Source organism: Aliiglaciecola lipolytica E3 (genome assembly GCF_000314975.1).
GTDB classification, from domain to species: domain Bacteria; phylum Pseudomonadota; class Gammaproteobacteria; order Enterobacterales; family Alteromonadaceae; genus Aliiglaciecola; species Aliiglaciecola lipolytica.
The window spans coordinates 115344-173014 of sequence record NZ_BAEN01000068.1 but is presented as its reverse complement, the minus strand read 5'-3'; the positions used below and the strand labels follow the sequence as shown (position 1 = coordinate 173014).

General features: G+C 40.7%; 59 protein-coding genes (1 of these 59 only partly in view). 41 read left to right on the top strand and 18 right to left on the bottom strand.

The genetic code is table 11. From position 1 onward, the window contains the following. The 3 genes from GLIP_RS18275 to GLIP_RS18265 form a co-directional block, all read right to left on the bottom strand. Positions 1-2202: the beginning of an EAL domain-containing protein gene (locus GLIP_RS18275; RefSeq protein WP_008846176.1), read on the bottom strand. Its footprint begins 2355 nt before the window's first position; 2202 of the gene's 4557 nt are visible here — the first part of the coding sequence; it begins with the start codon at positions 2200-2202; the stop codon falls past the left edge of the window. A gap of 201 nt (positions 2203-2403) precedes the next feature. Beyond that, positions 2404-3033 carry a uracil phosphoribosyltransferase gene (gene upp, locus GLIP_RS18270; protein ID WP_008846175.1) on the bottom strand — a complete coding sequence of 210 codons (630 nt, stop codon included), beginning with the start codon at positions 3031-3033 and terminating at the stop codon, positions 2404-2406. 10 nt (positions 3034-3043) lie between these two features. Next, entirely contained in the window at positions 3044-3628 is a 585-nt protein-coding gene (locus GLIP_RS18265) for an acyl carrier protein phosphodiesterase (RefSeq protein ID WP_008846174.1), read from the bottom strand. A gap of 210 nt (positions 3629-3838) precedes the next feature. Here GLIP_RS18265 and aroQ point away from each other — a divergent pair, with 210 nt between their 5' ends. The 7 genes from aroQ to GLIP_RS18230 all read left to right on the top strand — a co-directional run bounded on the left by aroQ (position 3839) and on the right by GLIP_RS18230 (position 9951). After that, positions 3839-4273: a type II 3-dehydroquinate dehydratase gene (gene aroQ / locus GLIP_RS18260; RefSeq protein ID WP_040523500.1), complete on the top strand. Its 435-nt coding sequence runs from the start codon at positions 3839-3841 to the stop codon at positions 4271-4273. A gap of 27 nt (positions 4274-4300) precedes the next feature. Continuing rightward, positions 4301-4759 carry an acetyl-CoA carboxylase biotin carboxyl carrier protein gene (gene accB, locus GLIP_RS18255; RefSeq protein ID WP_008846172.1) on the top strand — a complete coding sequence of 153 codons (459 nt, stop codon included), beginning with the start codon at positions 4301-4303 and terminating at the stop codon, positions 4757-4759. Between the two features lie 14 nt (positions 4760-4773). Next, on the top strand, positions 4774-6117 hold the full coding sequence (accC, locus tag GLIP_RS18250; RefSeq protein ID WP_008846171.1) for an acetyl-CoA carboxylase biotin carboxylase subunit: 1344 nt from the start codon (positions 4774-4776) through the stop codon (positions 6115-6117). 169 nt (positions 6118-6286) lie between these two features. Beyond that, complete coding sequence (locus GLIP_RS18245) at positions 6287-7150, top strand: MipA/OmpV family protein (RefSeq protein ID WP_153886372.1); 864 nt, start codon at positions 6287-6289, stop codon at positions 7148-7150. A gap of 159 nt (positions 7151-7309) precedes the next feature. Continuing rightward, positions 7310-7960, top strand: a complete 651-nt coding sequence (locus tag GLIP_RS18240) for an OmpW/AlkL family protein (RefSeq protein ID WP_008846169.1) — start codon at positions 7310-7312, stop codon at positions 7958-7960. Between the two features lie 249 nt (positions 7961-8209). After that, positions 8210-9037, top strand: a complete 828-nt coding sequence (locus tag GLIP_RS18235) for an aminoglycoside 6-adenylyltransferase (protein WP_008846168.1) — start codon at positions 8210-8212, stop codon at positions 9035-9037. Continuing rightward, positions 9034-9951 carry a DUF6492 family protein gene (locus GLIP_RS18230; protein ID WP_008846167.1) on the top strand — a complete coding sequence of 306 codons (918 nt, stop codon included), beginning with the start codon at positions 9034-9036 and terminating at the stop codon, positions 9949-9951. Before GLIP_RS18235 ends, GLIP_RS18230 begins: the two co-directional genes overlap by 4 nt. A gap of 85 nt (positions 9952-10036) precedes the next feature. Here the strand turns inward: GLIP_RS18230 and GLIP_RS18225 are convergent, their stop codons facing one another. Next, positions 10037-10246 carry a cold-shock protein gene (locus GLIP_RS18225; RefSeq protein ID WP_008846166.1) on the bottom strand — a complete coding sequence of 70 codons (210 nt, stop codon included), beginning with the start codon at positions 10244-10246 and terminating at the stop codon, positions 10037-10039. A 455-nt stretch (positions 10247-10701) separates the two neighbouring features. Here GLIP_RS18225 and GLIP_RS18220 point away from each other — a divergent pair, with 455 nt between their 5' ends. Continuing rightward, positions 10702-12207: a S10 family peptidase gene (locus GLIP_RS18220; RefSeq protein ID WP_008846165.1), complete on the top strand. Its 1506-nt coding sequence runs from the start codon at positions 10702-10704 to the stop codon at positions 12205-12207. Positions 12208-12221: 14 nt separating this feature from the next. On the opposite strand, the gene GLIP_RS18215 is transcribed toward GLIP_RS18220, so the two are convergent. Beyond that, positions 12222-12983, bottom strand: a complete 762-nt coding sequence (locus GLIP_RS18215; RefSeq protein WP_008846164.1) for a substrate-binding periplasmic protein — start codon at positions 12981-12983, stop codon at positions 12222-12224. Positions 12984-13077: 94 nt separating this feature from the next. Here GLIP_RS18215 and prmA point away from each other — a divergent pair, with 94 nt between their 5' ends. From prmA to GLIP_RS18150, 13 genes are all read left to right on the top strand, one after another. Continuing rightward, positions 13078-13956 carry a 50S ribosomal protein L11 methyltransferase gene (gene prmA, locus GLIP_RS18210; RefSeq protein ID WP_008846163.1) on the top strand — a complete coding sequence of 293 codons (879 nt, stop codon included), beginning with the start codon at positions 13078-13080 and terminating at the stop codon, positions 13954-13956. Positions 13957-14338: 382 nt separating this feature from the next. Continuing rightward, positions 14339-15331, top strand: coding sequence for a tRNA dihydrouridine synthase DusB (gene dusB, locus GLIP_RS18205; RefSeq protein WP_008846162.1), 993 nt, complete (start codon positions 14339-14341; stop codon positions 15329-15331). Between the two features lie 29 nt (positions 15332-15360). Then, a complete protein-coding gene (gene fis / locus GLIP_RS18200) occupies positions 15361-15654 on the top strand; it encodes a DNA-binding transcriptional regulator Fis (protein ID WP_040523552.1) in 294 nt (97 codons plus the stop codon). A 129-nt stretch (positions 15655-15783) separates the two neighbouring features. Beyond that, a complete protein-coding gene (gene purH / locus GLIP_RS18195; protein ID WP_008846160.1) occupies positions 15784-17382 on the top strand; it encodes a bifunctional phosphoribosylaminoimidazolecarboxamide formyltransferase/IMP cyclohydrolase in 1599 nt (532 codons plus the stop codon). A 336-nt stretch (positions 17383-17718) separates the two neighbouring features. Then, the gene (locus GLIP_RS18190; protein ID WP_008846159.1) at positions 17719-17967 is read left to right on the top strand and encodes a hypothetical protein; all 249 of its coding nucleotides are present in this window, start codon (positions 17719-17721) and stop codon (positions 17965-17967) included. Between the two features lie 123 nt (positions 17968-18090). Then, positions 18091-19377 carry a phosphoribosylamine--glycine ligase gene (purD, locus tag GLIP_RS18185; RefSeq protein WP_008846158.1) on the top strand — a complete coding sequence of 429 codons (1287 nt, stop codon included), beginning with the start codon at positions 18091-18093 and terminating at the stop codon, positions 19375-19377. Between the two features lies 1 nt (position 19378). Then, entirely contained in the window at positions 19379-19618 is a 240-nt protein-coding gene (locus GLIP_RS18180) for a VF530 family protein (protein ID WP_008846157.1), read from the top strand. Positions 19619-19832: 214 nt separating this feature from the next. Further along, positions 19833-20267, top strand: coding sequence for an ion channel (locus GLIP_RS18175; protein ID WP_008846156.1), 435 nt, complete (start codon positions 19833-19835; stop codon positions 20265-20267). Positions 20268-20410: 143 nt separating this feature from the next. Next, on the top strand, positions 20411-21313 hold the full coding sequence (locus GLIP_RS18170) for a phosphoribulokinase (protein ID WP_008846155.1): 903 nt from the start codon (positions 20411-20413) through the stop codon (positions 21311-21313). Further along, entirely contained in the window at positions 21313-22296 is a 984-nt protein-coding gene (locus tag GLIP_RS18165; RefSeq protein ID WP_008846154.1) for a Gfo/Idh/MocA family protein, read from the top strand. The genes GLIP_RS18170 and GLIP_RS18165 overlap by 1 nt, the downstream gene beginning before the upstream one ends. Before the next feature lie 162 nt (positions 22297-22458). Continuing rightward, positions 22459-23181: an osmolarity response regulator transcription factor OmpR gene (gene ompR / locus GLIP_RS18160; RefSeq protein WP_008846153.1), complete on the top strand. Its 723-nt coding sequence runs from the start codon at positions 22459-22461 to the stop codon at positions 23179-23181. 21 nt (positions 23182-23202) lie between these two features. Further along, entirely contained in the window at positions 23203-24495 is a 1293-nt protein-coding gene (gene envZ / locus GLIP_RS18155) for a two-component system sensor histidine kinase EnvZ (protein WP_008846152.1), read from the top strand. 139 nt (positions 24496-24634) lie between these two features. Next, the gene (locus GLIP_RS18150; RefSeq protein WP_008846151.1) at positions 24635-26770 is read left to right on the top strand and encodes a diguanylate cyclase; all 2136 of its coding nucleotides are present in this window, start codon (positions 24635-24637) and stop codon (positions 26768-26770) included. 104 nt (positions 26771-26874) lie between these two features. Here GLIP_RS18150 and GLIP_RS18145 read toward each other — a convergent pair whose 3' ends face one another. The 6 genes from GLIP_RS18145 to hslR all read right to left on the bottom strand — a co-directional run bounded on the left by GLIP_RS18145 (position 26875) and on the right by hslR (position 32743). Next, positions 26875-28059, bottom strand: coding sequence for an AI-2E family transporter (locus tag GLIP_RS18145; RefSeq protein WP_008846150.1), 1185 nt, complete (start codon positions 28057-28059; stop codon positions 26875-26877). 77 nt (positions 28060-28136) lie between these two features. After that, positions 28137-28937: a DUF1206 domain-containing protein gene (locus GLIP_RS18140; protein WP_040523492.1), complete on the bottom strand. Its 801-nt coding sequence runs from the start codon at positions 28935-28937 to the stop codon at positions 28137-28139. Between the two features lie 324 nt (positions 28938-29261). Then, positions 29262-30176 carry a sugar kinase gene (locus tag GLIP_RS18135; RefSeq protein WP_008846148.1) on the bottom strand — a complete coding sequence of 305 codons (915 nt, stop codon included), beginning with the start codon at positions 30174-30176 and terminating at the stop codon, positions 29262-29264. A 70-nt stretch (positions 30177-30246) separates the two neighbouring features. Continuing rightward, positions 30247-31020: an IclR family transcriptional regulator gene (locus tag GLIP_RS18130; RefSeq protein WP_052155011.1), complete on the bottom strand. Its 774-nt coding sequence runs from the start codon at positions 31018-31020 to the stop codon at positions 30247-30249. A gap of 412 nt (positions 31021-31432) precedes the next feature. Further along, positions 31433-32329, bottom strand: coding sequence for an Hsp33 family molecular chaperone HslO (gene hslO / locus GLIP_RS18125; RefSeq protein WP_008846146.1), 897 nt, complete (start codon positions 32327-32329; stop codon positions 31433-31435). Between the two features lie 9 nt (positions 32330-32338). Then, a complete protein-coding gene (gene hslR / locus GLIP_RS18120; protein WP_040523489.1) occupies positions 32339-32743 on the bottom strand; it encodes a ribosome-associated heat shock protein Hsp15 in 405 nt (134 codons plus the stop codon). Between the two features lie 142 nt (positions 32744-32885). Here hslR and gspC point away from each other — a divergent pair, with 142 nt between their 5' ends. From gspC to GLIP_RS18060, 12 genes are read left to right on the top strand one after another with little or no spacing between them, the layout of a single operon-like run. After that, positions 32886-33833 (top strand): type II secretion system protein GspC, encoded by a 948-nt coding sequence (gspC, locus tag GLIP_RS18115; protein ID WP_040523486.1) that lies wholly within the window; start codon positions 32886-32888, stop codon positions 33831-33833. Positions 33834-33844: 11 nt separating this feature from the next. After that, a complete protein-coding gene (gspD, locus tag GLIP_RS18110) occupies positions 33845-35893 on the top strand; it encodes a type II secretion system secretin GspD (protein ID WP_008846142.1) in 2049 nt (682 codons plus the stop codon). Then, positions 35893-37455 (top strand): type II secretion system ATPase GspE, encoded by a 1563-nt coding sequence (gspE, locus tag GLIP_RS18105; protein ID WP_008846141.1) that lies wholly within the window; start codon positions 35893-35895, stop codon positions 37453-37455. The genes gspD and gspE overlap by 1 nt, the downstream gene beginning before the upstream one ends. 2 nt (positions 37456-37457) lie before the next feature. After that, positions 37458-38681 (top strand): type II secretion system inner membrane protein GspF, encoded by a 1224-nt coding sequence (gene gspF, locus GLIP_RS18100; RefSeq protein WP_008846140.1) that lies wholly within the window; start codon positions 37458-37460, stop codon positions 38679-38681. Then, positions 38681-39121: a type II secretion system major pseudopilin GspG gene (gspG, locus tag GLIP_RS18095; protein WP_008846139.1), complete on the top strand. Its 441-nt coding sequence runs from the start codon at positions 38681-38683 to the stop codon at positions 39119-39121. The genes gspF and gspG overlap by 1 nt, the downstream gene beginning before the upstream one ends. Before the next feature lie 18 nt (positions 39122-39139). Beyond that, complete coding sequence (gspH, locus tag GLIP_RS18090) at positions 39140-39766, top strand: type II secretion system minor pseudopilin GspH (protein WP_052155010.1); 627 nt, start codon at positions 39140-39142, stop codon at positions 39764-39766. Continuing rightward, positions 39763-40149 (top strand): type II secretion system minor pseudopilin GspI, encoded by a 387-nt coding sequence (gene gspI, locus GLIP_RS18085; RefSeq protein WP_008846137.1) that lies wholly within the window; start codon positions 39763-39765, stop codon positions 40147-40149. The genes gspH and gspI overlap by 4 nt, the downstream gene beginning before the upstream one ends. Beyond that, the gene (gspJ, locus tag GLIP_RS18080) at positions 40149-40781 is read left to right on the top strand and encodes a type II secretion system minor pseudopilin GspJ (protein WP_008846136.1); all 633 of its coding nucleotides are present in this window, start codon (positions 40149-40151) and stop codon (positions 40779-40781) included. Before gspI ends, gspJ begins: the two co-directional genes overlap by 1 nt. After that, positions 40778-41881 carry a type II secretion system minor pseudopilin GspK gene (gene gspK / locus GLIP_RS18075; RefSeq protein WP_008846135.1) on the top strand — a complete coding sequence of 368 codons (1104 nt, stop codon included), beginning with the start codon at positions 40778-40780 and terminating at the stop codon, positions 41879-41881. The genes gspJ and gspK overlap by 4 nt, the downstream gene beginning before the upstream one ends. Next, complete coding sequence (gene gspL, locus GLIP_RS18070) at positions 41881-43074, top strand: type II secretion system protein GspL (protein WP_008846134.1); 1194 nt, start codon at positions 41881-41883, stop codon at positions 43072-43074. The genes gspK and gspL overlap by 1 nt, the downstream gene beginning before the upstream one ends. 1 nt (position 43075) lies before the next feature. Further along, positions 43076-43555: a type II secretion system protein GspM gene (gspM, locus tag GLIP_RS18065; RefSeq protein WP_008846133.1), complete on the top strand. Its 480-nt coding sequence runs from the start codon at positions 43076-43078 to the stop codon at positions 43553-43555. After that, positions 43552-44313, top strand: coding sequence for a type II secretion system protein N (locus tag GLIP_RS18060; protein ID WP_008846132.1), 762 nt, complete (start codon positions 43552-43554; stop codon positions 44311-44313). The genes gspM and GLIP_RS18060 overlap by 4 nt, the downstream gene beginning before the upstream one ends. Before the next feature lie 31 nt (positions 44314-44344). Here the strand turns inward: GLIP_RS18060 and yrfG are convergent, their stop codons facing one another. Beyond that, the gene (yrfG, locus tag GLIP_RS18055) at positions 44345-45037 is read right to left on the bottom strand and encodes a GMP/IMP nucleotidase (RefSeq protein WP_008846131.1); all 693 of its coding nucleotides are present in this window, start codon (positions 45035-45037) and stop codon (positions 44345-44347) included. 94 nt (positions 45038-45131) lie between these two features. On the opposite strand from yrfG, the gene nudE reads away from it, so the two are divergent. From nudE to GLIP_RS18040, 3 genes are read left to right on the top strand one after another with little or no spacing between them, the layout of a single operon-like run. Next, positions 45132-45710, top strand: coding sequence for an ADP compounds hydrolase NudE (gene nudE, locus GLIP_RS18050; protein ID WP_008846130.1), 579 nt, complete (start codon positions 45132-45134; stop codon positions 45708-45710). Then, on the top strand, positions 45710-46534 hold the full coding sequence (cysQ, locus tag GLIP_RS18045) for a 3'(2'),5'-bisphosphate nucleotidase CysQ (RefSeq protein WP_008846129.1): 825 nt from the start codon (positions 45710-45712) through the stop codon (positions 46532-46534). The genes nudE and cysQ overlap by 1 nt, the downstream gene beginning before the upstream one ends. 10 nt (positions 46535-46544) lie before the next feature. After that, entirely contained in the window at positions 46545-47126 is a 582-nt protein-coding gene (locus tag GLIP_RS18040; RefSeq protein ID WP_008846128.1) for a YceI family protein, read from the top strand. A gap of 156 nt (positions 47127-47282) precedes the next feature. On the opposite strand, the gene GLIP_RS18035 is transcribed toward GLIP_RS18040, so the two are convergent. From GLIP_RS18035 to GLIP_RS18020, 4 genes are read right to left on the bottom strand one after another with little or no spacing between them, the layout of a single operon-like run. Then, the gene (locus tag GLIP_RS18035; RefSeq protein ID WP_040523481.1) at positions 47283-47516 is read right to left on the bottom strand and encodes a YheU family protein; all 234 of its coding nucleotides are present in this window, start codon (positions 47514-47516) and stop codon (positions 47283-47285) included. Then, positions 47513-48556: a hydrolase gene (locus tag GLIP_RS18030; RefSeq protein WP_040523544.1), complete on the bottom strand. Its 1044-nt coding sequence runs from the start codon at positions 48554-48556 to the stop codon at positions 47513-47515. Before GLIP_RS18030 ends, GLIP_RS18035 begins: the two co-directional genes overlap by 4 nt. Before the next feature lie 4 nt (positions 48557-48560). After that, positions 48561-49052: a TIGR02444 family protein gene (locus GLIP_RS18025; RefSeq protein ID WP_008846125.1), complete on the bottom strand. Its 492-nt coding sequence runs from the start codon at positions 49050-49052 to the stop codon at positions 48561-48563. Then, the gene (locus GLIP_RS18020) at positions 49030-50964 is read right to left on the bottom strand and encodes an ATP-binding cassette domain-containing protein (RefSeq protein WP_008846124.1); all 1935 of its coding nucleotides are present in this window, start codon (positions 50962-50964) and stop codon (positions 49030-49032) included. The genes GLIP_RS18025 and GLIP_RS18020 overlap by 23 nt, the downstream gene beginning before the upstream one ends. A gap of 118 nt (positions 50965-51082) precedes the next feature. On the opposite strand from GLIP_RS18020, the gene GLIP_RS18015 reads away from it, so the two are divergent. Both GLIP_RS18015 and GLIP_RS18010 read left to right on the top strand, forming a co-directional pair. Next, a complete protein-coding gene (locus GLIP_RS18015) occupies positions 51083-51286 on the top strand; it encodes a YheV family putative zinc ribbon protein (RefSeq protein WP_008846123.1) in 204 nt (67 codons plus the stop codon). 78 nt (positions 51287-51364) lie between these two features. Further along, positions 51365-51880: a hypothetical protein gene (locus tag GLIP_RS18010; RefSeq protein WP_008846122.1), complete on the top strand. Its 516-nt coding sequence runs from the start codon at positions 51365-51367 to the stop codon at positions 51878-51880. A 17-nt stretch (positions 51881-51897) separates the two neighbouring features. On the opposite strand, the gene GLIP_RS18005 is transcribed toward GLIP_RS18010, so the two are convergent. Both GLIP_RS18005 and GLIP_RS18000 read right to left on the bottom strand, forming a co-directional pair. Then, positions 51898-52113: a SlyX family protein gene (locus tag GLIP_RS18005; protein ID WP_008846121.1), complete on the bottom strand. Its 216-nt coding sequence runs from the start codon at positions 52111-52113 to the stop codon at positions 51898-51900. A gap of 10 nt (positions 52114-52123) precedes the next feature. Continuing rightward, positions 52124-53140 (bottom strand): WD40 repeat domain-containing protein, encoded by a 1017-nt coding sequence (locus GLIP_RS18000; RefSeq protein WP_008846120.1) that lies wholly within the window; start codon positions 53138-53140, stop codon positions 52124-52126. A 285-nt stretch (positions 53141-53425) separates the two neighbouring features. On the opposite strand from GLIP_RS18000, the gene GLIP_RS17995 reads away from it, so the two are divergent. From GLIP_RS17995 to GLIP_RS17985, 3 genes are all read left to right on the top strand, one after another. Continuing rightward, positions 53426-54157 (top strand): FKBP-type peptidyl-prolyl cis-trans isomerase, encoded by a 732-nt coding sequence (locus tag GLIP_RS17995; protein WP_008846118.1) that lies wholly within the window; start codon positions 53426-53428, stop codon positions 54155-54157. A 554-nt stretch (positions 54158-54711) separates the two neighbouring features. Then, the gene (gene greB, locus GLIP_RS17990; protein WP_008846117.1) at positions 54712-55185 is read left to right on the top strand and encodes a transcription elongation factor GreB; all 474 of its coding nucleotides are present in this window, start codon (positions 54712-54714) and stop codon (positions 55183-55185) included. Positions 55186-55305: 120 nt separating this feature from the next. Then, a complete protein-coding gene (locus GLIP_RS17985) occupies positions 55306-57651 on the top strand; it encodes a Tex family protein (RefSeq protein WP_008846116.1) in 2346 nt (781 codons plus the stop codon). Positions 57652-57671 lie beyond the last annotated feature (20 nt).

The window sequence follows — 57671 nt, the reverse complement described above, 5'->3', positions numbered from 1 at the left end:
GCTTTGATGCTCGAACGCTAAAGTTGAAAACTCAATTGCTAGGCCAGCATCTCTGTGCGCTAGTGAAACAACACGTTTATCTAAATTGACCAGCGGCATCTCTAACGAATTGGATTTTAGTTTAATGTTTGTAATCGAAACTTGTGGCGGGTTCCCGTCGTGCACTTCAAACGACAAAGGATCAAACACAGTAAGACCTTTTTGTGAACCATAAACCAGTCGGTTATCAAGCAACACCAAATGTGACAAGCCGTTAAATTCTTTGCCGTCTAAACCTTGGGAAATACCGTACTGCTGTAAATAAGGACCTGTCGAATCAAATTTCAGTAATCCTGCGTGGGAGCTCATCCAAATCGCCCCAGTTTGATCCAAATGAATGCCGTAAATCATATTGCTGGGCAAAAGGTTTTGTTTATCATATCCGTATTTAGGTGTATAAATTGTCGCGTCTAAGCCAACAAGTCCAGCGCCCGGATAGGCTATCCACAAAGTACCATTATCATCTTCAATAACACTTTCAGGGTAAACAGGCTGCCCCATATTCGCACGTTCAAGTTTATGCACGCTTTGTAAGGAATCGGTCTGCGTATTATATGCCCAAAGCTGTTCACGCTCGCTTATCCACAATAGATTTTGATGATGACTGCTTGCTCCCAAAAATCCGTAAGAAGCGCTGGCGTCAATCGTATTGTTTAACGTATCAATACTTGATACTTCACCTGATTGAGCATCATATCTGTAAAACTTTTCTGGTGTACTAAACCAATACACACCACTTTTATCTTTTGCGAAACTGTTTAACCTACTTCCTAACAGTTTCTCTGCTTCTTTATTGTTGCTGTTTGCAGCTGAGAAAGCCTTAGTTGATATATCAAAAGCCCAAAGTCCACTATCTGTATTTAACAGTAACGTATTGTTGCCCAGAGTTTCCAAATCTCTGATTCTTGCGCTTTGCGCGCCAACTACGTCATCGGTAAACCAATGACCAATCAATTCGTGTTCGTCTAAATCGTAATAATTAAGACCATTGCTAGTACCAATCCAAAGTCCTTTCTCATCAAACTGAGCAAATGACTTCACACTATTACTACTTAACTGAATTTCGTCCTCTCGGTTTTGACGTACATTTTCGAATTTCACGCTTTGCGTAGACCAGTATAAAGCGCCGTCAAATGGAGAACCAATCCACAGATTGCCTTTTCTATCCATTTCTACCGCAGTAACATTATTGGAAGATAAATATTGGCGACTATCGATTGGACTAAAATAGTGTTGTAACTGCGCAGAAGTAGGGTCGTAGCTAAATAAACCTATATTTGTGCCAACGTAAAGCGTGTTATTGCTGGTTTCGAAAATTTCAAGCACGGGTGAATCTAAAGCATGGTCAGATACTTGAATTTGATTATTTTCACCAACTGTTAAACTAAACAAACCTGTATTGCTGCCAACCCAAATCGTCTGATCTGCGCTGAGGACTAATTGATTAATTGACTCACTATTTAATCCACCTTTGAGCTTTATTTGCTGTACTTGTTTAGAGGCTAAATCAACCAAAAACAACCCATCATTGCGCCCTAATAACACCGCACCATCTAAAAATTGGGCAGTATTAATTTTGTATTTCGCTTCTTGCTTGTTGGCCGGGAGTTGATACAACAATGACGCTGTAGCTAACGTAGAGTTGACGATATAAACACTGCGTTCAGTAGCAACAATAATCTGCCCGTTGGCCAATTGATTAATATCAGTAACTCGATCTGACCAGGTACTATTTTGGGTAACAAAGCTTTCAATAAGAGATGTTTTACCGGTGCTGGTTTCAATTTTGAACAAACCTGAACGACCTGTTCCAACCCAGATATTCTTATTTTCATCTTCAAAAATGGTATCAATTGAAATGTCGGCTAACTGTTTTTGACTTCCCTCAAAGTGCACAACCCTATAGCCATCAAATCGATTTAATCCGGATTGAGTTGCAACCCATAAAAAACCACTGGAGTCGATTAGCAGATCATTAACCGTATCTTGCGAAAGTCCTTGGGAAGTAGAAAGTTGAATAAATTTGGGTTCGTTAATTAACGGGGCAGCGGAAGCTGATGAAATTGCCCCAAACAATAGAAGTACGAACAAACCTGAGTTAAGTAACTGACGAATGCAAGTTAACCCGATGAAAGCATACCTTTTTTTAAGCTTTTCAAACAAACTAAAAAGCACTCCAGTGACGAATCGATTAGTTAGCGATGTTGAATTTATGTACCAAAGCAAAGCTTACACCGAATTAACCAAAATCAATAGTAGTAACTGTATGATAATCATATCGAATTAGTCTAAAGCTTGTGTCGTTATTGATAGCATTCGATTTTTTAAAAATCGTCTACTTATGTTGTCCTAATGGATTATCTGCTAGCGCGTACCGAATATTTTGTCTCCCGCATCTCCCAAGCCAGGTAAAATATAGCCTTGGTGATCTAATTTTTCATCAATTGACGCTACATATATTTCAACATCAGGATGTTTTTTGATGACTTCCTTAATCCCTTCCGGCGCAGCCACTAAGAATAAACCTAGAATTTTTTTACACTTTTTGCTCTTCAGTAAATCAATGGTGGCAATCAAGGTTCCACCAGTTGCCAGCATAGGATCAACTATCAAAGCAGTTCGCAAGTCGACATCTTTTACGACTTTGTCAAAATAGGCAACGGGTTCTAACGTTTCTTCGTTACGATATAAACCTACGACACTTATTTTTGCGTTCGGGATCAATTGTAATACACCATCTAACATACCTAATCCAGCGCGAAGAATCGGCACGACGGTTATTTTTTTACCTTTTATTTTAGCAACTTCAATCGCTTTACCCGTCCAACCAGAAATTGTCGTTTTTTCGGTTTTTAAATCGCGTGTCGCCTCGTAAGTAAGTAGGTTGCCTACTTCACTTGCCAATTCGCGAAAATCTTTACTGCTGATACCTTTTGCACGCATGAGTCCAATTTTGTGCATTATTAATGGATGTTTTATTTCATGTACCGGCATACGCTGCGCCCTATTTCAAATAATCAGATTGAACAAATTTAATTAACTCAGGATAAAACGCCAAAAAGCCTTGTTCAATCACTTGGTGGTTGTGGTTCACAAAATGATAGCCTTTTTCAGCAAATATAATTCGCATATTTAGTCGTTTTTCGATTTGCAGAAACGCGTTCAAGCAGTTTTTTCTTGTTTCATAAGTAGTTAGCCAACGATGTTTAAGTAATCCACCGCGTACTTGCTCAAACCGTCCATCAATTTGAACCGTCTCCATTCGCAACTGTCGATAAAAGTTGTCTAACACGGCCTGCTTCGATTGCTGGGTATAAAGCTGCCAATGCACACTCAATAAATGATCGAAATATATATCGATGAGTACGCCAGACATTCGCCTCAACTCAGAGGGAAATGTAGCGCGAATCGACTTTACAATAGCATGGCTATCGGTAAATGCATCGATTTTGCGGTGCAAACGCACGCCATGGCGAATGTCAGCTGGAAGATGCTGTAAATGACTTCCTTTTACAAAATCTCCTAGAAAATTTCCCAATAAGCTCGTTTCCGAAATATGAGCTAAGTGAATGTGAGATAAATAATTCAAACTAAGGCCTTATGGTCTAAAATAAGAAAATAAAAGCAGCCAACTTCGCTGATAAGACCAGTATTTTGCTGCTAATTAACCACTATTCTCTATAATTACTACAAACAACTTTTAATTGATTGTTTTTCAGGCGTTTCTTATTTGACTTTGTACAGGTTTACGTTAAGAGTATCGCAACAATGAAATTTAAAAGAAGATAGCGACAAATTCGTGAAATTTTTATTATTGAACGGGCCAAACCTAAATATGCTGGGAAAGCGTGAACCCGCTATATATGGTTCCAAGACTCTACAAGACATTGTAGATGAATTGAAAATTCTAGCAAATCAAGAAGGCATTGAACTGCTTCATCTGCAGTCTAATGCTGAGCATGAGCTGATCAACAAAATTCATTCTGCTATGGGTGACACCGATTTTATCATTATTAATCCCGGTGCATTTACTCATACTAGTGTGGCTATACGAGATGCATTGCTAAGTGTCAGTATTCCCTTTATAGAAGTCCACCTTTCAAATGTGCATGCCCGAGAAGAATTTAGAAAACATTCCTACTTATCTGACGTTGCCAAAGGGGTAATTTGCGGATTGGGAGATTACGGTTATAAAGCAGCACTAATCGCTGCTAAACAACATTGCCAAAATTAATTTAATGAGTAACTAAAGAGAGCTTAAATGGATATTCGTAAAATAAAGAAATTGATAGAACTAGTAGAAGAATCTGGTATTTCTGAACTAGAAATTACCGAAGGTGAAGAATCGGTTCGTATACACAGAGCCAGTGCTTCACCACAAGCTTCTGTACATTATGCACCAGCACCGGCTCCTGCCCCTGTTGCAGCACCAGCTCCTGCTCCAGCCGCTTCAGCACCTGCACCAGCAGCTAGCCCAGAAGTGTCTGGTCACGTAGTAAAATCGCCAATGGTAGGAACATTTTATCGTTCCGCATCGCCTAGTTCTCCCGCTTTTGTCGAAGTAGGTCAGAAAGTCAATGTTGGCGATACGTTATGTATTGTAGAAGCAATGAAAATGATGAACCAAATTGAAGCTGACAAAGCAGGTGTAATTAAACAAATTTTGGTCGACAACCAAGAGCCTGTGGAATTTGATCAACCAATGTTCGTTATTGAATAAGCGAGCTTATTATCATGCTTGATAAAGTATTAATTGCAAATCGAGGCGAAATAGCTCTTCGAATTCTGCGTGCGTGTAAAGAGATGGGTATCAAAACTGTCGCTGTACACTCCACTGCAGATAAAGACCTGAAACACGTTTTGTTGGCAGATGAGTCGATCTGTATTGGCAAAGCTTCAGCGACTGAAAGTTATTTAAATATCCCTCGCATCATTGCTGCTGCTGAAGTATCTAATTCAGTTGCCATACATCCCGGATATGGTTTTTTAGCCGAAAATGCAGAATTTGCAGAAGCGGTTGAAAAAAGCGGCTTTATTTTCATAGGTCCGAAACCTGAAACCATTACATTGATGGGTGACAAAGTGTCAGCCATTAAATCAATGAAAAGCGCAGGCGTCCCCTGTGTGCCTGGTTCAGACGGTCCGCTTAACGATGATCCAGAACGCAACAAAAGCATCGCCAAACGTATTGGTTATCCCATTATTGTTAAAGCAGCTGGTGGTGGCGGTGGACGCGGAATGCGTGTTGTACGTGGCGAATCTGAGTTAATCAATGCGATTGCCATGACTAAAGCAGAAGCGGGCGCTTCGTTTGGCAACGAAATGGTTTACATGGAAAAGTTTCTTGAAAATCCTCGTCACGTTGAGATTCAAGTACTTTCTGATGGTCAAGGTAATGCCATACATTTAGGTGAACGTGATTGCTCGATGCAACGTCGTCATCAAAAAGTAGTTGAAGAAGCACCGGCACCAGGTATTAATTCAGAAACGCGCGAGCGAATCGGTGAACGATGCCGTAGAGCGTGTATTGAAATTGGGTATCGCGGCGCGGGTACTTTTGAATTCTTGTATGAAAACGGAGAATTTTATTTCATTGAAATGAATACCCGTATACAAGTTGAGCATCCAGTGACAGAAATGATCACCGGCGTAGATTTGATTAAAGAGCAGCTTAGAATTGCCGGTGGCCAACCGCTTTCGATTGAACAGAAAGATATTCAGATCCGAGGCCATGCTATTGAATGTCGAATCAATGCTGAAGACCCCGCTACATTTATGCCAAGCCCCGGAAAAATCAATATGTTCCATTCTCCGGGTGGTTTTGGGATCCGTTGGGAATCACACATTTACGCTGGCTATAGCGTTCCACCGCACTATGATTCAATGATTGGAAAATTGATTGCATATGGTGAAAATCGTGATGTAGCCATCGCCAGAATGCGTCATGCACTTGACGAACTGGTAGTAGACGGCATTAAAACCAATATCTCTTTACAACAAAGTATTATGGCGGATGAAAACTTTTTCAATGGTGGAACTAACATCCACTATTTAGAAAAGAAATTAAAATTAGATTAGTCTGAGACAATCTTATTAAAACGGTCTGTGTGATTAACCTTACACAGACCGTTTTTTTTATCCATTTCAGTACGTATATTTAATTTCGCCAATTAATTTTATACTTGAGCTGAACTACTTGGTTGTAGTAAGTTTTTGTCTCTTCAAGCATTTTTCGGAAAAAACACCTGTGCAACTAAGACCATTGTTAGTTAGCGTTATTCTATTTTTTAGTACATTGCCGTGTTTGGCCCAGATCGATACCACTATGGGTGAGCATAATAAAAAGCCGCTATGGGAAGCTGGTGTAATCAGCGCTGCTTTTAATACGCCCGAATATCCAGGAGCTAGAGATAATCACAATAACGCATTTGCCGCGCCATTTTTTATTTACCGGGGTGAAATAGTGAGGGTTGGTGAAAATAGCGTCGTTCGAGCAGTTGCAGTTGAAAAGGATTGGCTAGAGATCGATTTATCCCTAGATGCAGCTTTTAGCGCTGATTCGGAAGACGATTCAATTCGTGCAGGCATGCCAGATTTGGATTTTGTATTTGAGGTTGGTCCGCAAATTAAATTCAAACTTTATGAAAGTGCAAAACAACATACGGGTATGCAACAAGTGCAATTTAGAGTGCAAACACGCGCTGTATTTTCCACAGACTTTTCTTCCATCACCCACAGAGGATACGTTTTTAATCCCGAGTTGTCTTATCAGTATGTTGGTGCGTTTCAGGAGAAAGACCGTTTTCGATTTAATATTTCGCCTGTTTGGGCAACAGAAAAACTGCATGATTATTTTTACCAAGTTGATAGCCAATACGCCACTGAGCAAAGACCTGAATACGATGCATCTGGAGGATATTTGGGTTTAGAATTTTCTGCAGGTTACATGTTCAACGCCAGCCCTTCTGTTCGAGTTTTTGTGAGTGCCGCATATAGCTTGCTTAATCACGCTGCAAATGAAAATAGTCCGCTTCTGGTAGAGAACAATACCTACGCGTTTGGTGCAGGTGTGATTTGGCGAATTCGAAAAAGTGAGCAATACCAGAACTAGTTTGGTAAACACATCTGCAATCACCTGCCGAGTCGATAAAACATTGATTTATATCAATCATATAAGCCGATTAAATTGAGCCAGATCAACTAGTCAAAAATCCTCGTAACGTACACTTCCTCCAATCACTAATTAATCATTTAGAAGTTGGAGAATCACATGAAAAAACACACTATTTTAATAGCCGCGGCAATCGCTCTTGCCACCACCAATGTCAGCGCTTTTACAAGTGGCGATATGATTTTACGTGCAGGTATTACCCATGTCGCACCGGATGAATCAAGCAGTAATGTTTTTATTGGTAGCACTGATGTGGGGGTTGGCGTAAATGTAGATAATAACAGTCAGTTGGGGCTAAACTTCGCTTACTTCTTGAGTCCTAATTGGGCAATTGAAATATTAGCTGCCACACCATTTGAACACGACATTGGATTAAATACGGTTGGTCCATTAGGTTCAACAAAACATTTACCGCCTACTGTGTCAGCAAATTACCATTTCCTCGACGCCAACAGTGCGTTTCAGCCTTATGTGGGTGTTGGCATTAATTACACTATTTTCTTCAGTGAGGATTTTACCGCAGCTAACCAAGAAGCTGGTTTTAGTGACTTGCAGCTAGATGATTCAGTTGGGCTAGCAGCCCAAGTAGGCTTTGATTATATGCTAGATAAGCACTGGTTTGTGAATGCGTCAGCACGTTACATAGACATTAACACGGAAGCAAACTTTGAAAACAACGGCACCGCTGGGGTCGTTGATGTAGATATCGACCCTTATGTTTATTCTTTAACCATTGGTTACAAGTTTTAATCCGCGAATTTAAGCAAGGGTGCAATAGCGCCCTTCGTTCTTCTGATGTTTTGCATTATTTCCAAAAAGCAAAAATAGGAGTATTAACTAATTACACCTTCTTCCCTCCTGACCTCTTTACTCAATAATGATTTAATGCGATTCTAAAATGCTGCTTTGCATAGTAGAAAGGAGAAGTCTAAAGGATTGCAATGTAAGGCTTGGTTTCAACATATGAGGTTTACCAAGTCAGCAAAGGAGCATGGTCACATGTTAAATATTCCAAGTTCGATGCTTGAACATCAACAGAACTTCATTCGCTCATTAGTCACATTAATATCTGCTGATGGCAGATTTGTTGGTATTTCTTTATCCGGATCTGGTTCAGAAAATAAACTGGATAGATTTAGTGATTTAGATATCGTTTTAGCGATTTCAACGACTCACGTCACGCAAGTGATGAAAGAACGCAAAATGTTAGCGAAACAGATGGGCAAACTACTGACCTGCGCTACTGGCGAACATGTAAATGAACCACGATTGTTAATTTGCCTCTTCGATGATGTCGAGCCTCTGCATGTGGATCTAAAGTTTGTCAGCATCGAAGACGCCCACCAAAGAGTGGATAACCCGTTGGTGCTTTGGGAAGTTGATAATGTTTTAACTAACACATATCAGCATGATGAAGGCCACTACCCAATAAACCCACCCCAGTGGTATGAAGATCGCTTTTGGATTTGGATACACTACGGCGCAAGTAAAATAGCCAGAGGCGAGTTATACGAAGCAATAGATTTAGTGTCGTTTATTCGACAAGTTGTTATCGGCCCTATTGCGATGGCAAATAACGGATTTGAACCTAACGGAGTGCGCAAAATTGAGAACAAACTGCCATTACTTGCTAAACAATTAAATAGTACAATCACGCCAAGAGAGAAAATGCCATTGTTTAACGCATTAAGAACCTTGGTTGAGATATACATTTCACTTCGTCAAGCAAATCTTTCTCAATTAGAATTGAGAGACGCAGCGCAACAAGTGGCCTTATCTTATTTGCAAAAAGAAGAACAAACGACAGATAAAAAGGATTACAAATGACAATAGGTGCAGTTTTACCTCTCAGCGTGAGAGGAAGTTACGATGTAGATGACTTAGGTAGAACTGAAATTCTGTTTAAAACCTTGGACGCTTTTTGTGAACCTGGCATGTTCTCAAAATTTCTCATTGTTACCCCACCTGATGAAGTGCAAATTGTTAGCGAAAAAGTACAGAAATGGTCGCAATTTAATCCTGTGGTCATGTCAGAAGAAGATCTTGTACCTGAGCTTGCCAAACATAGTCAAATGCGTGGATGGCGTAAACAGCAAATAGTCAAAATCGCCGCTCATGAGCAGTTCACAGATGATTTCTACATTACTTTTGATGCTGATGTGATCTGCTTAAAGCCGCTCAGCATTGATAAATTAATCGATCAAGGCAAAGCATTGCTGCAGTATGAACCGCGTGCATTTCACCCCAAATGGTGGAAATCTTCTGCACGACTATTACGCATGTCAGCAGACGTTGGTGATACGTCAAAGGGGATGCACGTAACACCTGCTATTTTATCTACGACCTTAGCTAAACAACTTTGCGAAGAGTTGACCCGAGTGTGGAAGAAAGACTGGGTTAAAGCAGTGTGTTCATTACACAACCCGAAAGACCCAAGAAATTGGCGGATTTCGCGGTTTCTCATGCTCAAATGGACGGAATATTCTTTATATTATTTGTGTGCTATGAAAAAACAGAATCTTGATCAATTTCATATTACCGCAGGAACGCAAACGCATCCGCAACTGTTATTGATACATGATTCACATCCTTACGAACAATGGGATACCGCTAAAAGCTTTTCACAAGAATGCCCTGGGATGTTTTGTGTTGTGGGGAGTAAGTCGCGATTAGAGCCTGAAGAAGTATGGCAGCGTATTAGTCCGTTTGTACCTGCTCAACCAATAGCAAGAAATAAGTAAAATGAACAAACAAAAAAGGCAATCAAATGATTGCCTTTCTTAGTTTTCTTATCAATTCACCAGACAAGTCTGATGATAAATTGAATTAGATAACTTGAATGTTTTCAGCTTGAGGACCTTTTTGGCCTTGACCGATAGTGAATTCAACTTTTTGACCTTCTTTAAGAGTCTTGAAGCCGTCACCAACGATTGAACGGAAATGTGCGAACACATCAGGACCGCCTTGCTGCTCGATGAAACCAAAACCTTTATCTTCGTTGAACCACTTAACAGTTCCTACTACTTTATCAGACATATTATATCTTCCTGTAAAAATTAAATTGGGTGCCAAATTTGGCAGGTTTAGCATAAAAAGAGACCGAACTTAAAAACGACAGGACGAAGAACAACGATATAACAACGAACATGTAGATCTTTAACGAGGTTTTCTTAGCTAGGCGCAGAATACCTTACTTTAGGATTGTGTCAAATTAAATATTTAAAATAGTTCAATTAAATCTGGTATTTAATTTGCGTTTGTTGGTTTTTAGTTCCGCAAAAGAAGCCATTCGATGACTAAAATTAAACGCTAAACTGTTGAATATATGTTCGAATATATTGATTAACGATTAAGCAAAAAACGTTAATTATGCCTTTACCCTAGGGTTATTTCAGGTAAGCGAGTATTAACCATACCCAAAATAGTTTGGGTTGGTTAATATATTGAGCGACGTACAAATTTTACAACCTCTTGATTGAAAGCAAAATAAAATGAAAAAAAATCTATTCATCATAATTGTCACTACCTTATTCGCAATTAATATCACAGCGAAAGAGCAAACCAAGCAAGAAAGTAAAGCAATACCCGAAGCACGTATGAGTGTGACTCAACATAAAGGAAAATTTAACGGTCACAATGTCAGTTATCAAATAAACGCAGGGGACAGCCATCTAGTCGACAAAGAAGGGAAGCCTAAAGCAAGTATTTTTCATATTGCGTACACGCGAACGAATGTGAAAAACGCCGAAAAAAGACCGCTACTTTTTGTCTTTAATGGCGGCCCTGGATCATCATCGGTGTGGATGCATATGGGCTTATTCGGGCCTAAACGCGTAGTTTTGCCCAGCGACGCCGAGCGTGTCGGCGCTGCGCCGTTTAACCTTAAGGACAACCCACTAAGTTTATTGGATATTGCTGATTTAGTGTTTATTGACCCTGTAGGTACAGGATTTTCAAAACCACTAGGCGAATACAAAGGTAAAGCATTCTGGGGAGTAAAAGAAGATGCGGAAATTCTCGCTGAGTTTGTGCGTGTTTATATCACAGAAAATAATCGTTGGAATTCCCCTAAATATTTGGTCGGTGAAAGTTACGGTACAACAAGAGCGGGCGCAATGGTAAAAGAGCTACAAGAAGGTTGGGGCTCTATTGATCTGAATGGGATCTTGTTGATTTCATCAATCATTGATTTTCAAACAGGAGATTTCACCGAAGGGAACGATTTGCCATTTGTCACGTTTTTACCTACTTATGCCGCAACGGCTTGGTATCATGACAAAGTACCAAACAAAGCTGATTGGGAAGATTTATCACAATTTCTCAACGCTACTCGAGATTTTGCCTTAAATGAATACGCAACAGTATTGCTCAAAGGTGCTTTGGCTACCCCGCAAGAAATACAAAATGTAGTGGAAAAACTGCACGCGTTTACCGGACTGAAAAAACAATATATTCAACAATCCGATATGCGTATAAGTGAATTTCCATTTATGAAAGAGTTGCTGCGCGATCAAGGTAAAGTTGTAGGTAGGCTCGATAGTCGATATTTAGGCGAAGACGCCAACGTGGTCACAGATCAATTCGAAGCCGACCCCGCATCTTATGCTATCGATGGTGCCTACACAGCAGCCATTCAGCATTACTTCGCTAACGATATTGATGTAAAGCGCACTGAGCCGTATCACATATTAAGTGGCGAAGTGTTTGGTAATTGGAATTGGTTATATGGCAGTTCAGCACGTAGCCAAGGCTTTATTAATGTTACGCCTTTTATATCTAAAGGGATGCGCCAAAACAAAGATTTCAGAGTCTTCGTTGCGAATGGCTATTACGATTTAGCAACGCCATTTTTTGCTACTGAACACTCAATGAATCATCATGGAATTGATTTGAATCGTGTCACCATGAAATATTATGAGGCAGGCCATATGATGTACGTCCATGAACCATCACTCAAAGCCTTGGTTGAGGATATTCGTACTTTTATTCTTCCTTAAACCACATGCGGAAATTAGTTGGCCACAACTGCATTGTAGAATTGATATTTTTGAACCAACTGTTGGTAATCTTTAGACGTTAAGTATGCGGGTAACACATTATCAAACTCCATTTGCAGTTTATGATTGATAAAACCTGCTCGATATAAATTAGGTGTAAAAAGCTGGTGAATAACAACCTGTTGCTCATCAGCATTTTTTTCAAGCGCCTTTTTTATGTGAGCGAAAATATTCACATCCATAATAATAACCTGAGTCTTTTGGCTAAAAAGGAGTTTCAATTGGCGTGTTTGGTCAGGCACTTCTCTATACGCACGGTTGGCAGAGGCCATTTTAGAGAAATCCTCCCCTAGTACTCGATGCGCTGATTGAAATGCGACTATCGATAATTGAGACAAGTCACTCACTTCATCCAAAACTAAATCGGATGACGCCAATGTTACGGCTACATTTTGATATTGGATATATACATTAGAAAGGCTAATTTTTTTTGATTCAAGCTTACTACTCAAGGTAGTAACCGCATCAATATCGGGCATATTATGGATTTCATAAGAGCGACCGTATGGAATTTGAACGAAATTAGCTTTATATCCCATACGCTCAACAACGTCTTCGATCAATTCGACTTCGAATCCCGATTTTGCCCTATCCATAACGTAAGGAGGTTTATCCCAACCCACCGCGAAATCGATCACATCTTTTGCAAGTGTTTCATTTACAACGAACAAATTAGCGATGTAGTACAACAAAATAAAATACAGCTTATTTGACATCTAAATTATGTTCTTCCGAATATAGATTAAAATTAACGAGCCGACTTTTCTCTTCCTTGATACTATGGCATAACCTCTTTTAAGGAAACCTTGCATGCCTTGGATACAACTCAAAATAAATACTCAAGCTGAAAACGCCGAACAAATTGGCGACATGTTGTCTGCAAACGGTGCACAAGCAGTCACCTTTACAGACGCCAAAGATACACCAATGTACGAACCGAAACCTGGCGAAGTCATGCTTTGGCCAGATACTCAAGTAGTTGGTTTATACGATGCTGAATTTAACATGAAGCGCGTTATAGCCCAACTTGAGAAATCCAAAATATTAGGTAAGGGATTTTACCATAAATTAGACCAACTAGAAGATAAAGATTGGGAACGCGAGTGGATGGACAACTTTCACCCGATCCAATTCGGAAAAAGGTTGTGGATTTGCCCAAGTTGGCGTGACATTCCTGATCCTAATGCCGTTAATGTCATGCTAGATCCAGGACTTGCTTTCGGTACAGGTACCCATCCGACTACTTCACTGTGCTTACAATGGCTAGACTCGTTGTCGTTAGATGACCGCAGCGTAGTTGATTTTGGTTGTGGATCAGGAATTTTAGGCATTGCAGCCTTAAAATTAGGTGCAGCATCTGTCGTGGGGATCGACATAGACCCACAGGCCCTGTTGGCCAGCAAAGACAACGCAAATCGCAATAATGTGGCGGACAAAATCAGTGTTTACTTGCCCAAGGATCAACCCGATATGCAAGCCGATGTAGTGCTTGCGAACATTTTAGCTGGCCCTTTAAGAGAGCTGCGCGAAGTGATAAGTGATTATTGTAAACCCGGTGGCTTGCTTGTTTTGTCAGGGATTTTGGCAACCCAAGCGGAAGAGATCAATCAGTTATATTCAGCAGACTTCGAAATGGAGCCAATAGCAATTGAAGGTGAATGGGCAAGAGTCTCAGGTAAGAAAAAATAAAACGATTAAACGAGGTAATTTTTAGGTATAAAAATTCGCGCTAACCACAAAAAATCGATTAATTTTATTTATTCTGAAAAAATTTACAAAAATAAAAATGGACCAATTAGTCTAGCCAACGAAATTACAACAGGGCGTTACAAATTAATACAAAATAACATAACACCCTGTTAATCAAATAATATTTGTTATGAAGCCTAGATTGAAATCATTTCAAACCACTGGTCGGGCCATGGAAAGCACTATCTGTCAAGGTCTTCAAAGCAAATAAATTATACTTTTGTCTAATATTTAGCCTTTTCAAACCTGTCAAAAAACCGTAATATAGCGCCCGTTTTGACTAGCCGAACATTTATTGTTCAATAACGGGGCCTATTATTTCATGCAGATTGGTCAGTACGAATTAGACAATAATCTCATGTTAGCACCCATGGCGGGTGTAACTGATAGACCTTTTAGACAAATGTGTAAACGTTTGGGTGCAGGGCTTGTGGTGTCAGAAATGCTGTCTTCTAATCCAAAAGTTTGGAATACAGACAAATCTAAGCAAAGGATGGATCATACTGGTGAATCAGGTATTCGCTCAGTTCAGATCGCCGGCGCAGATCCGCAACTCATGGCTCAAGCAGCACAATTAAATGTTAGTAACGGCGCCCAAATTATTGATATTAATATGGGGTGTCCAGCTAAGAAAGTGAATAAAAAGATGGCTGGGTCTGCATTGTTGCAATACCCAAAACTGGTTGAAGAAATTATTCAATCGGTTGTCAATGCTGTCAACGTACCTGTTACGCTAAAAATTAGAACCGGTTGGAACCAAGATAATCGAAACGGTGTCGAAATCGCGAAGATTGCTGAAAATAATGGTATTCAATCCTTGGCGGTGCATGGACGTACAAAAGCCTGTATGTACAAGGGCAATGCGGAATTTGAAACGATTGCGAAAATTAAACAATCGGTCTCAATTCCTGTCGTTGCCAATGGTGATATCAATTGTGCTTTAAAAGCGAAAGAAGTACTTGATAAAACCAATGCAGATGCATTGATGATAGGTCGAGGAGCACAAGGTAACCCTTGGATTTTCCGAGAAATATTACATTATCTGAACACCGGCGTTGAGCTTCCCGCGCCAACTATTGATGAGGTTCGTAGCGTCATGCTAGAACATGTCAGTAACGTCCACCATTTTCATGGTGACTTTATGGGAGCCAGAATAGCCCGCAAACATGTGGGGTGGTATTTAGCAGATCACGACAAGGAACGCGTATTTCGAGCTAAATTCAATTTAATCGAAGATGCTCAAGAGCAACTCGACCAATTGAATACGTATTTTGAAAAACTGGCAGAGTGTCATTCAATGACACCTGCTGCTTAATTTTTTATTAACTAAAGAGCACGATGTTTATGTTCGATCAAAATGTGACTTCACCTTTCACTACTACAGTGACTACACCTTCTCAAACTCAGGCACAAAAGCCTTTGAGAGATTCTGTTAAACAAGCAGTTAACAAGTATTTAAGACAGTTAGATAACACTGACGTTGAAAATGTATACGAGTTAGTTTTAGCTGAAGTGGAAGCGCCTTTATTGGAAGAAATCATGACTTTTACCCGTGGAAACCAAACTCGCGCGGCTATCATGATGGGTATCAACCGTGGTACGCTTCGTAAAAAGTTAAAGCAATACGGAATGAACTAATGATTGGGTTTTCCCCAACCATATTGCAAGTAACAATTTAATTAGAAGAGCACCTCCTGGTGCTCTTTTTGTTTTTGCCCGACCTGACTATTTGGTCAATTTAATCTATCTATAAACAAGAGTAAAAGAATGACTTCTGCTAAACCCATCCGCCGCGCACTATTAAGTGTTTCTGATAAATCTGGTATTGTTGAATTTGCCACTAGCCTTGCTGAACAAGGCGTGGAACTACTGTCTACTGGCGGAACTGCCAAATTGTTAGCTGACGCAGGTCTAAACGTAACAGAAGTTTCTGATTACACTGGCCACCCAGAGATTATGGCAGGAAGGGTAAAAACACTTCATCCAAAAGTACATGGCGGTATATTAGCTCGCCGTGGTATTGATGAGGAAGTGATGCAGGAAAACAACATTCAAGCTATCGATTTAGTAGTTGTTAATTTATATCCGTTTGCTGCCACCGTGGCCAATGAGGATTGCTCGTTAGAAGACGCCATCGAAAATATTGACATTGGTGGTCCTACAATGGTTCGTGCCGCAGCAAAAAACCATAAAGATGTAACAATAGTCGTTAACGCAAAAGATTATCCGCGCGTATTGTCTGAAATGTCTGAAAACCAAGGCTCATTGACTTATCAAACACGTTTTGATTTGGCAATTGCAGCATTTGAACACACTGCCGAATACGATGGCATGATTGCAAATTATTTTGGTGCGCGCATTGACTCCACTGAGTGTGAAGACGATTGTGGTCATGAGCATAGCGAGTTTCCTCGTACCTACAATATGCAATTTAGCAAAAAGCAAAACTTGCGCTATGGTGAGAATAGCCATCAATCTGCGGCTTTTTATGTGGAAAATCAAATTCAAGAAGCATCTGTTGCTACTGCAAAACAACTGCAGGGTAAAGAGCTATCATTCAATAACATTGCCGATACAGACGCAGCATTAGAATGTGTTAAAGAATTTTCAGAACCTGCTTGCGTAATCGTTAAACATGCTAACCCTTGTGGTGTGGCTCTAGGAGACGATCTTTTCAGCGCGTATGATCGTGCATATAAAACGGATCCAACGTCGGCGTTTGGCGGAATTATCGCGTTTAACCGTGAACTAGATGCCAAAACAGCACAAGCCATTATTGACCGTCAATTTGTAGAAGTCATTATTGCACCAACAATCAGTCAAGCCGCAGCCGACATCGTTGCTGCGAAACAAAACGTACGCTTACTTGAATGCGGTGATTGGTTAGGACAACTTACTGACGGCTACGATTTTAAACGGGTAAACGGTGGTTTGTTGGTTCAAGAACGTGATTTCGGTATGGTTGAAGAGCAGGATCTTAGCGTTGTAAGTAAGCGCCAACCCACTGCTGAAGAGTTGAAAGATCTAATATTCACTTGGAAAGTGGCTAAGTATGTTAAATCGAACGCTATTGTTTATTGCAAAAACAGCATGACCATAGGAGTTGGCGCAGGACAGATGAGCCGAGTATATTCGGCCAAAATCGCTGGCATTAAAGCTGCTGATGAAAACCTTGAAGTAAAAGGTTCAGTCATGGCTTCTGATGCATTCTTCCCGTTTAGAGACGGCATTGACGCTGCGGCAGCGGCCGGTATCACAGCGGTGATTCAACCCGGTGGTTCCATGCGTGATAACGAAGTAATCGCCGCGGCAGATGAGCACAATATTGCCATGGTATTTACTGGCATGCGTCACTTTAAACATTAATATCATCCATAGGTTAAAGCCCGCACTTACTGTAGTGCGAGCTTTAGCCCGGAAAACAAAATCAACACACCAACGGGATGAATCCCGTCCTACACTTCATCCCCGCATTTTACGCCCAACAAAAACCCACGGGATAAATCCCGCACTAGTTTGATTGTTTCGAAATTTTGCAAAACGCACGTCTAAGTAGTATTTTTGACTAATAATTCGCTTTTAGTACCAATTCAAAATCAAGGTGAAATTTAACACACTGATTTTACTATTGTTTTTATTGGTATTCATTTTGCTCCAAATAGAATGTATTCTAACAACAACCTGTATAAGTGGAGATTTTCAATGGATGGTGCACTACCAATTTTGATTGTATTTGTATTGCCAATCGTGATTCTAGGAATGGTATTTGGGCATAGGCAAAAAATGATAGAAGCAAAAGTTAAGATGAATGCAGGCTCTGATGAAGTAACAGCGTTAGCTGCTGAACTAAAGTCGGTAAAAGAACGCCTCAATACTCTCGAAGCGATAGTGACTGATGACAAGTATCAGTTGAACCAAGAGTTCTCTAAACTAAAAACAACCTCTTCATAGACTCCAATTAAATTCGATGTAAAAAGCGTGCTGTAAAACACGCTTTTTTCGCTTTAATTCGGTACAATCCACCGCAACATTTATCTCAACTCTTCTTTAATCAGGTATTAAGATAATTTATTCATGAAAATACTTATCATTGGCGGCGGTGGTCGCGAACACGCTTTAGCGTTTAAATCAGCTCAAAATGACTATGTTGAAACGGTATATGTAGCCCCAGGAAATGCAGGAACAGCTACAGAAAACAAACTGGTTAATATTGATATTCAAGCAGATGATGTCACGGGTCTCGTGGCCTTCGCAACCGAGCATGCCATTGATTTAACTATAGTTGGTCCCGAAGCACCGTTGGTTTTAGGTGTCGTCGATGCGTTTCAAGCCAAAGGATTGAGTATATTTGGTCCATCCAAAGCAGCAGCTCAATTGGAAGGTTCGAAAGCTTTCACGAAAGATTTTCTAGCGCGACATAAAATTCCCACAGGTGAATATCAGAATTTCACTGAAATTGAGCCAGCACTTGCTTACTTAAAAGAAAAAGGTGCACCTATTGTCATTAAAGCAGATGGATTAGCAGCTGGAAAAGGCGTTATTGTCGCAATGACCGAGCAAGAAGCTGAAGACGCTATTCGCGATATGCTTGCAGGAAACGCCTTTGGTGAAGCAGGTAGCAGAGTTGTTATCGAAGAGTTTCTTGATGGTGAAGAAGCCAGCTTTATTGTAATGGTTGACGGTAAGAATGTACTCTCATTTGCCACTAGCCAAGATCATAAGCGCGTTGGAAACGGTGATTCTGGCCCGAATACCGGCGGTATGGGTGCATATTCACCAGCGCCTGTTGTCACACCTGAAATCCACCAGCGAATTATGGATGAAGTAATTTATCCAACCGTAAATGGAATGGCGAGTGAAGGTAATCCGTACTCTGGCTTTTTGTATGCTGGATTGATGATCATGAGTGATGGAACACCTAAAGTAATTGAATATAACTGCCGCTTTGGTGATCCCGAAACCCAACCAATAATGTTGCGTCTTCAGTCCGATTTGGTTGCTTTATGTAAGCAAGCCACTGAAGGGAAATTAGATCAAGCAACGATAGAGTTCGATTCGAGAGCTGCAGTCGGCGTTGTGTTAGCCGCTGGTGGATACCCTGGCAGTTACAACAAAGGTGATGAAATAAAAGGATTAGACGAAGCTGCGCAAATATATGGAAAAGTTTTCCATGCAGGTACTAAACTCCTAGATGGTAAAATCACTACCAACGGGGGCAGAGTATTATGCGCAACGGCATTGGGTAACTCTGTTACAGACGCACAAAACAATGCCTATAATTTAGTTCAGAAAATCAATTGGAACGGTATGTTTTATCGTGACGATATTGCCTATCGCGCTATAGCAAGAGAAAAAAGTTAAATTGGACGATAAAACAAATAAACCCGGCAAACAAGGTGATCCATTACATGGGATCACCTTGAAAGTCATGCTCGAAAAGCTGCAACAAGAATATGGCTTTGAAGGCCTTGGTTGGCGCATTAAAGTAAAGTGCTTTATCGAAAATCCGAGTATGAGTTCCAGCCTCAAGTTTTTGCGCAGAACACCATGGGCCCGTAAAAAAGTGGAGGAGCTTTACTTATCCACATTCTGTAAAAAGTAACTCAACAGCACACGAACCATCTCTCATACCGAGAATCGCTCACAAGGCATTGTCTGCAACCAAACAAAACACGTCTAGGCTATAAGCTGTGTTGAATCTTGCCTAGAGAAAAATTCAATATTTAACCTAAGACTTGCATCCATTTTCACAAAGCATATAGTTGAATTTATTAATTAACATCGAATCTCTTAGCAATCGCTAAGAACACATAATTATGCTTATCCAGTTATTATTAGGCTCTGTGATTATCATTCTTACTATCATCGTTCAGGTGATCATTCTGGGTGTTTTATCTTCGTTTTTCGTACAAGTTAGCCTCTGGCAATCAAAGGGCTATAAAATAGTTAAAAACGCTGTAGTGATAGTGATATCTGTACTTTGGTTAGTATTAGGAATAACCATAAACACCTGGATATGGGCATTCGCATTTCAGTTTATCGGTGAATTTGCCAACCTTGAAGAAGCACTTTATTTCGCAATATCATCTTTTACCACTTTAGGGTACGGTGACCTTATACTAAGCAAAGAATGGCGAATTATGGGGGCATTAAGTGCTGTCAACGGCCTAATTGTATTTGGCCTCAACACCGCATTTTTAGTAGAACTGATGATTAAAACATGGGGAACTTCGCGCACTAAGAAGGATTGATTATAAGCACCTAAACAACGCAATATATTCTCATCTTTTTTAAGTCTTAATGAGTTCTGCAACAAATTTGTCTTAGTAAATCACTTGACCATTTCGTTTGCCTTGCTTATAACTAACGGTCCTTAATCCTCAAAATGTAAACTATGTCTCTAAAACATCCAATAATTGCGATAACAGGTTCCTCCGGAGCAGGTACAACTACGACGACTAATGCCATACGGCATATTTTTCGTAATTTAACTGTAAACGCGGCTTCTGTTGCGGGAGATAGTTTCCACCGTTTTACGCGTCCGGAAATGGAAGTGGAAATACGCAAAGCGCAGGAGCAAGGCCGTCATATAAGTTATTTTGGGCCAAAGGCTAACGATTTTATTATGCTGGAAAAGCTGTTTGCTCAATATGGCGAAACAGGTACCGGACAGCATCGTCAATATCTTCATACTTTTGATGAAGCTGTGCCGTTTAATCAAATGCCCGGCACTTTTACCCCTTGGCAAGATTTGCCAGAAAACACAGACCTGTTGTTTTATGAAGGTTTACATGGTGGTGTTACCACACCAGAAGCAGATGTAGCTAAACATGTCGATTTGTTAGTTGGCATGGTACCCATAGTAAATCTAGAATGGATTCAAAAGATTATCAGAGATACTACAGATCGTGGTCACACTCGTGAAGCGGTCATGAGCAGTATCGTTAGAAGTCTCGAAGACTATTTTCACTACATTACTCCACAGTTTTCTAATACCCACGTCAATTTCCAGCGAGTGCCCACAGTTGACACTAGCAACCCGTTCAGTGCGCGTGAAATCCCCACACAAGACGAAAGTTTTGTGGTAGTTAGATTTCGCCGTGAAATGAAAAACGTCGACTTTCCTTATTTATTAAAAATGATTGATGGTGCGTTTATGTCAAGAATAAACACCTTAGTTGTACCTGGTGGGAAAATGGGCTTAGCGATGGAATTGATACTATCCCCTTTGATTGAAGAACTGCTAGAGCGTAAACGCAAAGCAGGATTTCAGATGGATTGGGTTACCGACGAATAGTGGCTAGCCCAACTCCCTCCATACGTTGGGGAATAATCGGTTGTGGTGATGTTTGTGAGAAAAAAAGCGGCCCTGCGTATCAACAAACACCCGCTTTTGAGCTTTATGCAGTAAGTGCTCGCTCACCCGGAAAGGCACAGGATTTTGCACGTCGTCATAGTGTTCCTCATTATTACGAAACGGCCCAGCAGTTAATAGACGATCCTAGTATCGATGCAATATACATTGCCACCCCACCTGACAGCCACCTGGAATTAGCCTTACTTGTCGCCAAGGCCAAAAAGATTTGTTGTATTGAAAAACCAATGGCATTGAATTTTATCCAGTGTCAGCAAATAGTAGATGCCTTTGAGTCTCAAAAACTAGAACTATTTGTCGCCTACTACCGCCGCTCGCTTCCCGGCTTTATCGCCCTAAAAAACGCGTTAGATAACGGCAAAATTGGACGAATCAGGCAAATAAGTTGGCACTATAGCCGCCCACCATCAGACAAAGATTTAAGCCAAACGCAAAACTGGCGAACCGACAAAAGCATCGCATTGGGTGGTTATTTTGAGGATATCGCCAGTCATGGCTTAAATTTAATGTCTTATTTTATTGGCCCTGCAATTCATGCCCAAGGAATTTGTTCCAATCAACAACAACTCTACTCAGCGCATGACGCCATTGTTGCAAATCTAGCGTTCGAAAATAATGTAACTGGATCCGCAAGTTGGAATTTCGGAAGTTACCTTTATCAAGATAAAATGCAAATAATAGGCGAAAGCGGTGTAATGGATTTCGCTGTTTTTGGCGATAGCCCTGCAACCATCGCAACCCGAGATGACAGCCAAGTTATCAATATGCATACACCAAACCCTATCCAAGGGCCATTCGTGCAGGCTATTGCTGACCATCTTAATGGTACCTCTATACATCCCAGTCAGGGCGAAAGTGCCGGCCATACCAACTGGATAATGGATAAAATACTGGGTGTGCTTTAAGCGCTAATTAATAGAATTACATCTGAATTAAATAATACCTGACCCCATTTTTTGATTTACAAACAATTTGTAACACTCAACTTAACATTGTTAGCTTGCTAATCTTTTGAATTATTTAGTATTCATTTATAGTGGACTGAATAATTCCAGTTGGGGATCGACATGGGACAAGAAACACAAAAAGTATTGGTTGTTGATGATGATATGCGTCTGCGTAGCTTGTTGGAGCGTTATTTAGTTGAACAAGGCTACCAAGTTCGTACCGCAGCCAACTCAGAGCAAATGGATAGATTATTAGAACGTGAAAATTTTCACTTAATGGTGCTCGACTTAATGCTTCCGGGCGAAGATGGCTTATCAATTTGCCGACGTCTTCGCCAAAAAGAGAACGAAATACCCATTATCATGTTGACCGCTAAAGGTGATGAAGTAGACCGAATTATTGGCTTAGAAATGGGAGCCGACGATTACTTGCCTAAGCCTTTTAACCCAAGAGAATTATTGGCTCGCGCTAAAGCTGTACTAAGACGCAAAACGAACGAAGCGCCAGGTGCTCCGTCAATGGAAATGCAGGTAGTAGAGTTTGGTAAATATCGATTAAATTTAGCCACACGCGAGATGTTTTCTGACGGCGAGGCAATTACGCTTACCAGTGGCGAATTTGCGGTGCTAAAGTCTTTAGTCACTCACCCTAGAGAACCACTTTCCAGAGATAAGTTAATGAACTTAGCAAGGGGGCGGGATTATAGTGCTTTGGAACGAAGTATCGACGTGCAGGTATCACGCTTACGCCGAATGCTTGAAGTCGATCCAGCGAACCCTCGTTACATTCAAACGGTTTGGGGCTTAGGCTATGTTTTTGTACCAGACGGCGAAGCACAATAAATGCAAGTTGAATAAATACTGGTGAGAATATTTCCGAAAAGTGCATTTGGACAAACGGTCTTATTAATTGGCGTATTGCTGCTGATCAATCAGGTCGTCTCTTATTTATCTGTTACCTATTATTTTATTCGACCTAATTATCAACAAATTAATTCTCTCATCGCCAAACAAATTAACATGGTGTTTTTGGATGAAGTGGATTACCACGATAAAGACACACAAGAAAATATTTACGCTGCGACTAACATACGCATTTATACCGAGGATGAAGCCGTTGAAAATGGGCTACATCATGCCATTTATTATCAATTTTTTTCGCGCCAAATATCAGAGCTACTCGGTGGCGAAGCCGATGTCAGAATATCGCCTTCAGAACCCTTTCTAATATGGGTTAATCCGCCGCAAGATTCCAGCGTCTGGATATCCATTCCCATGGCCAGTTTCAGTGAAGGTGATATTTCGCCATTAACTATATATTTGTTGGTAATTGGTGTACTCAGTGTCGCTGGGGGTTGGATCTTTGTACGTCGCTTGAATAAGCCCATCCATGCCTTGCAGGTAGCCGCATTAGAAGTAGCTAAAGGCAACGTCCCTGCACCACTAAAAGAAGAAGGGGCAAGTGAATTAATCGCGGTAACCAGTGCGTTTAACCAAATGTCGAAAGGCATAAAACAACTCGAAGACGACCGCGCTTTATTAACCGCGGGCATTTCTCACGATTTACGTACACCTTTAACACGAATTCGTTTAGCCAGCGAAATGTTGCCAGAAGATCAATCGTGGATTAAAGACGGTATTGTCCACGATATCGAAGATATGAATGACATTATCGATCAGTTTATAGATTACGTACGACAAGACACTCGCGAACGCCGAGAAAAACTATCCTTAAACGATTTAATCGAAGATGTAGTTCAGGCACGCAATATTGAAGAAAATCATGTCATTGATACGCACTTAGCAAAACTGCCTTTAGTTATGATTAGACGTATCGCGATTAAACGAGTACTCGATAATTTAATTGAAAATGCATTCCGTTATGGAAGTGAGAAGATTGATATCGCAAGTAGTTATGATAAACGCAACAAGCAAGTAGTGTTCACAGTGCGAGATTACGGTCCTGGCATTCCCGAAGAACAAATCGAAAACTTATTTCAACCCTTTACTCAAGGTGATAAAGCTCGTGGCAGTGACGGCTCGGGGTTGGGTTTAGCCATAATTAAACGCATTGTTGGTCTGCATAAAGGCAAAGTGGAACTAAGCAACCATCCTCAAGGTGGTCTAGTCGCTACTGTGATACTTCCAATCAACTAATCACATTCAAACCCGCACATTGGTGCCCAAAATTAGCTAATCTCTTGTAAAGATAATTGGACTGCTAGAATCAGAAGCGCTACATTAATAGAAAACAAATGGAGATTGAAAATTACTACTTTAAATAGTATTGCAGCTCTTGACTGAGTTAGTAGCACGTTCAATTAATCTGTTGCTGAAAACTGCAATTGGTGCAGGTTTCGGTCTTCTTGCAGCCCTAATAAATTACTACCTGTTTTTTTCTCTTTACGGCAATATTACTATTCATCTTGGCGAAATAGTCGCTATTGTTTGTATGGTAAAATTCGGTCTTAGGGCCGGAATTGTAGCCTCATTGATTAGTACTCTCGGACTGTATTTTGCGATTGGTAACTTAAATTATTTCGTCCTGTTTGCATTTGAAATAGTTTTTCTTTACCTGCTAGTCAAGCGTGGTACTCAACTACTCATCGCTGATTTTCTTTTTTGGTTATTTATTGGTTTACCGCTCACGTTTCTTATCGTTTATTTTATTGCCGGAATAAAAGGTGATTTCTTATTCATTGTATTATTCAAGCATGTGGTTAATGGCATTCTAGTCGCTGCAATTGCATCCATCATATTATCATTCTGGAGAAGTAATCCTGACTCCATCGATTCAGCTATCAAACCAAAATTAGCGACACAAATTTTTTCACTCTCCATTGTCAGTATTACCACGCCTTCACTCATTGTAGCCATGATATTAACCACAAATGCGGCTGAAAAATTAGAACGTCAAATAGAGCTGCAACTAGTGGATAAAGCTAGGTATATGGCAAACTTAATAAGCAACTATGTGATGTTGCACCAACAGGCGGTAAGCAATGTAGCGCAACTTTATAGTCTCCTACCCGATGACGAATTAGCTAACCAGAACTTGCTAGAACAACACAAAACAAGTTTACCGGGCTTTATTTCAATGATTGTCACAGATAAAGAGGGGAATGTGATTCAAGGGTCGCCCCAAGACATCTTTGATGCAAATATTAAATCACTTAATAAACAACAAAATGTATCTGATCGAGACTATTTTTTACGTGTACAAGAAAGCAAAAGTAACTACGTTTCTCAAGTATTCAAAGGCAGAGGATTTGGTCAAGATCCTATCATTGCATTAAGTTCTCCAATCTTAAAAAATCAACAGTTCACAGGAATAGTGGAAGGCTCTCTAAACTTGCCTAATTTTTATGATTTAGAAGAACAAGCTTATGCTCAAGATGAACTTATGTTAGTTAGCGATCGCAACAATAATATTATTTTTGCTTCAGCGGCTTTAGAACAGGAAACACTAACGCAACTAATAATTAAAAAGCCTGCCATGTTACTCAGTAACCAAATTTCAATTATAGAACTTAGTGAAAAAGCTTACCTCTATGCTGACTGGGAGACCAAAGAAGGGTGGACCATTTTTGTATTGAAAAAGCCGGACATCATTTTTCGCTCCTTGAGTCAAAACGTCATTCTGGTTTCAGTAAGTTTAATTTTTCTAATATTGTTGTTTTTAGCGGTGGCCCGTCAGTTCGCAAGTCAAATAACTAAACCACTGGAGCTCTTGGTCGAACAATTTAGCGGTAATAAGATCATGAAGTCAGCGTCTATTTCAAATATATCAAGCAAAGAAATTTCGCTGTTGTTCAAGTCATTATCTGAAGCAAAGCGTATCTCAGTGGAATTCCAAAAACGACTATCTGAAGAAGTAAAAATTAAAACCTCACAGCTAACGTTAATGAACAATCAACTTAAGCAATTGGCGACACTAGATGGGCTCACACAATTACTTAATCGCCGGTCGTTCGATGAAAAGGCAGTAAAGTTACTTAAAGCATCAACACGTAACCAACTACCGTTGACCTTTGCAATAGTGGATATTGATGATTTTAAACGGATTAATGATAGTTTCGGTCATCCAGCCGGGGATTACTGTATTAAATTTGTAGCAACACAATTAGCAGACATATTTAAACGTGATACAGATTTGGTGAGCCGCTATGGTGGCGAGGAGTTTGCACTTATTCTAGGTGATGGTAGCCCAGTTTCGCATAAAACCTTATTGCTGGATTTTGTTAAACGTATAGCTGAATCTCAAATTGTTTTTGAGCAAATGACAATTTCGCTAACTGTTAGCCTTGGCGCATTTACAGTGCAAAACGGCAATAAAATAGAATATACCCAACTCGTTAAGAATGCCGACCGGTTACTTTATCAAGCAAAAGACAGCGGTAGAAATAAAGCGGTATTTGGGGATGACAGCTAATTTTAGAGCCCTTATTTTTTGTCCATGATTTCAATTTGAAGCCCGTGCCCCCCTGCGTTCACAAACGATCAATTGAAGCTGAACTTTGATTAATGCAGTCACTATCATTTTGGGTTTAAAGGTCGACAATCAGCTTCGCTTGCTTCTATTAACTTTAACCAATGGGGTAACACTTCAATTTGTTCAATAATTAGTTTAATACATACCAGCAAAGGTACAGCCAGCAGGATGCCAATGATTCCCCACAACCAGCCCGTTAGAGCAAGCCATACAATGATAATTAACGGGTTTACCCGCATGCTAGTTCCGAGTACCGCTGGGGTAACGAACTGTGACTCAATTATATTTAAGACCAGAAATACCCCTCCAGGTAATAGTGCCAAGCTCGTTGCGCCAAACTGCACAACACCAACCATACTTAAAATGGTTAAACCAATTATAGGTCCGACGTAAGGAACAAAATTTAAGAAACTAATGATCGCTCCCCACAATAAATAATCCTGTACCCCAAAATACGCAAGGCAGGCAGCGGTTGCCACGCCCAATCCTAAATTTACAAGACTGATAGTTAAGATATATTTCGACAACTCGTGTTGAATTCGTTGCACCAAACAATTGGCTTTTTCTTTGTTTTCAACAATCGGAAAATCACTGATAAAAACCGAAAATAAAGGTGAGCCATAAATCAGTAAAAACAAAATTAATATAATGCAGCCAAATAACTGTGCTAAGAATATAGGCATGGCTGCAAGGCTAGTTAACAGCATATCTAAGCTACCTTGTTTAATTTTTTCTTTAACTGACGTACCTTCTTGCTCAACATCTTCGGGTTCTTCCTCTGCATCATCGGAAAACCAGTTTCCAAAAAAAGACTTGGACTGTTTTTCTTTAGCAGCCATACGTTGTTGCTTTTCTACGTCAAACGCATCACTAATCTCATCTATTTGCTCTGTCACTTGCTGGGTATATTTAGGAACCACCTTGATCCACCGCTCTACCGGTTCAACCAACTCAATGCATAATATCGAAAATGGCGCAATTAACGCTGCTAACAATACAACTGCGGATATACTGCGAGGAATGTAGAAAGCTTTTAGTTTTCTGACTAATGGACTAAGTAGAAGAGCAACAAATGCAGAGAATACTAAAGGAATAATAATCGATTGTGCGAAATATAGAGTATAGAGAATAGCGATTCCAACCACTATTTTTAGCAGCCTTACCGCTTTTACATCTCGAGTTTTAAACTTATAGGTATCTGAACTGTGTATTAATGGGCTGTTTTGCATCTCTATCTCATTATTATTATATTTTAGCTAATCAAACGGTTTCTACTTCTTGCCAGTGCACTTGGGCATCACATGTACTAACTCGTTTTTCGATATCGTCCTTCAAAACCACAAAAGACACCAAATGAAAACATGCCTACTCCAACTAACGCTACCAAGTAGGGCCCAAATGGCTGCTCTAACAGCGTTTGTAACGCTTCGCTCATGCCACCAGCTTTGTTTGAATCATAAGTCATCGCAGCATGCATAAAAAAACCGCCAACCATAAAATAAATAACGCCACGACCAGCGAAGCCCGCTCTGCCGAATCCATTGGCTAAATGTTTTTTTGTTCCCGGCATTGAGTTCACAAACTTATCCATGAAATCACCTTTTATCGTGTGCTTAAATTGAATCAGTGCAAATAGCATTATAATTAAACTAATAATTCCAATCAGAACGACACCCCACTCCTCTTGCAAAATGCTGCTGCTCATTTGTTTTGAATCTTGGGATGATGAATTATCAGAGCGCCCTAACAACACCTTAACTGCAGCATAGGTAACTGATGTATACACAATTGCAGAGCCAAAATAAAAAACCCTCAAAATAACTTCGTTAGGCTTCGTAATATCTAAGTTATCTGGGTTAGTAATACCTTGCACTAACCTCCAAATAATGTAGCAAGATAAACCGATTATCATAATTGTTAGTGAAATAGAGCCAAACGGAGATGTAAGAATTTCACGAAAAACGGTTTCCTTGGAAACTTCGTCAGTTGTTGCTGTCCTGAATGCGGCAAATAAAATTAGTCCTCCGAGAATGCAGTAAACCACGCATTTCGCCGAATAACCTACTCTTGCAATCGTATTTATAATTTTAAGATGGCTCGATTTCATTAGTTAACTGTCCAAAGTAGAGCTGTTTATTGCATTCATTTACGCAACGGAGCAAGATTTGAACCACTATGTTAACTAATCGTAAATGATTGCTAGCGGCTTAACTAAGTATAGCCATTAAATGCCATCCCCGAGCAAAAGATAGGAAGGGAGTGAAGAGACATGTAACTGAGTCAGCGGATAGATCTCGCAAACTCAGCTCATTTAAAGAATTAAAACGACTGATTCAGTCGCATAGTGAACTTGGATTGATGTCGAAGCGTTAAATGTAAGTTAAGAACTCAAGCATATACAGTTGATACGATAAAGCTGATTAAGGCAGTATTAAACAACCTCAATAAGCTCAGAAAACGCCTTTTCTTCTACAATTGCACCTTTGAAACCTATTACCACTCCAGCCACCTTTGCAGCGTATCGTGTCGCATTTTCTGGATCTTTACCCGCCAAGCGCGCAGCTAAATATCCGCCTATAAACGAGTCACCAGCAGAGGTTGTATCGACAATATTCTTAACCGCAGTGATAGGCACACTAACCCGTCCATCAGAGGTTTGAATCAGTACATTTTGTGGGCCGTTCTTCAGCACAATTTCGGCAATATTCTTATTATCTAAATAAGCGAAAATATCGTCACTATTAGTATGTTGATACAAGTCAAAATGATCATCTCCACCAGGAAAGGCCAAGTCAGCACAGTCATAACTTAAATCAATCCATTTACGAGCAACGTCTGCAGATTCCCATAGCCGAGCACGATAATTAGGATCGAAAACGATCCGAGCGCCCTGCCTTCGATAATATTCAGCCAAATCGATAAGTTTTTGCCTACTATGTTCCGGTAAAATAGCCAATGAAATGCCTGAAAAGTAGAAATCACTTACGTCTTTTGGGGGCTCTGATAACAGATCTAAAGTTTGTTTAGCAGCTGAGTCATTGCGCCAATACATAAAACTTCGTTCACCTGTTTCATCTGTACGCACCATATACAAGCCAAGGGTTTTATCTTGGCTTCGTATAACAAGGGAGCTATCAATTGATTCACTTTGCATTAAAGTGATCAGCTCATCACTAACATAATCTTGACCAATTGCGGTTAAATAGGAAACTTGTTTTTGAGGAAGACAACGCTTTAAATAAACGGCTGTATTAAACGTATCACCAGCAAACGCTTGTTTGAGAACTCCTTGTGTTTGATGAGAAAGCTCAATCATACACTCACCAAAAATTAAACATCGACTCATTCTTGTTATCCTCAAACACAGCCTGTACAAGGCTGCAAATTTTTAAAATTAGATTAATTAGACAGTGCGATTAACTCGCCTTTTCGTGTTTTACCTGATAAGCATCTCGATAAATGCCATTTGCCGCTTCTTTAGCTAGCTCAACGATGGCCTGAACTTGTGACATTGGAAACGCCACAACAGGTGCAGTAATACCAATTGATGCCACTACAACACCGCGATTGTCACGCACCGGCACAGCTAAACATCGAGCATCTTTATTGTACTCACGATCATCCAGAGCATAACCCATGGCCACAACGCGTTTTAATTCCTTACGCAATGAATCGATGTCAGTAATCGTGTGTTCGGTATGACGCTCCATAGGGTGTTCTTGAATTAGCAGCTCTAAATTATCGTAGTAGAGATGGGCCAAAAACACCTTGCCTGTAGATGAACAATGCATTTGTGCTTGCACACCCGGTCGTTTTGATACTAACAGCGGATTAGGGCTATCGAACACTTCAACAATCAACACTTGCCCGTTATTTGGCACCGCCAAGTGCGCAGTGTGACCACTTTTCAACGCTAAACGTTGAACATGGGGAATCGCTAATTGGTGCATTCGATCTGAGTGTATAATATTAAATCCAAGTTGCATTAACTCGGCACCACAAAAGTAGAGTTTACCGCGCTTTTGTACCATTTGCTCTGCACATAACGTGCGTAATAAACGAAATAACGTGGTGCGGGGTAACTCTAACTCTGCCATCAATTCCTGCATAGTTAAGCCTTGGTTATGCTTTACTAACAGTCTTAGTACTTCGCAAGCGCGATTGACGCTCGGAATGAGGTAGCGTTCCATAATTTAAAACCTCAACAAAAAGAACAAACCACTTATTCTTAATTTTAATATCGTCTAAATTCAGCCTAGTGTAGTTATTTTAATTGATTGGCTGGATATCAATTCAATACAATATAGTTAAAAGTATACTTCATTTTTCTAGACTTGCTAAAAAGCTTAAAAATTATTCTATATAATTCATAGTTTTAAGCACTTAGGCTGGATAAAGAACTTTTACTTCTATCACGCTACTAAATAATAGTCGAATACTATCCTAAACTAACTTAACAATTATAAGTGAATCACAAATCACCAAATTGAGTGCATTAATTTTTTTAAATTCAACGAGCTAAGAAGCCGTCATTAACAGCGAGAACATGACCGTCAATATAATGATCAGTTAATTTATAATCAGGTTGAATCATCTCGCTGCTTACATGGTATTCGACGGTTGCCCAAAGGCACCGCTATGAATAGATTCAATATCAATTGCGTCAAAGCTGTATTCTTTATGGCAATACTGACAATTTAATCTAACTGCGCCGTCTTCAGCCACAATATTGAGCAATTCTTGTTTATCAACATTCGCAATGGCAACTGCACTGCGCTCTTTACTGCACGTACACGAAAATCTAATATTTTGCGCCGGATAAAGCTCTACTTCTTCTTGGTGATATAAACGATGCAGTACATCATTGGCAGGTAAGTTCAGTAATTCCTCTGCTGTAATGGTCTCGGTCAATGCACTTAAATGAGTGAAGTCTGGGCTATCAGCTACATTTGTTGCTTCGCTACTCGTTGGTAGTACTTGTAAAATCAATCCACCAGCACGATTATGCTCCTCGGTTAACGAGGTTTTTAGTATCACGCGGGTTAGCAGTTGCTCTGATTGAGTAAAATAACTCTCAAGACATTCAGATAAACTAGGTTTATCAATTGCAACCATTCCCTGATACCTTTCACCCAACTCTGGTGTGATAGTGATTACTAACACACCTTTAGGGAATAATTCTAATAACGAGGTTGAAAATTCAGTTTCATCCGTATCCCACCTAGCAACACCACGTAATTTTTGGTCATGGGTTCCATTTATAACTGCGTACTTAACTGCACCTTCGCCTTGCAATTGCAACGCGATATTGCCTTTAAATTTTAGCGTAGCGGTCAATAGAGAGGCCGCGGCCATCAACTCACCTAAAAGCTGTTGGATAACTTTTGGGTATGACTGTGAGTTTAGAATCTCTTGATAACTATTTTCAAGTTGGACAAGCTCACCGCGTACATTTGCGTTGTTGAATACATATCGGTGTAACTGATCAAAGTGGGACATAACCTTCTCTTACTGCTGTTTAAACTGAATAATTTTACGACGTTGTTTTTTATCTGGGCGAGTTTCCGGCCTCGGACTATGAAACGCACTTAATTTGCGTGCTTCTGCATTTTTTTCACGTTGCGCGATACTTTTTTCGGTTTCAACGTAAAGCAATTGTGCTTGTGGCGCACTCACACGTTTATCACTTAGCCCTTCAACAATGACTTCTTTGCTATCAAAACCTGCTGGCAACACTATGGTTGCACCGATTTCCACATTTCGGCTGGCTTTAGCTCTTTGTCCATTATATTGCACCTTACCAGATTGCACCATGTCTCGCGCTAAAGAACGGGTTTTAAAAAATCGAGCTGCCCACAGCCATTTATCTAATCGAACTATTTCGGTGTCTTTGTTGTCTGTCTTATTCTTCATATTTTGCGCCCGTTGACCTGTGCTTAACAACTTTCAAATGCAATTTTATGGTAATGTTAATTTTTAATAGTTGTGACCCACATATCAACTGGTTATCATTGTTCGCGTTTTGCGACAATAATCGACCTAGAAGTGATAAAAGATGAGCCCTGGTAGTACAAACTTAAGCCAAATATGGCTGCAAATTAGCAAATTTCAATCGCAGATTAATCTGCTGGTTGTGATTTTGTTGGTTCTGTATCTTTTAGCTTTTCTAGCTGATATGACATGGCGGCTAATTCCAGAACCTCAAAATAGTACAAATTCTGCAGTACAGACCACTCAAAGATCACATTCTTCTTCCAATTCAGAGTCTCGTATTAATTTGTCTCAGCTAAAAAGCTTAAACCTTTTTGGCGATTTATCCTCAAAAGAGGAGACACCTGTTAAACAAGAAATTACTGAAGCACCGGAAACACGATTGAAACTCACCTTAACTGGCGTTGTGAAAACCAATGAACCCGGAGTTGGCACGGCAATCATTGAAAATCGCGGTCTTCAAAACACTTATGGTATCGATGATGAAATTGATGGTACTAATGCAAGTTTACAAGAAGTATTTGCGGATCGGGTAATTATTAAAAATGGCCCCAGACGCGAAACCTTAATGTTAGATGGTTTAGAATACTCTAAAGAAAGTCAAATATATCGGCCACCCGTAGAAACGATAGCTGATGGTCAACCCATTGAGCGCGAAGAGTATACCGAACTCACGCCTGAAATGGTTGAAACAACTCGGGAATTGCGTCGCAATCCGGGGGGCTTTACTGAATTTATCGCCGTTGCACCGGTTCAAGGTGAAGATGGCTTAATCGCTGGATATAAAATCACCCCAGGTAAAAACCCCAAGTTATTTAAGGCCGCGGGATTTGCAGTAGGTGATGTAGTTACTGAAATTAATGGATTGGATTTAACCGACCCAGAGCAGGCAATGGAAGCTTTGTCAGCACTAAATCAATCGGATTCATTACAACTTACAATTAGTCGAGGTGAGGAACTTCTCACTTTGTATTTGGATTTCCCTGAAGGGGAAGAAGAACAAGATATATGAGGATTACCCCTATGAGGCAAACGAGCCGCAGTAGATTTAGAGGCTTATGTTTGGCAGCGTGTGCAGTGTTTTTGTCCGTTTCAACAATGACGGCAGCGAAAGACTACTCGCCAAATTTCAAAAATGCTGAAATTTCTGAGTTCATCAATATTGTTGGTAAAAACCTGCAAAAAACCATCATCGTAAGCCCAGATGTGCGTGGTAAAATCAGTGTACGTAGCTACGACTTGCTTAATGAAGAGCAATATTATCAATTCTTCCTCAATGTATTACAGGTCTATGATTTCGCGGTAGTTGAAATGCCTAATGGTATTTTAAAAGTCGTTCGTGCCAAAGACGCCAAAACGTCAAATATCCCAGTTATCCAAGGTACACCTTTCGACGGTGATGAAATGATCACCAGAGTTGTTCCTGTTTATAATGTTCCTGTTAGAGAACTTGCGCCAATTCTTCGTCAGCTAAACGACCAAGCTGGAGGCGGTAACGTCGTCAGCCATGATCCTTCTAATGTGATGATGTTGACCGGTCGAGCAGCCGTTGTTAATCGTTTAGTGGAGATTATCGAACGAGTTGATCAAGCCGGTGATGAAGAAGTAGAAATTGTTAAACTCAAATATGCGTCAGCCTCTGAAATGGTCCGCATTATTGAAAATATCAACAAAAATGCATCGAAAGCCCAAGCAACTGGAAAGTCAGAACCCCGTGTAGTTGCTGATGACCGCACCAATAGTGTTATCGTTTCAGGTGATAATAAAGCACGTAAACGTTTGATCAACCTGATTACCAAAATGGATCAGGAACTGGAAACCAGCGGTAATACCCGAGTTATTTTTGTTAATTACGCTAAAGCCGAAGATTTAGTCAAGGTGCTACAAGGGGTAAGCGCAAGTATTCAAGCCGAAGAGCAAGGTGCCCAGGGAAGTAATAACCGCAGTAGAACCACTAATAACCGTGAAGTTAGCATAGATGCGCATCCTGACTCTAACGCGCTGGTCATAACCGCAGAACCAGACATGATGCGTTCGTTAGAAGAAGTCATTCGCCAACTTGATATTCGTCGCGCTCAAGTAACTGTAGAAGCGATTATCGTAGAAGTATTTGAAGGTGACGGCACCACGCTAGGCGTCCAGTGGGCGAGTGAAGAAGGTGGTGGCCAGCAATTTACTAATGGTGTTGTTGGAATTGGCTCACTGGCAGTTGCAGTTGATGCTGCGGACGATCAAGTTACCACCACGACCGGTTTTGATGACAATGGTCAACCGTACTCGTACGATTCAGTCACACAGGGCGATTTTACATCGTTAGCCTCTTTGGTGGGTGGCCTCAATGGTTTGTTAGTTGGTGTGGTAAAAGATGGCTGGGGTGCAGTATTGCAAGCTGTCAGCACTGACACGAATTCGAACGTGTTATCCACACCACATTTAACCACCATGGACAACGAAGAAGCATTCTTCATTGTTGGTCAGGAAGTGCCAATTATTACCGGTTCATCCACAGGTTCCAACAATGCTAACCCATTCCAAACCGTAGAGCGTAAAGAGGTGGGTATCAAACTTAAAGTTACACCACAAATCAATGAAGGTGATGCTGTTCAGTTGTTAATTGAGCAGGAAGTGTCAAGCGTCAGCGGTGCTACATCTGTGGATATCGCGATCAATAAACGTGAGATTAAAACCACCGTAATCGTCGATGATGGTGGCACAATTGTTTTAGGTGGCCTAATTGACGAAGATGTTCAGGAAAGTATTTCCAAGGTACCGCTTTTGGGTGATATTCCGATTTTGGGCAACTTGTTCAAATCTACCACCACCAGCAAACGTAAACGTAATTTGATGGTATTTATACGCCCGTCTATTGTACGTGATGGTGCAACAATGAACTCCATCAGTCATAAAAAATATAACTATATTCGAGCGCAGCAGTTAAAACGCCAGTCAGAAGGGGTCGCATTAATGCCAATGACTGAGAACCCTGTGCTGCCTGAATGGGATGATGCATTAGAGTTACCACCCACTTTCGAAGAATATCTGTTGAAGAAAGAGCAGGAAAGCAAGAATTAATGAGCATTGAAACAGCTGAAAATGCTGAACTCAATCCAGACATGTTAGACGCTGAAACAGCGGCAGTTGACATGGATGAAGAAGAGGTTGTGCAACACAAACAACTGGCTTTCAGTTTTGCTAAACGCCATAAGGTGCTGTTAGATACTGGCGAAGAGCCAGCAATTTTATATCACACGGCCAGTACCGATTTTTCCGTTTTCGTAGAAGTGCGGCGATTTTTACAAGCTGATTTTCAATTGAAAGAAATTGCGGATGAAGAATTTGAAAGCCTGTTAACCAAAGCATTTCAAAGAGACTCATCGGCCGCTAAACAATTAATGGAAGATATCGGAAACGAAAGTGATTTGTTTGCGTTAGCAGAAGAACTTCCCGATACCGAAGATTTGCTCGAGAACGAAGATGATGCCCCTATCATCAAACTCATCAATGCAATGTTAAGTGAAGCCATTAAAGAAGGCGCTTCAGACATTCATATTGAGACCTTCGAAAATCAGTTGATCGTCCGATTCCGCGTTGATGGCGTGCTAAGAGAAATTTTACGTCCAAACCGCAAATTGTCCTCTATGTTGGTGTCACGTATAAAAGTTATGGCGAAATTAGATATCGCCGAAAAGCGTGTCCCGCAAGATGGTCGTATTACGCTGCGAATTGCTGGTAGAGCGGTGGATGTTAGGGTTTCAACTATGCCATCGAGTCATGGCGAGCGAGTTGTACTTCGTTTGCTAGATAAAAACAATGCGCGTTTGAATCTGACTGATTTAGGCATGACACCTAAAAATCGCGAAATATTCTCTGCATTAATTCGCAAACCTCACGGTATTATTCTGGTGACCGGCCCTACGGGCTCAGGTAAAAGTACAACCTTATATGCTGGGCTGTCGGAAATTAACTCCAAAGACCGCAATATTTTAACTGTAGAAGATCCCATTGAATTTGATTTGCAAGGAATCGGGCAAACACAAGTAAATCCGCGAGTAGACATGACGTTTGCGCGAGGATTAAGAGCAATATTACGGCAAGATCCCGATGTGGTTATGATCGGGGAAATTCGTGATCTGGAAACCGCTCAAATTGGTGTACAAGCGAGTTTGACCGGTCACTTAGTTCTATCGACCTTGCACACGAATACCGCTGCAGGTGCTATTACCCGACTTGAAGATATGGGTATTGAACCGTTTTTATTATCATCAAGTTTATTGGCAGTATTATCGCAAAGACTGGTAAGAACCTTGTGTGCTGATTGCAAGACATCGCATTTACCCAGTGAAGCAGAATGTCAAATATTGGGGCTTTCTCAGCAAACCAATACACAAGAAATATACAGTCCTAAAGGTTGTGCTGCGTGTAATCAAACCGGTTATCGCGGTCGAACTGGTATTCATGAATTGCTTGTCGTTGACGAACCTACACGCGAGATAATTCACAATGGTCATGGCGAGCAAGCCATAGAAAAGCATGTCAGAAAAACCACACCGAGCATACGCGAAGATGGCTGTAGCAAAGTACTTCTTGGTTACACGTCCCTTGAAGAAGTCCTGCGTGTTACCCGGGAGGATTAATTTTGGCAGCCTATGCGTATAAAGCGATTAGTCAATCTGGTCGGAATAAAAGTGGTGTATTAGAAGGTGATAATGCACGCCATATCCGTCAACAATTACGCGAACTGGAACTGATTCCTCTTGAAGTTGAACAAGTAACTGAGCAAGAACGTCGCGAAAACAAAAATAAATTCACCTTATTTAAACGTGGTATCTCAGCCGGCGACTTAGCCTTACTAACTCGTCAAATAGCGACCTTGGTTGAATCAGCGTTACCCATAGAAGAAGCACTGTTAGCTGTAGCCGAACAATGTGAGAAGCCCCGTCATAAAAACATGATGATGGCAGTCCGTAGTAAAGTTGTCGAAGGCCATTCGTTAGCAGACGCAATGTCTGAATTTCCGCAAGTATTTGATGAGCTATTTCGCGCTATGGTCGCAGCAGGTGAAAAATCCGGTCACCTAGATACAGTGCTCAATAGACTCGCCGATTACACTGAAAAACGCCAACAAACGCGTAGCCAAATAACACAGGCTATGGTGTATCCAGCGATTATGTTGTTTTTTGCATTTGGCATTATTTTCTTACTGTTGACCGTTGTGGTTCCTAAAATCGTAGGTCAATTTGACAATATGGGGCAGGAACTTCCTGCGATTACCAGTATTCTAATCAGTGTCAGCACTTGGTTACAAAGTTATGGTCTCATTGCGATTGTTTTACTCATTGTGGCGACTATTATTGTTCGGCGAATTCTGCAACAACCAGTAATGAAAAAACGCTATCACAAGTTTATTTTGGAACTACCACTGATAGGTAAAGTATCCAAAGGCTTGAATACTGCTCGTTTTGCCAGCACTTTGAGTATATTAAATGCCAGCGCGGTTCCGCTTTTAGAAGCGATGCGTATTGCTGGTGATGTACTTGAGAATTTACATATACGAGAAGCCGTTGCTGATGCGGCAATAAAAGTAAAAGAAGGCTCAAGTCTGCGTGCCGCATTGGAAAAAACGAAAATGTTTCCACCGATGATGATGCACATGATCGCCTCTGGTGAACGCAGTGGTGAGCTTCAACAAATGTTAAAACGTGCGGCTGATAACCAAGATAGGGAATTTGAGACCTTAGTTGGTGTCTCATTAAAAGTCTTTGAACCTATTCTAATTGTCAGTATGGCAGCTATCGTACTATTTATTGTACTAGCAATTTTACAACCAATTTTAGCGCTTAATAATATGGTGAATATGTAATGAAAAGAAACAAACCCAAACAGACTGGTTTTACCTTGATTGAGGTAATGGTGGTGTTACTAATTATTGGCATAATGGCAGGTCTTGTCGCGCCGCAAATTTTGGGTAACCAGGAAGAGGCTCAACGTAAGGCAGCAGCCATTGATATTCAATCTTTAGAAAGTGCACTAACGCGTTACAAGTTGAGTAATAATCGCTTTCCGACCACAGAACAAGGTTTAGATGCACTAGTCAATGAACCGTCTATCGATCCGATTCCTCGTAACTATCCCAATGGTGGTTACATAAACCGTTTACCTAATGACCCATGGGACAACCCATATCAGCTAGTTAGTCCTGGGGAGTTAGGTGTGATTGATGTGTTTTCAAATGGACCTGATGGCGAACCGGGCACGGAAGATGATATTGGTAATTGGAATTTAGGCGATTACCTAAACTAACATTTGAGTTAACCCATAATGCGAGCACAGCTACGAAGGTACCAATCAGGATTTACGCTCATCGAGATCATGGCGGTGCTGGCAATTATGGGAATTGTAATAAGTGTTGTTTCATTTAAAAACTTCGCACCAACACCTTTAGAAGAACTCGAAAAACAAGCTAAACGATTTCAAATTGTTGTCGATATGGCTTCGGATTTTGCAGTGCTAAACCAACAAGAAATTGGTATTCGCATAGAGCCAGAAACTGCCGAATACATATTCATGTGGCTAGACGATGAGCAGAACTGGCAACTCTTAGAAGGTCAGCAAGCGTTTTCACGATATCAATTACCTGAACCCTATGGACTAACGTTAACGTTAGACGATTTACCTTGGATTGATGAAGATAATTTATTTAGCGAAGGGATTTTTGATGAAACCTTATCTTTCAATGAAGATAGGGTTGAAATAGGCCAAGACGAAGAAGAGAAAAAACTACCTCCTCCACAAATTATGCTGCTTTCAAGCGGCGATGTTACTCCGTTTAGTTTAACCATGAAATACGAGCCTGACTTTTCATCAGATGATCCGGTTTATTTCAAACTCAACGCAATTGATAGTGTTCCTCTTGAGCGATTAGGACCATTGGATAGCGACTTATGAAAAACCTTAAGTCGAACTACGGGTTTACGTTACTGGAAGTTATGCTGGCACTGCTAATCTTTGCGATAACCGGCACGGCCATTATGAAATCTGCCACTGATCATTTAAACGGGGTTAGCCAAATAGAAAATATTACATTCGCTACTTGGGTTGCCAATAATCGACTAACGCAAATCAATATCGAAAATACCTGGCCGATTAAAGACAATCTAAAAGGCGAGGAAGATATGGCTGGCACAAAATGGTATTGGCAACAGAAATTATTAAAAACACCTGATGAATCGTTAGTAGGTGTAGAAGTTACGGTTGGTCTAGACGAAAATTTTGAGCGAACAATTACCAGTGTAACGACCTATATGGCAAAGCCAAAGAGTCCAATCTGATGAATGGCCAACCTAAACAAAGCGGTTTCACTCTGATTGAAATTATGATCGCAGTTGCCATTTTCACATTAATCGGCATAGCCTCTACAGGTGTAATGACCGCCGTAATCGACAGTGATGAACTATCAGAAAGTCGCTTTGAAAAACTACAGACTCTGCAACGCGCAATGCTGACAATTGAACGCGATATGCTGCAAGCGGTCCCCAGATCAGTGCGCATTGAAGGCGAAGAAAATAACATTGTCATGAGAGGCGAGAAAAATTTACTGGAGAGCGATGCTGATGGGCTCTCATTTGTGCGTGGTGGCTGGCAGAATCCACAACTCATGTTACATCGCAGCACGTTGCAAAGTGTTGGTTATCGCCTTCAAGAAGGTAAATTAGAGCGCTTATTTGGTAATTATGTAGACAATGTAGTTGGCTTCGAGCCCAAGGTTCGGGTGCTGCTTACTGATATTGAAGATTTCAAAGTGTTGTTTTTACTTAATGGCGGTAAAGACTCCGAAGATATGGAAAGCTGGGACGAATCTTATGCTCAAAACAGCTTACCTGTCGCAGTGATGATCACAATAACCAGTAAAGAATTTGGGCCGGTTACCCGTAAATTCATGATGGGTACGTTAGATTCATGAATAGCGTTTCGCAATCACACAAAAAGCAACGAGGCGTAGCATTAATTATCGTCTTAATGATTGTTGCGTTAGTCTCCATCATCGCTACAGAAATGGGTGCGCGTTTGCAGTTGCAGATTACCCGAGCAACGAATATCAAAGATAATAATCAAGCTTTTTGGTATGCGTTAGGAGCCGAGCAATATGCGATAAAATCGGTTCGTGAATTAATCGCTTTAAATTCTAATGTTGTATCGTTAGAAGGAGGATGGTCTGAAGAATTTACCTTTCCTTTGGATGGCGGAGGTATTCAGGCGCAACTCACCGATATGCAAACCTGCTTAAATTTAAATGCCATAGATTCAGTAAATCGTCCTCAGCAGAATAATACTCAGAACAATGAAAACGGCAATGCCGACAATAACAACACTGACACCAACAACAATTCAAACGATGTTAAAGACGCATTGCGCGGAAATAATAATGGTGATATCAACTCAATACCTGAAGAAGCGTTGGCATTCGAACGTTTATTAACGGATGTCGTACCTGATCTGGACAATTATTCCATAGAAGTGGTGCGAGATTCGCTGATTGATTGGTTGGATCAAGATGACAACATGAGCCAAAGCGGCGCTGAAGATTCTGATTATGCAGCACTAGTTAATCCGTACCTGACCGCGAATAACTTGATGGTCAGCAAATCCGAAATCAGATTAGTCAACGGTGTCCAACCACAATGGATAGGCGCACTCTTACCTTCGATTTGCGTTATTCCCAATGTGACTGAACTGAAAATAAACGTAAACACAGTAAAAGAAGAGCAAGCTGCAGTATTAGCCGCATTAACTGGCGCGCCTACGTCAGAAATCCAAAGTTTAATTAGCAATCGCGCACCTGATGGCTACCAATCAGTACAAGATTTTTTCGCCGAAAGTCTGTTCACCAATCACACCTTAAGCGCGCAACAACAAAGTTGGTTTGATGTGAAAACAGAATACTTTCTATTACATACCAAGACCCGTTACAATAACGCTACATTTACGATGTCTTCACTACTAAAAGTAGAAAATAACGACCAAGTCACCGTCATACGGCGAGAGTTTGGAGGAGTACTTTAATGGAAAATCTGGTTATTCGCCTTGGTTCAACAACCAATGATCCTGTCAATTGGCTGGTTTGGTCTGCGCAAGAGCAAGAAATCATTGCCTCTGGCGTGCTCGATAACGCGCAGCAGCTTTCGTCATTGTCGGAACGAGCAGGAAAGCGTCCGATAACCGCACTTGTGCCCGGGTGTGACTTTTTACTTAAATGGGTGACCATGCCCGCAAAAGCGTCACGCAAAGCACTTACCGCAATTCCTTATATGCTCGAAGAAGATCTAAGTACAGATATCAGTGAGCAGTTTTTCGCATTGGGCGATAGAAATGGCAATGCTCAAGCGGTAGCTGTTGTAGGTCGAAGCAAAATGCAAGATTGGCTACACGCCATAAAAAGCGCAGGATTGTTTTGTGACAAGATGCTTCCTGATGTGTTGGCTTTGCCGTATTTGGAAGATGCTTGGAGCATGGTAACACTGGGGCAAAACGCGATTATTCGTCAAGACCAGTGGCAAGGACTACAAGGTGACTCAAGTTGGTTGCTGCAAGCTATGGAACACTTTGCAAAACAACAAACAACGCCGCTAAAAGTTGCAAATTATAGTGATCTTGATATTTCAAACTTGGCGAACGTTGAGCCAATTGAGCAAGAATTGGAATTACCCATGCAGTTGCTTGCGACTGGGGCACTAAAAAGTGGATTCAACCTGTTACAAGGCGAGTTTAAAGCAAAGCAACAAAGTAAAAGTGAATGGCGCAAATGGCGCGTTGCTGCGGTATTGGCGATTGTTGCTTTGCTTGTCACCGTGGTCGATAAAAGTATTCAAGTCAATCAATTAAAGCAACAAAGTAGTGACTTAAAAGCGCAAATGCACGAAGAATTTAAAAAGGCGTTCCCTAACCAACAAAAACCTACTCGCATTCGTCGTGCCATGGAAAGAGAGTTAGCTAAGTTAGCAAACGGCGGCGGACAAACCTCAATGTTGGCGATGATGTCGCAACTCACCGATGCGTTTCGAAGTAGCGATGTGAAACCACAAACAATTCGGTTTGATAGTGCTCGTTCAGAAATACGCCTACAGGCAGTTGCAGCTAATTTTGAAGCGTTAGAGCAATTCAAACGTATAGCTCAAGAGAAGGGCTTTGAAGTTGAACAAGGTGCGATTAACAACAAAGACAGCCAAGTCATTGGTTCGTTATCCATAAGGAGCTGATATGAAAGAATTATTAGACAAGTTTAATCAGCTATCAGAACGTGAAAAAACGTTAGTTGTAATTTCCGGCATCATGTTAGTTATCGCTTTGTTTTATTTCATAGTTTGGTCACCTATTAGTGACTCACTGGAAACACAACGTAAACTCGTAACATCTAATCAGGCCGATCTCATTTGGATGAAAAAAAATGCTAATCGCGCGATTCAATTACGCAGCGCTGGAGGCAACTCAGCGGTATATTCCGGTTCATTACCGCAAGCAGTAAACCAAACAGCAGGGCGAGTAAACATTGCTATTTCACGAATGCAGCCTCAAGGTGAAGAATTAAAAGTATGGGTAGATCAAGCACCGTTTAATGATGTTGTTAGTTGGTTACAAAGCCTAGAGGCACTCGGCATTCGCATCATCAATGTTGATTTAGCCGAATCCAATGCGCCTGGAATGGTAAAAGTCAGAAGTTTGCAGTTAGGGAAATCATGATTCGAATAGTTAAATGGAGTCTTTTAGGGCTATTGGCGTATATTGTTTTACTCATAATTAATTTACCTGCTAGTCAGGTGATTTATCGCGTAAATCAGTCTAAAGATGTATCGATTGAGGGGGTTCAAGGAACAATTTGGCGCCCATCTGCAAGCATGATCACGGTTAACAATATCAGTATTGAAAACGTGCAATGGCAAATGTCATTTTGGCAACTATTAGTTGGAAAAGTAAGTTTAGACATCGATGCTGGAAACCTACGCGCGAGCGATAAAGTTTCGGCTCGAGGTGTTGTAAATATAAGCCTGTTCGACCCCAGCCATATTCAAGCTTCTGATCTCACTTTGTATATTCCAGCAGATATGCTGATAGCACAAGTACCACTGCCTGTTGCAGTCAATGCCGGTGGTCGTTTTAAGGTACTAGTCAACGAGTTAGATTATCCCGGTAAATGTGTTGCGTTATCTGGAGACGGTCAGTGGATTAATGCGGGTTTAGAAGGGTTAATTGGCCTTAACGAACCACTGAGTTTAGGTAACTTTGAAGCGACTTTAAACTGCATTGAAAACGACGTATTGGTTAAAATTAATCCACCGAATGTTTTTAATCTAACTGCTGATGCCCGTATCCCAAATAATTTAAAAGTAAAATTAGACGGGCAGTTCAAGCCAGATGACAGCTTGCCTAAACAAGTAAAAGACGCAGCAAAGTTCTTTGGTCGTCCTGATAATCAAGGATTTTATAAAATAAAGCTCTAAACTCTAGAACTCAATAAAATCTTATCAGTCCCTATGATTGCTGGCGATTAAATAGATTCTGGTTAATATCATCAATCAAGAACCGATAATCTTGAATACCTGGAAAGTCATTACTTTTGCGAATTTCACCTTGGCTATCTGGGTTTTCTACTGCTAACAAGTGAGCAATTCCAAATTCTTTTGCCGCATGCAAAATAGGAATACTATCATCCACAAAAAGTGTGTTTCGTGGATCAAAACCTAAACGCTGTTGTAGTTTCTGCCATAACAATTGTGACTCTTTAGTCACACCAAATTCGTGGGTAGAAATAAGTGTATCAATGTGGCTGTCTAAATGTGTCTGTTCAATTTTTAACGATAGACTTCCAGGATGTGCATTCGTCACTAAAATCACATCTCTTCCACTGCGATGCAAAGCATCCAGAAAAGGTAAGGTGTCTTCACGCATGCTAATCAGATGTTTTATTTCCTGTTTAGCTTCAATAATATCCATATCTAGTTTTTCTGCCCAATAATCAAGGCAATACCAATTAATGGTGCCCATTACTTTTTGATATTCAAGATGAATATCCTGTTTAGCTTTTTCGAGGCTGATAGCATGCTTGAGCGCCAATTTCTGTGGCACAACCTCCATCCAAAAATGGTTATCAAAGTGCAAATCAAGCAACGTTCCATCCATATCCAGTAAAACAGTTTTAATTTGGTTCCAGTGCAGCATTGGCAAGTCAGTTATCCATGGGTTAAAGTAGGGCAAAATTGATTAGTAAAACGTATCGCCCAATATTGGGAGACCGTCGTTAGTTTAACGTGATAGGTACATGAATAAAATAGACCCGAATAAAACGCTCCCGCAAATACATCAGCGGGAAATTGTTGCAAAAAGCGGCTTCTTCCGTGTTGAACGGGTCGACCTTGAATTTTCAAACGGAGCAACTCGACAATTTGAGAGAATGGCTGGTTCAGGCAACGGTGCCGTGATGATAGTGCCATTTCTTGATTCAGAAACAATGTTGCTTATTCGAGAATATGCTGCTGGAACTCACTCCTATCAACTGGGATTTCCTAAAGGCCTAATTGATCCCGGCGAATCCGTTCTGGAAGCTGCGAATAGAGAGCTCAAAGAAGAGGCTGGTTACGGCGCAGAGCAAATAGAAAAAATTCATACAGTAAGTATGGCCCCCACTTTTTTTGACGCCAAAATGAATATTGTTTTGGCACAAAACTTATATGAATGTCGCTTAGAAGGGGATGAACCCGAACCATTAGAAGTCATTCCTTGGTCCATTCATAATATAGACGCGCTATTGGCGCGCGATGATTTTATAGAAGCGCGCTGCATAGCCGCATTATTTCTAGTTCAAAAATATTTGGCACAAAATTCAACAGAGGTACGATAATGGCTGTAAACCCTCGGCAAGATTTGTTAACCATAGCCAAATTTGCGGCTAAAACCGCAGGTGAAGAAATACTCAAAATTTATGATAGTGGTGATTTCAAAGCCTATGAAAAAGAGGATGAGTCGCCGGTAACATCGGCAGACTACCGCGCAAATGAAATTATCATGGAAATACTGCAAAAGGAAACGCCTGACATCCCAATAATGTCAGAAGAAACGAATAATGGAAATCTGGATCAGCGAGAGCATTGGCAACAGTATTGGTTAATTGATCCCATCGATGGTACTCAGGAATTTATCGCGCGCAGTGGTGACTTTGCGGTGAATATTGCCCTAATTGAGGACAACCAACCTGTTCTAGGCGTTATTTATTGGCCCGCCGGTGAAACTTTGTATTACGCCTCTAAAGATCATGGCGCGTTTAAATCCTGCCCTGTAGAGAACAACAAACAAATATTTGTACGCAAATTCCAAGAGCCTGCTACAGATGTTGTCATGATTGCGATTAGTCGTCGACAGCCACGAGAAAGAATCATGAACCACATGAGTTCGAACCGTATCTATCAAACACTTCCTTTGGGCAGTTGCTCGCTGAAGGCATGTTTTATTGCCGAAGGTAAGGCCGATGTATTCTTACGGGTCGGGGTCACAGGAGAATGGGATACAGGCGCTTCTCAATGTATTGTAGAAGAAGCAGGAGGAAGCGTTCTTTCAGCTAATTTTGTACCACTTACCTATAACCAACGTGATACAACAGACAACCCTGACTTTGTCGTGTTAGGAGATAGCCAAGTAGATTGGCAAGAAATCGTTGAATATAAATAAGGAGAAATATATGAGAACACTTAGTCTTGTAAGTATTGCATTAAGTTGTGCAGCCTATGCAACGTTTTCACACGCCGATTGGCAGTTAGATAACTCGTCATCGGAATTGAACTTCATTTCCACTAAAAATGAACATATAGCTGAGCTTCATCAATTTAAACAACTTTCTGGAAATTTAAGTGAGTCTGGAAAGTTAGAAGTCAAAGTTGATTTAAAATCAGTAGAAACTAACATTCCAATACGTAATGAGCGTATGCAGAAGTTTCTATTTGATGTGGAAAATACACCAGAAGCCACTTTATCAGGTCAGGTACCGGATTCCGTTTTAAGTATGCAAGCAGGTACAACCGAATTAGTCACTCTAAAATTAGACATTTCAATCAAAGGGAAATCTGCAAGTTACGAAATTTCAGTACGTGTTAATAAAGATAAAAACGACAATTTTACTGCAACAACAGTCAAACCCGTTTTAATCGACGCCAACAAACATGATCTAGTTCCAGGCATTGAAAAATTACAGGAAATTGCAGGATTAAAAAGTATTAGCCTACCGGTACCGCTAACCTTTTCCGTAACGTTTTCGAGTAAATAGTTAGATACGACATTGTATTCGGGGCTTTAGCCCCGAAAAAAACGTAACCGCCAGACAAGATCACGCTGGGATAAATCCCAGCCTACAAGCTGTAGTCGGGGCTTCAGCCCCGAAATCACGAAAACCCCAAACAACCGCACCGGAAGATATCCCGGTCTACATATTATTGTCTGGGTTATCAACCTGATCTTTTGTCACTATGTTCACACTTTCGTGCAGCTCTGAATACTGCACGAATGCCTGTCCAGATTTAAGTTGCAGCATGACGTGATTTACTTTTTGCTCAAGATCAAATTCCATCTCACCGTAATCCGTGCCTTCCTGAAGAACAAAAGACTCAACTAGGCTTTTTAATGTTTCTGGGGGTATCTCACTAATAGGAATGATCATTCTTGTACAACATTATGAATTGAAAAAGGCTCGATGAAATCTGCAATACGTTTATGAAACCAAATTTTGGGTTTCCACGGCGTTCCATGTAAAAAGCCAACATGTCCACCCGTCTCACTCAGTTCTAAATCTACTGAATCGGATAATTCATGCTCTTCAGGCAGAACCGCTTCATTCATAAAAGGATCATCGATGGAATGCAGAATGAGTGTAGGTGTTTCGATATGTTTAAGAAAACTGATTGCACTGCATTTTTGATAATAGTCATCCGCATTTACAAAACCATGCAAGGGTGCTGTGACACTTTCATCAAAGTCTCTAAAATTGGTTAGTTGTGCAACCTTTGCGTCATCAATGCTAAGTAGCCCTTTATAGTCAATATGTTGCATTTTAGAGCGTAACGTTTTCACCATACTTTTTAATAAATAGTTTTGATAAACTTTTGAGAACCCATGATTTATGCTTTCAGCGCACTCCGCTAATTTAAATGGAGTTGAAACCGCGACAGCTGCTTTTATCAATTTTTGAGCGGGATTTTCCCCCAACAGTTTAAGCAACATGTTAGCCCCCAATGAAAAGCCAATTGCCACTTTGGGTAAATCAGGAAACTTTTTATCTAACCATTGCATAAAATAATTAGCATCTTCAGTCTCACCAGAATGATACGCGCGTGGAGTAGAGTTTAGCTCACCGCCACATCCTCGAAAATGCATTAGCACGGTCTGCCAACCTTGGCTTTGCAACTCTGCCATTAAATCATTAGCATAATGGGATTTTACTGAGCCTTCTAAACCATGAAATATCACAGCTAAACCTTTGCTTTCGGGAATGGTTTCCGGTTGTCCCCACACTAAATTTAGTGAATCCGTATCCGGCAGAGATAACTTTTCGACTCGCAACGCTAATGGGCGGCGGCGCTGAATAAACCGTGGCCACAGGGTTTGTATATGACGATTTCGAGCCCAAAAAGGCGCCTTAAATTCACTTCGTCTTATTCTACTTTGGATAGAATTATCTGCTCGCTTTTGTTTATCGCTCATGTGCTTAAGATACAATGTTTGTTGATACAGTGTGTAGTGAAAAAAGGTCATCTAGATGACCTATCTTACACTCTAAGTCAGGATCACCCTGTTTATCAAGTGAGCTTAAATACACCTGCAAATTAGACATACTTTTAATGCTAGTTTGATGCTGATTGAGAAAGTGAATAATGTTTTGCTGTTGCAGTTTTTCCAATGCTAATTCTTCGGCCAATAGTTGGGAGTAGATACTCGGCTGATTCATCTTAGCGACAATTCGTTTTTGTCTGATTGCCTCTACGTCTGCAACAGAAGGAGCAATGAAGGACGATAAATCTACAAACTGTAATTTCGACAATTGACGATTGTTGAGATTTAAATAACCACAGAGCAATAGAATATTGACGTTAACAGAAAAGTCATTTTGAAGTGCTAAACACGTTTCTTTCACGTCCTCGATTGCGTAAATACCTAGCGAGAACTGCCAAAAATCTTCAGCCGACCAATTTTTGCTCATCGAAATCCTGTTGTTTTTGCTCTAACGCCTCTTGCGATTCCATCCATTGCATTTCGGCTTCTTCCAAAGCATTTTTAGTATTACCTTGTTCTAATAATAATTCTTTTAAGCGGGCTTTATTTTCATCGGAATAGATATCGACGTCGGCGAGTGCAGTTTCCACTTTTTTAAGTTTTTCAGTACATAAATTCATTTGCTTTTCGGCTGCCTGAATGGCTTTACGCAATCCTTGAGTGGCTTGTCTAAACTCGGCTTCTAAGCGTTTAACATTTTTGCGATCCATCTTAATCTCAGACGCTCGCTCAGTAGAAGAATTATCATTCTTGTTTGTTGCTTTCTGCCCGCTATCTTTAAGTAGCCAGTCACGGTAATCATCTAAATCGCCATCAAAAGCCACCACTTTTCCACTATCCACTAAATAGAAGTCGTCACACACTGATGTTAGTAGAAAACGATCGTGAGAAACCAAAACCATGGCCCCTTCAAAGCTTTGCAACGCGATATTTAAAGCATGGCGCATTTCTAAATCTAGGTGGTTAGTTGGTTCATCAAGTAAAAGTAAATTAGGTTTTTGATAAACCAGTAACGCCAAAACTAAACGCGCTTTTTCGCCGCCAGACATTGGAGACACTTTTCCCAACGCTTGATCACCATGGAACCCGAAGCCCCCTAAGAAGTCTCGTAAACTTTGTTCAGTGGCCGATTTATCTAACCGGTATAAGTGATCTAACGCGCTATCCTGCGGACGTAAGAATTCAAGCTGGTGCTGCGCAAAATAACCAATACTTAGACCCGCAGAGGTCATGTATTCGCCACTCATCGGTGACTTTTCATTTGCGAGCAATTTGATTAAGGTTGATTTACCTGCGCCATTTCGGCCTAACAAGCCTATTCGACTACCCGGAACTAAATTTAAATGCAGACTGTCGATTATGACAGTTTCGTCATAACCCACCTGTACTTCTTCCATTTTTACTAACGGATTAGGCAGCTTGGGAGGCGCAAAAAACTCAAATGAAAACTGAGACTGTGCATGTGCTGGCAGTAAGTCTTCCATCTTTTCCAATTGCTTTATACGACTTTGAGCTTGTTTTGCTTTACTCGCTTTGGCTTTAAAACGATTAATAAAAGATTCTAGATGAGCCACTTTTGCTTGTTGTTTTTGAAACTCCAGATCTTGCAATCGCAATCGCTCTGCCCGTTGGCGTTCAAAAGAAGCGTAATTGCCGGTGTAACTCATCAATTTTTGACTTTCAACGCTCACAATTTCAGTGACAGTGTTATCTAGAAAGGATTTGTCATGCGATATAAGAATTAGTGTTCCTGAATATCTTGCTAACCAGCGCTCTAGCCAAATTACCGCATCTAAATCCAGGTGGTTAGTGGGCTCATCCAGTAACAACAAATCAGAGTGGCACAAAAGCGCTTGTGCTAAGTTAAGCCGCATGCGCCAACCACCAGAAAAGTCAGTTACCGGCTTGCTAATCTGTGCATGACTAAAGCCTAAACCTGCCAGGATCGTTGCAGCCCTAGACTCTATGTCATATGCGCCCGCCTGTTCTAATTGACCGTGTAAAACAGCTATTTTTTCCCCTTCATGGTTTTCCTGTGCTTGCGCTAAACTTCGTTGAAGTTTGCGATATAACACATCACCATCAATCACATAATCCAATGCACTTCGATTAGATGCAGGTGTTTCTTGGGCAACAGAAACAATCTGCCAGTTTTTAGGCAGTTGACATTCTCCCGCATCGGGATGCAATTCTTCACGAAGTAACGCGAATAAACTAGATTTACCGCAACCGTTAGAACCAATAAGTCCTACTTTATGACCAGGATAAATTGTTGCTGAAGCGCGCTCTAGAAGGATTTTACTGCCACGCAGTAACGTCAGGTCTGAAATTTGGATCATTTACGAACAATACTAATCAAATTACTTGAATTGGCGTATTATACACTGAAGCGGAACAGAAATGCGCGCCTGCGTGTGAAATGAAATTTAATTAACGCCTTGAGAATAATAGAATTAGATGACTAAAAAAACCAAAAAACGCTTTGTGGCAGGAGCCATTTGCCCGAAGTGTAAAGCGCAAGATACGATCATGTTATTTTTTGAAAACAACGTCGAAAAACTCGCATGTGTTGAATGTGATTACACAGAATCACAAGTAGAAAAACAAGTCGACTCTGCCAAGCGGCAAAATGAAGATGTGATTGGGGTGTTCAAACCCTAACGAGATGTCTGGCTATAGTTATACTTAATACGATTTTCTTTCAAAGTAGAACATGCTCGATAAGGAAGCGATAATCTGATGCAAAAAACAGTCTGGTATAAAGCGCCTGAAATGATAATTGCATTGTCTGCACTATTAATTAGCGTCGTAACTGCCGTGGTCGGAATATATTCGGCATACATAGACAGATCTTATGCAAGAGCTGCAGTTTGGCCAAGAATTGAAATTTATCGAAGTTTCAATAATGGGGTGTTTGAATACGGCGTCATGAATAGTGGAAATGGGCCTGCTTTAATCCAGTACGCTCATGTAACCTATAAAGGTGAACCCATTCAATATTGGAATCAAATACCGGACATCCCAGATTTCGTACAATCACACTTAAGCACTCGAATACTATCGTCTCAGAATACGATTATCCCCTTATCAATTGGGACTGAAAAAGCCGCAGGGTTTGTTGCTGTCGACAGTGATATTGACATACAACTATGTTATTGCTCAATTTACGAAGAGTGCTGGTTAATATCCAGAGTCAACGCAGCTGAAACGGTGGAAAGTTGTGAAATATCGCCCGAAAAAAGCTTTCTACAATAACTCAATTTTAGCTTATGTTAATAGTGTGGTGGTGGGGCTTCTTCAGACGCATCTGCGATATTAGACGGCTCAATTTGTTTCATTCGCTGAGTCATATGTTTAATTTGAAACATCATTTTATCAATTTGAATTTGTTGATCAGCCAATGCTTTATTCAGCTGTTCAATGGTGTCTTCCTGAAAAGCTAGTTGCGTTTGTAAATGTGCTATTTCAGTGTGTAAATCGGTACTCATAAAATTTATTTCAATCCTGTTCGAATGGCCAATATTCTGCCAGTCCACTGCTACTTTCAGATAATAACTGATTTTCTTGACTGAAGCTCACTGCATATACAATCGCGCTTTGAGGTTGCGTACCTTCTTTTGGTGTAACTCGCCATTCTTGAATTTCAGATCCACTAGTGACAGACCACAAATTTAACGCTCTACCTGGTGATCCAGTTGCCAAATATTTTCCGTTTTCTGAAAAGGTCGCTGTGCTAAAAATTTTTTGACGCTGTAAATAAAAAAGCTGACTTATTTCTTTGCCGCTTTGCACATCCCATATTTTTGCCCCGCGTTTACTATCTACTGAAAATGCGTATCGACCTAAATCATCTAATGCGACTTTCGTTACGCGGCTTGAGTGGACGAATTTGTGAATCACTTGGCCGGTGCGCGTATCCCACAAGTAGGCTGTATAGTCGTTACCTCCGGTAAGTGCATAAAAGCCATTGGGAGAAATATCGACACTATTGATCTTTTCCTGATGTCCTAAAAACTCTAATCGACGTCCGGTTTTAGGTTCAAAAAATAGCACCTTGCCGTTTCCTCTGCCAACTAAGATTCCACGGCCATTATTACTGACCGCGATATCGCGAACACTGGCCTCATCGATACGCCAAAACCCTTCAGGCTCACCCGTGGTCAAATTCCACAGTGCAAAGGCTTCCCTGTCCGCAGTAACCACATAGCTACTATCAGCGGCAATATGCACAATGCCGACGGTGTTGTGATTGTTGCCTTCTTCTTGGTGGCTCCATTTAAACTTTTCTGCTTGATTAGTTAAATCCCATACCAATATCCCTTGTTGGGCTGTAGAGATAACGCTGATTTTCCCATCAGCCGAAATATCTGCAGCATATGCGCCTTCTTGAGCATGACGCACGGATTTTTCAGGCTGGCTAATTGCGCCACTGCAGGCGCTTAAGAAAAGGCTGATCATCACCCACAGGAAAGTGAAGCGATGATTTAACATTAATCGGTCGGCAGTTTTATACATACTGTCTAATCAAGTTGGTGTATTACTATAGTTCGTTTAGTATATACCTAAGTCACCTTAAATTGCGCGTTTCACAACGGTATTGGGTGTTAATTTGATTTTCAGGTGATGATTTTTCTCACCTCAAAGCAACTAGCTTGTTTACTTAAATCAATTTACACTGCCCCGCGAATAATTATTTTTTGAGGAAGTTGGCGTTTATGCCAACATTAAAAAGACGCATTAAGAATTTTCGTTTGTTTAACAAGCAAACTCATTAATTTATTGATATTTTGGAGAAATTGAATGAAAAAGGCAGCTATTGCATTTGTCGTTGCTTCTGTTTTCGGCATAACTGCTTGTCAACAAAAAGCTGATCCGTTAGAAGTAGAAGAAATTAAATTTACGTCTGTAGAAGAAGAGCAGGCGTACGCGTTTGGCGCAAGTGTAGGCGGATTTGTTGAGCAAAGATTGGCGACTCAAGAAAGCATGGGTGTTGAGTTAGACAAGGCATTGATCATTAAAGGCTTTGCTGCTGCGATGCAAGGAAAGTCACAGATAGAGCAAGGTGAAATTCAAACGCTAAACAGCCAAATCGACAAAGCAATGCAAGAAGGCCAAGTTTTGCTTGCTGAAAAGAATATAGAAAAAGGTAAACAGTGGTTGGCAGACAATGCTAAGAAAGAAAACGTCACTGAAACCGAATCTGGTCTGCAATACGAAGTGTTAATTTCTTCTGAAGGCGACAGCCCAGTTGCTGAAGATACGGTAAAAGTACACTACAAAGGCACACTTTTAGACGGTACAGAATTTGATTCTTCTTATAGCCGAGGTGAGCCAGCAACATTCCCTCTTAATCGAGTGATTGCTGGTTGGACTGAAGGTGTTCAATTGATGAATGTAGGTTCTAAATACAAGTTCTATATTCCTTCTGAACTTGCCTACGGAAATCGTGCTACAGGTAAAATAACACCTAATTCAACGCTCATTTTTGAAGTTGAACTTTTAGAAATTGTAAACAAGCCTGCTGTTGAATAATTTTATTCCACATTAAGCTAACACCTACGAAAAAGCCGGAAGTCTAATCGACTTCCGGCTTATTTTTTCACTATCAGCATTATCCTTGCTGAACCTAGTTCCACTTTTTTATTGGTCTTTCTAATCGACCTTAAGGCCCGAACTAATTTCGGGTTTGGAATAAAATTTCACTACCTGATTGTTTACTAGTTTGAACATATCTAATGCTCTAAACCAACGTTCATCTACGAGAGGCCTCCTATAAAAGTTACCTTCGAATTATTTACGTTTTATAGCGAAACACTGTAACATACTCGGTAGCAAAGCCAGCCACAGCGCGTGTTGAAACGACATTGTTGCGTTTTTTTTATGCGCTTCAAGTTGTCGTTTAACTATCTTAAATATTAGTCTAGTTTGTGATATTTTCCCGAAAATTTTGGCTGTTTTTTGGAACAATTTTGACTAACAAAAAAGCGGTTATAATTAATTATTACATTGGATTCTCGATTAGTTTCTAGAATTACATCTAAGTCTTTGTATCCTAAAAAGAGTTTCAAAATAATGAGGTTTTTTGCTTGAGAACACCGTTAATTACCCGCAAGGGTTACCTGCAACTTCAAAATGAACTTGATCACTTATGGCGTGTTGAAAGACCCGAAACGACCAAGAAAGTCACGTGGGCAGCAAGCTTAGGTGACCGCAGCGAAAATGCAGATTACCAATACAACAAAAAGCGTTTACGGGAGATAGACAGGCGCATTCGGTATTTGAGCAAGAGTTTAGAAAACTTAAAGGTCGTTGATTACTCACCGCAGCAAGAAGGCAAAGTATTTTTTGGTGCTTGGGTAGAAATAGAAAACGAAGATGACAAAGTTTTAAAGTTGCAAATTGTTGGCTACGACGAAATATTTGCGCGCAAAGATTGTATTTCCATCGATTCACCAATGGCCAGAGCTCTGATAAAAAAGCAAATAGATGACGAAGCGATTGTGCGAACAGAGGCTGGCGAGTTTGTTTGGCTAATAAAAAGTATTGAATATGAAAAATAACCGAGCTTAAGTGTTTTTTATCTCTAACAGCACTGGTAAAGTTGCGGCTGTTTATTTTCGGGCACTTAAGTTGCCCTTTTTCAGTTTCTAAAGGCTAATATGCCGTATCAAGGGTCGAATATGATCATCGAAAAAATTGCCAGCGAACTAAATGTTGAGCAAAAACAAATTAAAGCAGCGGTTGAATTACTCGACGGCGGCGCAACAGTTCCATTTATAGCTCGCTATCGAAAAGAGGCGACATTTGGATTAGACGATGCGCAATTGCGTACTTTAGAACAGCGGTTAGGATACTTACGCGAAATGCAAGAGCGTATGATGGTAATCCTTAAGTCAATTGATGAGCAAGGTAAACTAACACCACAACTAAGCCAGCAGATAAAATCAGCTGAAAATAAGACAGAATTAGAAGACTTATATTTACCCTTTAAACCTAAGCGTCGTACCAAAGGCCAAATAGCAATTGAAGCGGGTTTAGAGCCGCTAGCTGACAAGTTATTTGCCGATCCTCAATTAACCCCAGAAGTAGAAGCCGAGCACTTTGTAAATTCTGAAGCGGGTGTTGCAGATGTGAAGGCGGCGTTAGATGGTGCAAAGTATATTTTGATGGAGCGTTTCTCCGAAGATGCGCAATTGCTGCAAAAAATTCGACGTTATTTACAACAAAATGCACATATTAAAAGCAGTGTTATCAGCGGCAAAGAAAAAGACGCCGCTAAATATTCTGATTACTTCGAGCATAGCGAAAAAATTAGTAAAGTCCCTTCTCATCGTGCATTAGCCATGTTTCGCGGTCGCAACGAAAATCTTCTTCAGGTTAATCTTGATGCCGATCCCCAACAAGAAGAAGGCAATCGTAGTGCATATTGTGAAAGTATTATTAGCGATCATTTCAACCTGCAATTTAATGGTAAGCCTGCGGATTCTTGGTTAGCCACAGTGGTGCAGTGGACCTGGAAAGTGAAAATACAGTTGCATATGGAATCCGAGTTATTTGGTGCGATTAGAGAACAAGCTGAAGAAGAAGCGATTGGTGTGTTTGCACGCAACTTAAATGACTTGCTAATGGCTGCACCGGCAGGTGCAAAAGTGACGATGGGGCTGGATCCTGGCTTGCGTACCGGCGTTAAAGTGGCGGTTGTTGACACCACAGGTAAAGTCGTTGCAACCAATACTATTTTCCCCCATGTACCGCAAAATCAATGGGATAAGTCAATTCGCACCCTAGCTAATTTGTGTAAACAACATAAAGTACAACTGGTCAGTATTGGTAACGGCACGGGTTCAAGAGAAACAGATAAACTCGTTGCAGAACTGATTAAATTAGAACCTGAACTTAAGCTACGGAAAATTGTAGTCAGCGAAGCTGGGGCATCTGTATATTCAGCGTCTGAACTGGCGTCTCAAGAATTACCAGAAATGGATGTTTCATTGCGCGGGGCTGTATCTATCGCTCGTAGATTGCAAGATCCGCTTGCTGAACTGGTTAAAATTGAACCTAAAGCAATTGGTGTTGGACAATACCAACACGACGTTAGTCAAAGTAACTTAGGTAAATCTTTAGAACATGTTATTGAGGATTGCGTTAACGCTGTTGGCGTTGATGTGAACACGGCTTCCCCCGCGCTGTTATCCCATGTGTCTGGGCTCAATCGCACTTTAGCGCACAATATTGTTATGTTCCGAGATCAGCATGGTGCCTTTAGTCAACGTCAAGATTTGCTAAAAGTAGAACGCTTAGGTCCTAAAGCATACGAACAAGCCGCGGGATTTTTAAGAATTGTTAATGGCAGCAATCCGTTAGATTCCTCAGCTGTGCATCCAGAGGCCTATCCTGTGGTCAATGCCATTGTTGATAAAACTGCTTGCGCTGTGAATGACTTAATTGGCAATAAAGATATTCTTAAAACCCTTTCACCAGAGACCTATACCAACGAAAACTTCGGATTACCTACGGTAACCGACATTATAGCCGAGCTTGAAAAACCAGGACGTGATCCTCGCCCCGAATTTAAAACCGCAGCGTTTAAAGAAGGCGTAGAAAAAATTTCTGATTTGAAAGAAGGTATGATTTTAGAGGGCGTGGTCAGTAACGTCGCTAATTTCGGCGCTTTTGTTGATGTTGGTGTCCATCAAGATGGTTTAGTCCACATTTCTGCAATGACGAATAAATTTATCTCAGATCCCAGAGAAGTGGTCAAAGCGGGTGACATAGTAAAAGTCAAAGTCGTTGAAGTTGATGAACAACGTAAGCGAATTGCTTTCACCATGAAATTAGATGACAACGCTGCTAGCACTCAAGGCCCAAGAGACAATCGAGGCAAGAGTGATAAAGGTTCAAATAGAAATGTTAAACCTGCTAAGCACTCGCCACGTGATAACCAACGTAACAAAGCACCTGCGCAAAGTAACGCTGCGATGGGCAATGCGTTTGCTGACGCCTTTGCAAAAGCGAAACAAAAATAACCTAAATATGCGAAATCTAG

Excerpts from the sequence above, each read along its gene's own strand:
- GLIP_RS18010 (WP_008846122.1), top strand. The coding sequence starts at position 51,365 with ATGCAAAAAACAGTCTGGTATAAAGCGCCTGAAATGATAATTGCATTG.
- gspE (WP_008846141.1), top strand. The coding sequence starts at position 35,893 with ATGAGCATTGAAACAGCTGAAAATGCTGAACTCAATCCAGACATGTTA.
- GLIP_RS17985 (WP_008846116.1), top strand. The coding sequence starts at position 55,306 with ATGATCATCGAAAAAATTGCCAGCGAACTAAATGTTGAGCAAAAACAA.
- GLIP_RS18190 (WP_008846159.1), top strand. The coding sequence starts at position 17,719 with ATGGATGGTGCACTACCAATTTTGATTGTATTTGTATTGCCAATCGTG.
- GLIP_RS18005 (WP_008846121.1), bottom strand. The coding sequence starts at position 52,113 with ATGAGTACCGATTTACACACTGAAATAGCACATTTACAAACGCAACTA.
- gspM (WP_008846133.1), top strand. The coding sequence starts at position 43,076 with ATGAAAGAATTATTAGACAAGTTTAATCAGCTATCAGAACGTGAAAAA.
- GLIP_RS18235 (WP_008846168.1), top strand. The coding sequence starts at position 8,210 with ATGTTAAATATTCCAAGTTCGATGCTTGAACATCAACAGAACTTCATT.
- GLIP_RS18060 (WP_008846132.1), top strand. The coding sequence starts at position 43,552 with ATGATTCGAATAGTTAAATGGAGTCTTTTAGGGCTATTGGCGTATATT.
- GLIP_RS18170 (WP_008846155.1), top strand. The coding sequence starts at position 20,411 with ATGTCTCTAAAACATCCAATAATTGCGATAACAGGTTCCTCCGGAGCA.
- GLIP_RS18135 (WP_008846148.1), bottom strand. The coding sequence starts at position 30,176 with ATGAGTCGATGTTTAATTTTTGGTGAGTGTATGATTGAGCTTTCTCAT.
- fis (WP_040523552.1), top strand. The coding sequence starts at position 15,361 with ATGTTCGATCAAAATGTGACTTCACCTTTCACTACTACAGTGACTACA.
- GLIP_RS18025 (WP_008846125.1), bottom strand. The coding sequence starts at position 49,052 with ATGAGCAAAAATTGGTCGGCTGAAGATTTTTGGCAGTTCTCGCTAGGT.
- gspL (WP_008846134.1), top strand. The coding sequence starts at position 41,881 with ATGGAAAATCTGGTTATTCGCCTTGGTTCAACAACCAATGATCCTGTC.
- gspG (WP_008846139.1), top strand. The coding sequence starts at position 38,681 with ATGAAAAGAAACAAACCCAAACAGACTGGTTTTACCTTGATTGAGGTA.
- GLIP_RS18230 (WP_008846167.1), top strand. The coding sequence starts at position 9,034 with ATGACAATAGGTGCAGTTTTACCTCTCAGCGTGAGAGGAAGTTACGAT.
- nudE (WP_008846130.1), top strand. The coding sequence starts at position 45,132 with ATGAATAAAATAGACCCGAATAAAACGCTCCCGCAAATACATCAGCGG.
- gspH (WP_052155010.1), top strand. The coding sequence starts at position 39,140 with ATGCGAGCACAGCTACGAAGGTACCAATCAGGATTTACGCTCATCGAG.
- GLIP_RS17995 (WP_008846118.1), top strand. The coding sequence starts at position 53,426 with ATGAAAAAGGCAGCTATTGCATTTGTCGTTGCTTCTGTTTTCGGCATA.
- GLIP_RS18015 (WP_008846123.1), top strand. The coding sequence starts at position 51,083 with ATGACTAAAAAAACCAAAAAACGCTTTGTGGCAGGAGCCATTTGCCCG.
- GLIP_RS18240 (WP_008846169.1), top strand. The coding sequence starts at position 7,310 with ATGAAAAAACACACTATTTTAATAGCCGCGGCAATCGCTCTTGCCACC.
- gspK (WP_008846135.1), top strand. The coding sequence starts at position 40,778 with ATGAATAGCGTTTCGCAATCACACAAAAAGCAACGAGGCGTAGCATTA.
- GLIP_RS18145 (WP_008846150.1), bottom strand. The coding sequence starts at position 28,059 with ATGCAAAACAGCCCATTAATACACAGTTCAGATACCTATAAGTTTAAA.
- gspI (WP_008846137.1), top strand. The coding sequence starts at position 39,763 with ATGAAAAACCTTAAGTCGAACTACGGGTTTACGTTACTGGAAGTTATG.
- purD (WP_008846158.1), top strand. The coding sequence starts at position 18,091 with ATGAAAATACTTATCATTGGCGGCGGTGGTCGCGAACACGCTTTAGCG.
- dusB (WP_008846162.1), top strand. The coding sequence starts at position 14,339 with ATGCAGATTGGTCAGTACGAATTAGACAATAATCTCATGTTAGCACCC.
- GLIP_RS18020 (WP_008846124.1), bottom strand. The coding sequence starts at position 50,964 with ATGATCCAAATTTCAGACCTGACGTTACTGCGTGGCAGTAAAATCCTT.
- GLIP_RS18035 (WP_040523481.1), bottom strand. The coding sequence starts at position 47,516 with ATGATCATTCCTATTAGTGAGATACCCCCAGAAACATTAAAAAGCCTA.
- upp (WP_008846175.1), bottom strand. The coding sequence starts at position 3,033 with ATGCCGGTACATGAAATAAAACATCCATTAATAATGCACAAAATTGGA.
- hslO (WP_008846146.1), bottom strand. The coding sequence starts at position 32,329 with ATGTCCCACTTTGATCAGTTACACCGATATGTATTCAACAACGCAAAT.
- gspJ (WP_008846136.1), top strand. The coding sequence starts at position 40,149 with ATGAATGGCCAACCTAAACAAAGCGGTTTCACTCTGATTGAAATTATG.
- cysQ (WP_008846129.1), top strand. The coding sequence starts at position 45,710 with ATGGCTGTAAACCCTCGGCAAGATTTGTTAACCATAGCCAAATTTGCG.
- GLIP_RS18220 (WP_008846165.1), top strand. The coding sequence starts at position 10,702 with ATGAAAAAAAATCTATTCATCATAATTGTCACTACCTTATTCGCAATT.
- gspD (WP_008846142.1), top strand. The coding sequence starts at position 33,845 with ATGAGGCAAACGAGCCGCAGTAGATTTAGAGGCTTATGTTTGGCAGCG.
- purH (WP_008846160.1), top strand. The coding sequence starts at position 15,784 with ATGACTTCTGCTAAACCCATCCGCCGCGCACTATTAAGTGTTTCTGAT.
- hslR (WP_040523489.1), bottom strand. The coding sequence starts at position 32,743 with ATGAAGAATAAGACAGACAACAAAGACACCGAAATAGTTCGATTAGAT.
- GLIP_RS18030 (WP_040523544.1), bottom strand. The coding sequence starts at position 48,556 with ATGAGCGATAAACAAAAGCGAGCAGATAATTCTATCCAAAGTAGAATA.
- gspC (WP_040523486.1), top strand. The coding sequence starts at position 32,886 with ATGAGCCCTGGTAGTACAAACTTAAGCCAAATATGGCTGCAAATTAGC.
- GLIP_RS18140 (WP_040523492.1), bottom strand. The coding sequence starts at position 28,937 with ATGAAATCGAGCCATCTTAAAATTATAAATACGATTGCAAGAGTAGGT.
- ompR (WP_008846153.1), top strand. The coding sequence starts at position 22,459 with ATGGGACAAGAAACACAAAAAGTATTGGTTGTTGATGATGATATGCGT.
- prmA (WP_008846163.1), top strand. The coding sequence starts at position 13,078 with ATGCCTTGGATACAACTCAAAATAAATACTCAAGCTGAAAACGCCGAA.
- GLIP_RS18000 (WP_008846120.1), bottom strand. The coding sequence starts at position 53,140 with ATGTATAAAACTGCCGACCGATTAATGTTAAATCATCGCTTCACTTTC.
- accC (WP_008846171.1), top strand. The coding sequence starts at position 4,774 with ATGCTTGATAAAGTATTAATTGCAAATCGAGGCGAAATAGCTCTTCGA.
- GLIP_RS18130 (WP_052155011.1), bottom strand. The coding sequence starts at position 31,020 with ATGGAACGCTACCTCATTCCGAGCGTCAATCGCGCTTGCGAAGTACTA.
- accB (WP_008846172.1), top strand. The coding sequence starts at position 4,301 with ATGGATATTCGTAAAATAAAGAAATTGATAGAACTAGTAGAAGAATCT.
- GLIP_RS18225 (WP_008846166.1), bottom strand. The coding sequence starts at position 10,246 with ATGTCTGATAAAGTAGTAGGAACTGTTAAGTGGTTCAACGAAGATAAA.
- GLIP_RS18215 (WP_008846164.1), bottom strand. The coding sequence starts at position 12,983 with ATGTCAAATAAGCTGTATTTTATTTTGTTGTACTACATCGCTAATTTG.
- GLIP_RS18040 (WP_008846128.1), top strand. The coding sequence starts at position 46,545 with ATGAGAACACTTAGTCTTGTAAGTATTGCATTAAGTTGTGCAGCCTAT.
- GLIP_RS18175 (WP_008846156.1), top strand. The coding sequence starts at position 19,833 with ATGCTTATCCAGTTATTATTAGGCTCTGTGATTATCATTCTTACTATC.